We start from the raw sequence: 53,622 nt of genomic DNA on the forward strand, positions 1-53,622 counted from the left end.
GCAGTCGCCGTACCCGCGGGCGTGCCCGGAAGGGCGATGACCTGATGGCTGCCCTCGTGAACGCGCTCGGCCGGCGACTCGACGGTCAGCGAGGACTCGCCGCGCCACCAGCCGGGGATCTCGAACTCCTCGATGCCCACGCCGCGGAGTCCGGCGTCCTCGAAGGCGTCGCGGATGATCTCGGCGCCCTCGGCCTCGCCCTGTTGGCCGGCCATGCGGTTGCCGACGTCGACGAGTTCTTCGAGGCGCTCCCACGCGAACGCGCTCGTCTGTGCGTCGCCGACGACGGCGTCGGGTAAGTGAACCATATCCGGCCCTGTTCCGGGCACGCGGTAAATGTGTGGATGGAGGCGAATCGGGCGACGTGGGAAACCGCACAACCCGGGCCGAGGCCACCCCTCGCCGCTACTCGGCGGCCGTTTCGAGTACCGTCCGCACTCCCTCGACCTGCAGCGCGAGCGGGAGCGACGCCGGCACGCCCCCGCCGCGCTCGGGCGCTTGGGCTTCGGCGACGGCCCCCTCGGGCGTGTGTGGCAGGTGGACGAACCCGGCGGACACGTCGTGGTTTTCGAGCAGCGAGTAGAGCGCGTGGTTGCAGCAGTGCGTGCCCGCGGAGTTCGACACACGGGCCGGGATGCCGGCGTCGAGGAGCGCCTCGACGCTCTCGACCACCGGTATCGTGGCAAGGTGGGCGTCGGCGCCGGCGGCGTCGATGGGCGCCGCGTGAGGCGAGTCGTCGGCGTTGTCCGGCACCGTCACGGCGTCGTCGACGTTGATGGCGACGCGCTCGACGCTGACCGTGGTTCGGCCGCCGGCCAGCCCCGTCGCGACGACGGCCGCTGGGTCGTGTTCGTCGATCAGTGCCGCCAGTTCGTCGGCGACGCGGTCGAACTCCACCGGGAGGACGGCGCCGACGACTTCGTGGCCGGCGACGGTCCTGCCGTCGAGTTCGCGGGCGACGCGCTCGCTGGGGTTGGTCTCGTGGTCGCCGAACGGCTCGTAGCCCGTACAGAGGAGCGTCATACCGGCCCGCGGGCGCCCGGCCGCTTCGCCGTTTCGGTCGCCACCCGTGGCCTTTCTTCGCGCTCCGGAGCGCTCGAGCGGCGTGGCCTCCCAGCGACGGCGACCGAAGGGTCTCCCGTCGAGGTCGCGCAGTTCTCGGCGGGGAATACCCGTACTCTGCTGCACAGCCCCGTTAGCGTCGGAACTCGCCGTCGACGACGACCGGCCGCTCCGTCGCTTCACACAGCGCCTCGAAGCTGTCGGCGTCGAGGGTCTCCGGTCGGCGTCGGGCGGCCGTGAGCGCCCACCGGCCGTCGAGAGGTGATCGGACCCGGCTCCCGAGCCCCGCGGTATCCGTCGCGTAGCCCCGATACTGAACCGCGTAGCCCGAGGAGAGCGACTCCGCGACCAGCGCGACCGGCGGCCGGCTGCCGGTCCCCGCGAGCGTCGACGCCCCGTCGCCGGCGACGAGGAACCCCTCCTCCTCGAAGCCGGCCGCGGCGGCCAGGTCGACGCTCCCGGCGAGCGGGAAGCCGTCGGCGAGCAGGCGGGCGAGGGCTACGCCCACGTCGGTCCGCTCACCCGGGGACTCGTGGAACGCGGCGACGCCACCCAGTGCGCCGTTCTCGACCAGCGCGGTCGCCTGTCCGTGGGCCGAGCAGCTGTCCATCACGAACAGGTCACAGCCGACGGTCCCGTCGAACCCCTGCAGGTCGAGCCAGCCGTCTGCGCAGGCGACGCCGTCGGCCCCCACGTCGCCGACGAGGTGGAGCAGCGCGGCGTCCCCGCGAAGTCGCTGCCGGAGTTCGTGTCGGGGGAGGCCGGCAACGACGGTCGGATCGTCGTACGCCGCGCCGATGTCCCGTGCCGCGTCGACCTCCTCGGGGTCGGGTGCGAGCACCGTGACGCCTGCGTCTGCCCGGTCGGCCGACCCGTCGAAGCGGTTGCGGTAGCTCTGGGCCATCCCTTTGGTCGCGTTCAGGGGCGTCCCCTCGCCGAACCACGCGTCTTCGACGGCGCCGGAGCGTTCCGGTCGGACCTGCTCGTCGGGGCCGTCGGCGTCGGCCCACGGCGTCGGCCCGGGCCGTCGGCTGGAGACGAGCGGCGGCGAGCGGATCGTCGCCAGATCGCCCGCGAGCGTCGGTATCGCGTCGAGGCTCTCGGGCGTCGGCTCGACGTGAGCACACGTCGGCCACTTCGGGATCGCCGGCTCGATCTCGCCGTAGGGCATCGAGAGGTAGGCGTCGAGGCGCTCGACGGGATCGGCGTCGTAGAGGCGCTCCCAGTCCAGATCGACCGCTTCGACCGCCCGCGCTTCGTGGCTCTCCCCCGGATACGGGCCGGCGCCCCGACAGATCGAGTCGAGCGTGAGGGTTCGCTTGAGCACGCGGGCGAGGGCGTCCTCGACGCCGCCGCGCCCCGAGAGCGCGTAGCTCACGTCGCCGGCGACGAGGTGGGCCCGCTCGGCGGGTTCGACTGTCGCGCCGAGGTACGTCGCCAACGGCGCGGCCGCGTAGGCGTACGCCCGTTCGGGCGGGAGTTCGATCGTCGGTCCCGTCTCCGGCGGTTCGAGGCCGTCGGGGATCCGGAGTTCGTCGCCGCGAGCGAGCGCCGGCGGGTGGCGGCGGAACGCGGGGAGGGACCGTTCCGGTCCGCGCGTGGTCGCGGCGCTCCCGAACGTCGAGATCGCGGCCATCAGGTCTTCTGGACCGTCCGTCGTCGTCACCGTCGCCGTCGGTCTCGGCTGTGCCGAGCGGGCGCCGACGCGGACCGTCGTCGGTTCCTCGAACGAGATCCCCCGCTCGTCCGGTGCGAGGGTGAACCCACCCTCGAACGCGAGTACGCACGGAACCGCGCCGTGGAGTTCGAGCAGGTAGCGACCGCGGGGGAACGTCCGGAAGGCCACGTCGGCGATCCGGGCGACGTGCCCCCCGTCGCGGTCACGGACCGTCGCGGGGGCGTCGGGGAGCGTGAGGCCGTCGGCTCGGAGTTCGACGGCGGTCTCGACCGGGACGGGGAACGCTCGGGCGACGATCGACCCCTCGACCGAGCGCAGCCCCTCGACGCCGTCGACACCGAGGTGGCAGCGCTCGCGGGCGTTCCGATCGAGGAGGCGAAGCCCCGACGCCGTCGGCGCCACGTCGACGGCCGGAGCAGTCGCCGTCCCCAGATCGACCGCGCTGCGATGCATTTGCCGACTGAACACAAGGCTGACGGAAATGTGTGTTCCCGGCGCTGATCGCCGAAACCCGGAAACGGAACGGGGGTCGGATGCGCCCGGCCGCCTACCTTTAAGTGAATACGGCCGCCAGCATCGAACATGAACTATCGAACGATCGTTCAGTCAGACCCGGCGGTGATGCGCGATGAGTAGCCCGATGGGGGGCGCCACGACCGAGCCCGGACTCGTCCAGCGCTTCGAGGCGGCGGCGACGCGGCGTAACACCCTCGTCGCCTTCGGGGCGTTCATCCTCGCGACGGTCCTGATCCAGACGGTCGGCTTCCGGCCCGAAGTGACCGAGATGGCGAGCGGTCCGCTGCCCGAGACGGCGTTCCTCTACTCGACCGAGGACGTTTCGACCGTGCTGGACAGCCTCGGTTCCGAGGGCCGGAGCCTCTACGTCAACGCGCTGCTGATCGACTTCGGGTTCGTCGTGACGTTCGCGTTCGGGCTGGGGCTCCCGCTCGCGAACCTCTTGCCGCGGCTCACCGACAACATGGCCGTGCGCTCGTTCGCGCTCGCCCCGGCGGTCGCCGGCGCCCTCGACGCCGTCGAGAACGTCGTGCTGCTCTACGCCATCAACACGTTCCCCGACATGCCCGGCGCGGCGATCAGCGTGGCCAGCATCTTCACGACGGTGAAGCTGGTGCTCCTGTTCGGTTCGCTGCTGGTGCTGGTCGTCGCGGCGCTGGCCGTCGGCGTCCGCTCGGTGATGAACTGAACGCCGGCCCGGCGGCTCCGGGCGGGTCGGTTACCGGAGGAAGATAGCTTTTTGTGCTGACTCGCCCGAACCTCGGGCATGATCCCCGGCGCAACCGACCCAATCTCCCGTGACGGTAAGATGCTGATCCTGGCGTACGACCACGGCCTCGAACACGGTCCCGTCGACTTCGAGGCGGTGCCGGAGTCGATGGACCCCAAGCACGTCTTCGACATCGCGACCCACGACGCGGTCACCGCACTCGCTGTCGGCAAGGGCGTCGCAGAGGCCCACTACCCCGACTACGAGGACGAGGTCAACCTGCTGGCGAAGATCAACGGCACCTCCAACCTCTGGATGGGCGAGCACGACTCGGCGGTCAACTGGAGCGTCGACTACGCGAAGGAACTCGGCGCCGACGCCATCGGCTTCACGCTTTACGGCGGCTCGAACCACGAGGTCGAGATGGCCGAGGAGTTCCGCGACGCACAGGAGGCCGCCCGCCACCGCGACATGGGCGTCGTCATGTGGTCCTACCCGCGCGGGCAGGGCGTCAAGAACGACACCAAGCCAGGAACGATCTCCTACGCGGCCCGACTCGGCCTCGAACTCGGCGCCGACGTGGCGAAGATCAAGTACCCCGGCGACCCCGACGCGATGGCCCACGCCTGCGAGGCGGCGGCGTCGACGGACGTGGTCATGTCCGGCGGCTCGAAGGCCTCCGACGAGGCGTTCCTCACCAACGTGAAGGAGGCGATGGACGCCGGCGCGAAGGGGCTCGCGGTCGGCCGGAACGTCTTCCAGCGCGAGAACCCCGAGGCGCTGCTCGACGGCCTGGAGAAAGTCATCTTCCAGGAGGCGTCCGTCGAGGAGGCGCTCGCGGCCGTCGAGAGCCACGGCGCACAGGCCACGCTCGACTGATGGCCGACTACGAGGCCGTCGACGACGTGATCGAGACGGTCGCCGCCGTCGCGCCCGACGTGCGCGCGGGACTCCCCGGCCGCCGACTGACCGAGGCCGGCGTCGAGAACCCCTCCGGCGAGACCGTCACGGCCGCCGACGTCCACGCCGACGAGCTGTTCTTCGAGGCGCTCGGCGCCATCGACGGCGTCGTCGAGTTCGCCAGCGAGGAGCGCGAAGCGGCCGTCGACGTCGCCGACGGTACCGCGGGCGAGGACGGCCTCGCCGTGGCCATCGACCCACTCGACGGCTCCTCGAACCTCGCGTCGAACAACGCGATGGGGACCATCGTCGGCGTCGCCGACGCCCCCCTGCCGGCTGCAGGAACGGACCTCGTCGCCGCGGCCTACGTGCTCTACGGCCCGATCACGACGATGACCGTCGCCCGCGAGGGGACGGTGACGACGTACGTGATCGACGGCGGCGAGATGACCGCGGTCGAGGAGGACGTGGAACTGCCCGACGAGCCGGTCGTCTACGGCTTCGGCGGGCGAGTGCCCGACTGGCCCGACGCGTTCCACGACTACGCCCGCGAGGTCGAGTCGGAGCTCAAGCTCCGCTACGGCGGCGCGATGGTCGGCGACGTGAACCAGGTGCTCTCCTACGGCGGGATCTTCGCCTACCCCGCACTCGACTCGGCGCCGAACGGCAAACTCCGCCTGCAGTTCGAGGGCGCACCGATCGCGAAGATCATCGAGGCCGCCGGCGGCGCCTCCTCCGACGGCGAGCGCTCCCTGCTCTCGGTCGAGCCGACGGACCTGCACCAGCGCGTCCCGGTCCACGTCGGCACCGCGGAGTACGTCGAGCGGCTGGAAGCGGCGCTCGCTGACTGACCGACTCCTCCGTCAGTCGTCACACCTCCGCGGCTGGCCGTCGCCGCGTCAGTCGTCACACCTTCGCGGCTGGCCGTCGCCGCGTCAGTCGTCCGCCCGCGCGGCTTCGGCTCCGTCGGCGCCGGTGTTCGGCTTCGCTTCCTCGTCGGCGCCGCAGTGCAGTCGCACGTCGCTCTTCTCGGCGACGACGTAGACGCCGTCGTCGAGCCCCGGCTCAGCGAACGGGTAGTCGCCGTTCAGCCGCCCCGGCGTTTCGGGGGCGTCCGGAAGCCCGCCAGCGGGTGCGAACGAGCCCAGTGGGTCCTCCGGCGAGCAGTCGTGCCGGTCGAAGAAGGCGTGGTAGCGCTCGTAGTACGCGGTGGCCTCCTCGGGCGGGAACTCAAGCAGTTCGCCCCAGCCGTGGTTGATGAACGTCCACGTGCCCTGAATGTGGGTGATCTCTCGGGCTTGGGACTCCGGGAACCCCTCGTCCAGCGCTTCGAGGTAGGCGTCGATGGCCCCCTCGAACAGCGCCGCAAACAGCGGCCGGCGGGCCGCGGCGTCCCGAGCGCTGTGTTCGGTGAAGAAGTCGGCGTGCATGCCGACCAGCCACGAGCGCATCCGGTCCGAGACCACCGGGATGTCCCGTTCCAGCACCACTTGGGCGGCGTAGTTCCGCCACGTTTGGTAGAGACGCATGTGGGTGACCACACGAGCGAGACGGGAGTAACTGGGGGCAACCCGAACGTATTTGGAGTCGTGAAATCATTCCGACCTATGGACGTTTCACGTCGCCGACTGTTGGCGACACTCGGTGTCGGGAGCGCCGTCGGGACAGCGGGCTGTAGCGGCGTCGACCGCGCCCGATCGCTCGCCGACGGCGCCATCGGTGGGGACGGGGCCGCACCGCCTTCCGGCGAGCTTTCGGGGTCGATGAGCGACGCGATATACGCGCCCGGCAGCAGCGTCGACATCGGGCACCGCTTGCTGACCGTCCGGGACGTCGCCTCGCTGCGCGAGCACGACGAAAGCGAGGTGGCCGCGGCACTGATCGACCTCCCGACGACCAAGGCCGAGAACGGGTACGACCTCGACCCCTCGACCGTCGAGACGTACGGCCGGTACGGCCGCACCGAGATCATTTTGGGCTCGTTCACTCGCGAGGCGCTGGTCGAGAGCTTCGAGTCCGATAACTGGCAACACAGCGAGACTCACCACGGTATCGACGTGTTCCACCACCCCGAGCAGCCCGAACGCTGGGCGGCGGGCGGGGGCGACGGCGTCTTGCTGACGACGGGCCGGAACTGGGCGACCCCGCCGGAGGCGTTCATCCGCGCCCACGCCGAGGCGATTGCGGGGGAGACCGACCGCTACCGCGACGATCCGGACATGGCCGAACTCCTGTCAGTCGTCGGCGGCGGCGACTACGTCGCGGCGGTCACGTCGCCGCCCGACCTCGGCGACCGACCGCCCCACACCCGCGCCGTCGGGCGAGCGCTCGAAGTCGGTGACGACGGCGTCACGGACACGATGGCGTTCCGCTTCGACGAGTCGGCACCGAAGAGCCCCCGGCAGTACGCCGAGACGTGGGGCGGGCGCTGGGGCAAGCAGGCCAGCGACGACGGGAGTTCGAACGCGGTCCCGGGCACGGCGGGGCGCGTCGGCTACTTCTCGGCGAGTCGCCCCGAACGCGCCTTCACCGAGACCGAGGAGGGGGGCGTCGTCGCCGCAATCAAGCAGAACGACCCCGCGGTCATCATGGGCGGGCGGGTGAGTCGGCGATTCGCGGAGGCGAACGCGATGGAGGCGCCCGACGTGTCGTTCTCGGCCCGCCGGCTGTCGGACGTCGACGCCGACTGCGGCGGCGGTTCGAACGTCATCGAACTCACCCACCGGTCGGGGCCGCCGGTGCTCGCACGCCGACTCCGGGCCGTTCTCGCCGGCGCTGAGGAACTGTACCGGCTGGATCGGTGTGGCTACGGGTTCGGGGAGGAGATCGTCAGGGGGGCGTCGGTCCGGGTCGGGTTCGAGGCGTCGGACGGGGCGCCGTTCCTCGTCCTTTGGGACGGTCCGTACGGCACTCGTAAGCGACTTTCAGTCGAGTTCGAGTGACCGATCGCGTCGTGATAGGATCGTTTTTGTGTCCGGGTCGCATCGGGTCGACTGCGACGCGAGTCCGGTCGCGTCACGGCGCGCGGGTTGCCGAGCCAGGCCAAAGGCGTAGCGCTTAGGACGCTATCCCGTAGGGGTCCGCCGGTTCGAATCCGGTCCCGCGCATTTTCCGACTCCACTCTCGGGAGTGTCGCGAATCTCCTCAGAAGGATTCGCGGCCCAGAGAACGAACAGAGTGAGTTCTCGTGGTTCGAATCCGGTCACGCGCATTTTCCGTCCGAGCGACCGTGATCACTCGCCGTCGTTCGACCAACTGTTTCGGATCCGCTCGCGAACGCTCTCTCGAACCCCCCGGTCCTCCGAGAAGTCACTCAGTCGCATCTGGTCCGAGGACACGCCCTCGTCCTCCTCGTCGGCGCCGAGCAGGCGCGGCAGGGCGGTCTGGCCGAAGGTGAGCCCGACCACCAGCATGATCGGGGCGAAAAAGAGCCCGTAGAACCCCAACACCACCGGGCCGAGCGTGTACGCGAGCATCAACAGTCCGACGTGAGTGTTCTCGCCGCTGAGGATCGGGCGCAGCAGGATGTCCGGGATCGTGTCGACGACGACGACGGCGACGACGAGGAACCCCACGATGTAGGGCAGCAGCGACTGGTCGCCGCCGAGGAGGATCGGCAGCGCGGCGACGGCCGTCAGCGGGAGGTAGACGATCTTCATCCCGACCACCGGGATCAGGCTGGCGATCCCCGTGAGCGTGCCGGCGAGGGTGGGGTACGGCACCTCCGCCGGCGCGGGGGCGACCGCGTTGTACGCCGTGAAGGCCGCGATGGCGATCAGCGAGATGGCGATGACGTTCAACAGGTTCCCGAAGAGCACCGACTCCAGTTCCTCGTCGACGGCCTCCAGGTACTCCCGGATGATCGCCTCGTCGTCGAACCGGAGCAGCCAGTTCCGGACCCGCCCGCCGTCGATCAGCAGGTAGTAGGTGACGATCACGACGATGAAGAAGTTGAGGAAGAACCCGGAGACGAGGCCGGTGAGCAGTTCGGCGTGGCCGCTGGCCACCTCGATGAACGGCGTGAGATCGCCGGACTGGTAGGCGCCGTAGAGCCCCTGCAGGGTGAACTCCGGGACGCTGTCAACGCCTTCGAGCCACCCGACGTTCGTTGAGGCGACGTCGAGCAGGGAGTACTCCGTGACGAACGCGCGAGCCTCGATCAGGAGTAACACGACCGCGTAGCTGAGCAGTAAGACGAGCGGGATCGCCAGCGACGCGAGCACGGTCACCGCTCGGAGGCGCGCCGGCAGACGGAGCCGCCGGAGGAACTTGAAGTACCGCCGCGTGGAGTAGTAGAGGAACACCGAGACGGTCAGCGGGGCGACGAAGCGGTACGCGAGCGCGCCGAGTACGGCCATGACGGCGACGCCGAACAGCGCGATAACCGCCCGTCGTTCGTCCATGGTGGGTTCACTCGACCCGCGAATGTAAAGTATCCGGGACGACCGCCGGGCGGGCGCTCGTGGCCGCCGCGGGCCTGACGAACCCACAAACCCTTTGATGCGCCGGGAAAACTATCTCTGATAATGTCGACCCCTGCCGATCTCCTCGACGACCTGACGGCTGACTTGGACGCGCTGTTCGTGTTCTCGCCCAGCAGCGGATTCTACGAACGGTTCGAGGAGAGCGAGGAGGAGGTCGTGGTCGTGGCCCCGGAGAACTCCGTCGACGCGGAGACGTTCGTCGAACTCCCCCTCGAGTTCGACAACGTTCGGGACCGCATCCGGTTCGGTATCGAGGGGGCTATCGACCGCGGGATCGTCGACGACGGTGACGACGTGGCCTGCGTGGTTGGGGTCTTCGGCGACGACTACGACTCCCTGGTCCGGGTTCGCGTCGACGAGTCGATCCACACCGGCATCTACGACCTGTTCGTGAACTCGCGTGCGGACCCCGGGGTCATCCGTGACGTGTTCGAGGTCGTGATGGAACTCGGCAAGAAGGGCCAGAAGGGCAAGCCAGTCGGCGCGCTGTTCGTCATCGGCGACGCCGGGAAGGTGATGAACAAGTCCCGCCCGCTCAGCTACAACCCCTTCGAGAAGTCCCACGTCCACGTCGGCGACCCCATCGTGAACGTGATGCTCAAGGAGTTCTCGCGGCTCGACGGCGCGTTCGTCATCAGCGACTCGGGAAAGATCGTCTCGGCGTACCGCTACCTCGAAGCCGGCGCCGAGGGCGTCGACATCCCGAAGGGGCTCGGCACCCGGCACATGGCCGGGGCGGCCATCACGCGGGCGACCAACGCGACCTCGATCGTGCTCTCGGAGTCCGACGGGCTGGTTCGGGCGTTCAAGGGCGGGGAGTTGATTCTGGAACTCGATCCGGAGGACTACTGATGGTGGAGCCGGTGGCGATCCAGTTCGGCTTCGAGCTCGGCGGCCCGCTCGGAGCGGTCCCGGAGCGGATCTGGCTCGCCTTCGCGGTGTTCCTGCTCTCTGCCGTGCTGGCGTGGGCCGTCGTGAAGGTCAACGCCGGCCTGCTCGAACGGGCTGGCCTCCCCGAGAGCATCGAGGGGACCGCGTTCGAGCGGACCGCTCGCGGCGTCGGCACCTCGACGGTGGCCATCCTCTCACAGCTCTCGGGCTGGTTCATCGTGATCCTCGGCGCCATCGTCGCCATCTCCATCGCGGAACCGAGCTACGCGGACCAGTTCTGGTCACAGACGACCGGCTTCCTCCCGAGCCTCTTCGTCGCGGTGTTGATCCTGATCGTCGGCATCGTCGTCGGCGACAAAGTCGAACTCTTCCTCACCGAACGGCTGCGGAGCGTCAAACTCCCCCAGATCGGGATCGTCCCGACCGCGGCGAAGTACAGCGTCTTCTACGTCGCGTTCGTCCTCGCCCTCGACCAGATCGGGGTCGCCACGTTCGCGCTGGTCGTGCTGCTGGCGCTCTACGCGCTGGCGATCGTCGTCTTCGGCGTCGTCGCCGGCAAACAGATGCTCTCCTCGGCGGCCGCCGGTATCTACCTGTTTCTGAACCAGCCGTACGGCATCGGCGATACGGTGAAGATCGGCAACCAGCGGGGTGTCGTACAGGAGATCGACGTGTTCGTCACCCACATCGAGGCCGAGAGCGAGGAGTACGTCGTCCCGAACGATCGGGTGTTCGACGGCGGCATCGTGATCATTCACGACGACTGAGAACATCGGTTCGACCGGTTTCACCGTTAAATATTTATTCAACAGGACGTTCCCATAGACACATTCATGCGGGACGATGCAGCGGCCGAACACGCCACGTCTGAGGTCACCGCTGCCGGCCCCGAGGCGGTTTCCGCCGCCGAGTCGGTGTTGGACGCGTTCTACCAACAGGACCAACGCGAACTCCACCTGATCCGTGGTGACGCCGACGCGGCGATGCGTGCCCAGGAGCGCGCGAACGTCGGCATGACCCGAGCGTTCGCCGCCGAGTTTCCGACTATCTCCACGGCGGCCGCCGAACAGGCCGGGACCCGCTTCATGCACGCACTCTACTTACAGGACGAGATCGAGAACTGGGAGTACGTCGTCGAACAACGGTCGAACCCAGGAATCGAGGAACTGCTGTTCACCGAGGGATCGGTGCCCGCCGAGACCCGCCAGTCGAGTGATCCCCGGTGGGACTGCGTCGAGGGCTGCCTCGAGGAGGTCTGTTCGTACACCGGCATCGACCCCGAGTACGCCGTCTGTCAGACGCGGTTCTGGAAGCTCCACGGCGGCGTCGAGGACTACTGGCGACAGGACGCCCTCGACGCCCACCGGCTGAAGCTCCGGTCGATGATCCCCGGCGCCGCCGAGTCGACGATCGAGTCGCTGGCCGAGACGTTCGTTGACGGCGTCGCCATCCACGACGACTGGACCCACCAAGACCGCGAGGCCGACCTCGAGCGTGTCCTGGACATGGTCGCCAACTACTACCAGCGAGTGTTCGACGTTCGGGCGGTCGAGGGATGACCGACGACACTGACGACTCGCCGACGCTGATGCCGGAGATGTACCGGCGAGCGTTCAAACACACCGCCACGCCGGCGCTCATCACCGACGAGTCACTCGCCATTCGCGAGGTGAACGACAGCGGACTCGCGTTCGTTGGCTACGACTTCGAGGAACTCGAAGGGCGGTCACCGGCCGCCATCTCCGCCGACGACAGCATCTACGGCGAGATCGTCGAACACCTCCAGCGTGGGGAGTCCTGGCAGGGGACGTTCAAACTACTCACCGCCGACGGCGACGTGGTCTTCGGGCAGGGGTCGACCTCCGCTATCGAGTTCGACGGAACCGTTCATGGCTACGTTGCCGTCTTCACTGACACGACCAAGGAGCGCCGCTACCGCGACGCTTCGGAGGTGCTCGGGCGCCTCCTCCGGCACGACCTCCGGAACGAACTGAACCTCCTCTACGGCCACATTCAGCGCGCCGAGAACCGCATCGACGACCCCGATGCCCGTGAGTCCCTCCAGCGTGCCAAGGACGGGCTGGCGGACCTCTCCCAGAAGTCCGACCGAGCCCGGGACCTGCGTGAGGGGCTGGAACGCTCGTGGGACGCCGAGACCGAGCCGATCCGGTTGGACCTGCTGTTGCAGGACTGTATCGTCGCCATCGACGACGAACACCGCGAGGCGGAGTTCCACTACGACCGCTTCCCCGAGGTCCGGGTCGCCGCCGACGACCTGCTCTCGATCGTCGTCGAGGCCGTCCTCGACAACGCGATCGATCACAACGACGCGTCGACGCCCCGCGTCACCGTCGAGGTCAAGGACGGCGAGGAGACGGTGACGCTGCGGGTCTCGGACAACGGTCCGGGAGTCCCCCAGGGGCAGGCCGACCTCATCTTCGGCCGCGAAGAGGTCGACCCGCTTCACCACGGTACCGGTATCAGCCTCTTCTTCGCGGACACGGTCGTCTCCAGTTACGGCGGCGAGATCTGGTGTGCCAACCCCGGCGCCGACGACGGCGCGACCTTCTGTGTCTCGCTCCCCCGGGCCTGATCGAGCGGCACCGGACTACTCCTCGCCGTCCCGCGAGAGCGGCTCCGCGGGCACCCCGGCGACGGTCTCGCCGTCTGGAACGTCCTCGACGACCAGCGAGTTCGCCGCGACCTGCGCGCCGTCACCGACTTCGACCCCCGGCAACACGATGGCACCGGCGCCGATCATCGCCCGGTCCCCGATCACGACGTCGCCCAGTCGATACTCCTCCTGCAGGAACTCGTGACAGAGCAGCGTCGCGTCGTAGCCGACGATGGCGTCGTCGCCGAGCGTGATCCGTTCGGGCCAGAACACGTCCGGGGTGGCCTCCAGCCCCCACGACACCCCCTCGCCTACGTCGGCGCCGAGACGGGCGAGCAGCCAGTTCTTGACCCGGAGGCTCGGCGACACCCGGATCAGCCAGACGACGACGTAGTTCAGCGCAACCCGGAGGGGTGACTTGGCGTCGGGCCAGTGCTGGAGGGAGTTCCGCGGGCCGGAGGTGGCGTGGCGTTCCAGCCGGTCGAACCGCGAGCCGTCGCTCATGGACGGAGTTGGGCGGGGGTGAACAAAACCGCTCGGGGGCGTCGACGGCCCGACGCGACCGCGAGCGCGTTCGCTACTCGGAGTGATAAACGAAGAAAGTCCGCTGCGAAGAACTGACTTTAAAGTCGGGTCAGGTTCGTCGCGCGGGGGCCCTTGTCGGCCTGTTCGATGTCAAACTCAACTTCTTGGCCTTCCTCGAGGTCAGGGCCGCCCACGTCTTCCATGTGGAAGAAAACGTCGTCGTCCGCGTCCTCAGTCTCGATGAAACCGTAACCGCCCGTATCGTTGAAGAAATCAACCGTACCGGTTGCCATTGCAAATGAACTGAGACCCGCCGGCGGGATAACCCTTTCGAGAGAACTACTGGCACGCACCCCCCCACGAACGCTTAAGGCCCGGCGTGCGCAATCGCTGAACGACATGGGCACCAAGAGCAAGACAATCTCCTTCCGCGTCGACGAGGACGCCTTCGAGACGCTGCGGGAGATCGCCGAGGAGCGGGAACTCTCGCTGTCGGCGGTGTTCCGTGACTACGTCGACACCCTCGTGGCCCACGACGGGCAGGTGGATCTGGTCCCGGCGGGCGCCGACGCCGAGGACGAGGGTGAGGGGTTCCCGCCGCGGGTGGAGGTGCCAAAGAGCTTCATCCGCGAACACGAGCGCCTGGAGCTCGAAGCCGACCACCTGCGCGAGCAGTTGGAGGAGCACAAACGCTACATCGACTACCTCCGCGAGCAGGCCGAAGCCGAGGACGAGGAGGTCGTCCAACTGGAAGAGCTCGACGGCGACCGGAACTCCTTCCAGTTGGGTTAGCCCGACAGCTCCCGTTTGGCTTCGCGGGCGCGCCGTGCGGCCTCGCGGTTGCCCTCTACCTCCGCCAGCGACTCGACGGCTTCCAGTTCGCGGATCGCGCTGTCGAGGAACGAGAGCACGTCGCCGGAGTACGCATAGAGCATGTACTCCGCCGACATCGTGTCGACGATGGCGTCGGGACCGAGCCCTTGGGCGCGCAGTTCCAGCAGGTACGTGATGAACTTCTCCTCGGGGTGGCCGCAGTAGGGGTTGTTGTCGCAGTCACAGTCGAGGAAGTCCTCCGCGAAGTCGAGCACCTTCTCCCGGGTCGCCTCGTCGAGTTTCTCCATGCCGTCACCGGTGAACAGCAGGTCCAGCGTCGCCCCCTTGAACGCGCCCTTCGGGATGGAGCGCTCCAGTTGGGAGGCGATCTGCCGGTGGTTCTTGACGTAGATCTTGTCGGTGATGGCCACTACCGGCGGCTACGTCGTTGGTCGGCAAAAGCCCCTCGCTCCCCTGAGTCGGCGTGTCACGGGCCCGGGAATGTCGTAACGTATTTCCCTGAAACCGTGGTAGCAATCAGTGTGTCCGGGCTGGGGTAGTGGTATCCTTCAGCCTTGTGGGGGCTGAGACGCGGGTTCAATTCCCGCGCCCGGACCTTTTCCGGCGACCGACGCGAGCAGTGAAACGTCCTCACACGGGAACTGATACAGGACGTGGAAAGCAGCGGTCAGAACCCGAGAAGGACGAACGTGACGTAGTACGTAACGATCCCACCGACGACGAGAAAGGCGGCCGTGATAGCGACGACGGTCTTTACGAACCGGGGGGTCAGTTCTCCCTCGTCGACGTACTCTACTGTCTCTTTGGGCTCCATACGTCAACTTTCGAGGAAAACACGCGGAAATGCTTTTTGATCGCTAACGTCCCCGGTCGGGCCCCTTGGACACCCGTCCCCGACGGTCCCGGCGCGGATAGGGAAAGAGGGAGCCCGTAGCACGTGGCACTGGCCCCTGAGCCGCCCTTACCGCCCGAACGGGGACACGTCGGGTCCCAGTGTGTCGTTGGCCATCGACCCGCTCTTCTGGATGATGTCGAACGCCGTCATCAGGTCCGTTCGAGAGACGATCCCACAGAGGTCGCCGTTGGCGTCGACGACCGGCAGCCGCCCCACGCCGTTGCCCTGCATCAGTTCGAAGGCGTCCATCGCCTCGGTCTCGGGCGTGACGGTGTATATGTCGGTGGCCATCACGTCCTCGACGCGCATCGCGTCACGCTCGACCTCGTCGACCGACTGGGCGTCAGAGAGCGTCACCATCCCCACCAGTTCGCCGTTCTCGACGACCGGGTAGCCCGTGTGGCGCTCGCGGAACATCCGCGACATCAAGGTGGCGACGGTGTCGTCCGGTGACACGGTGTGGAGGGCCCCCTTCCCGGTCATCACGTCGTCGACGGCGACGCCGCGGAACGCCGCCTTGAGCACGGTCTGTTGGGCCTCCCCGGCCGCGCCCATGTAGATAAAGAACGCCAGCGCGAGCAGGTAGAGGTTGATCCCGGTGAACAGCGCGAACAGAGCCAGCAGCACCGCGAACCCCTTGCCGACCTCGGCGGCGATCTGGGTCGCGCGGGCGTGAGTCCGGGTGCGTGCGAGCAGCGCCCGCAGCACGCGACCGCCGTCCATCGGGAACCCGGGCAGCATGTTGAACGCGGCGAGGACGACGTTGGCGAGCATCAGGTAGCCGAGCACGAACGCGAGTATCGGCTGGCCGGAGCCGACGATCAACGAGAAGCCGACGTAGGCGAGCCCCCCGAGCGCGACGCTCACGACCGGGCCGGCGACGGCCACCTGCAGTTCGACCTTCCAGTCCTCGGGCATCTCGGTGAACTGGGCGACGCCGCCGAGCAGCCAGAGGGTGATCGAGTCGATCTCGTAGCCGTGGTACATCGCGACGACCGAGTGGCCGAGTTCGTGGAGCAACACGCAGGTAAAGAGGCCGACTGCGGCGACCGCCCCGAGTGCGAAGGGGGTGAGGCCGCCGGTCAGCGCGCCGGCCTCGATGCCGGCGCCGAAGGTGGGGTTGAGAACGTCGGTCACCAGCGTCCCCACGTCGCTGCCGATGAGGTACGCGAGCAACGGCAGGATCAGCAGGAACGTGGCGTCGAGCTTGATCGGGATCCCGAAGACGCTCCCGAGTCGGATACCTCGCATACCGTTCAGTTGGGGCGACAGGGTGAAAAAGCCGGCCGCCGCGGCCCGTGCCGCCACGGTTTAGCTCCTCGGCGTCGAAGCCCGGCGTATGAGCGACCCGACTCCCGTAGTGAAGCGCAGCGACGAGATCGAGTACGACGCCGTCGGCGCCGCCGACGGGATGCGGAAGGGCGTCCTCCTCGACGACTCCGACGGCGCGCCCAACTTTGCCATCCGGCGCTTCGAACTCGACGCCGGCGCCTCGGTCCCCGAACACACCAACGAGGTCGAACACGAGCAGTACGTGCTGGAGGGTGAGTACGTCGTCGGTATTGGTGAGGAGGAGTACACCGTCTCCGCCGGCGACTCGCTGCTGATCCCGGCGGGTGTCGTCCACTGGTACCGTAACGAGGGCGACAAGCCCGGCGCGTTCATCTGTGCGGTTCCGAACGGCGACGACGCGATCGAACTGGTCGAGGAGTAGAGACGCGGTCCGTTTTCGCGGTCAGTTTCTTCCCGGTCGACCGTCGCCGGTCAGTCTGTGCCCTGCCCGGCCGACCGTCGCCGGTCAGTCTGCGTCGACGACGGTGTCGACGCTCCGACCGGCGTCGATCGAGCGCCGCGTGATCGTCGTGCCGCAGTCTGGACAGGAGAGCGCGAGCCGCGCGCCGAGGTCGGTCGTCGTCTGGGATTCGGTCCAGTCGCCGTCCGGAGGGCTCCGGTGGCCACAGACCGCACAGAACAGCGTCGTCTTCGAGAGGGAGGTCGTCATTACCGGGTTCTACTGGGCCGAGACCCCTAAACGTACTGTGAGGGGCGCTCTCAGGCGGACAGGCACGGGCTCACACGCCACAGCACCGTGTGGCTGAAGTACCCGTTTCGCCTACGGTCACTCGTGTCTCAGCAGGTCGCCCGCGTCGACACCCTGTTCCTCCACGAGGCCGGCGACGATTTCCTCGTCGCCGTGCTCCGTGACGGCTCCCGGGTGTTCCGCGGCAAACTGGAACTGAAGGAGACCGACGCCGGCCCACGCCCGCGGCGGTTCCTGCAGTCCGACGACGACGGCGGGGAGCCCATGCGCCCCGAGGAGTTCGTCGAACTCGCCCGCCGCGCCGAACGGATCCGTATCTCCGAACAGACCTCACGCGGGGGCCGCGAGCGCCTGCAGGCGATGCTCGACGGCTACCAACTGGAAGCACTGGCCGTCCGCACCTGTCGCTACTGTGCCAACGCCGCCCGCTACTCCCCCATCACCGAGGAGACCGCCGTCTCCGCCGATCGGGACTTCATCTGTCAGGACTGCGCCGTCGAGGAGTTGGAGCGCGAACTCTCCTACAAGGGCCAGTTCACCGGCGCCGCACAGGACCGACTGGAGGAACTCCTGCTCGAAGTCGGCGACCTCGACCGGATCACCGACATGCTCAAGGGGGAACTCGACCCCGACCTCACGAAGTTCGACACCATCTCGGCGACGACTGACGAGGTCGACCCGTTCCCCACGAGCGACCTCGACTTGCACCCGTGGCTCCAGTCCGACGTGGAGGAGCGCTTCGACAGCCTCCTGCCGGTCCAGAGCCTCGCCGTCGAGAACGGCCTCTTCGAGGAGGAGGACCAACTGGTCGTCTCCGCGACGGCGACGGGGAAGACCCTCGTCGGCGAACTCGCCGGCGTCGACCGGGCGCTGAAGGGCGACGGGAAGCTACTGTTCCTCGTCCCGCTGGTCGCGCTGGCCAACCAGAAACACGAGGACTTCGAGGAGCGCTACGGCGACGAACTCGACGTGACGCTGCGCGTCGGCGGGTCCCGCGTGACGGATTCGGGGGCGAAGTTCGACCCCGGCGCCGACATCATCGTCGGCACCTACGAGGGGATCGACCACGGCCTCCGGACCGGCAAGGACATGGGCGACATCGGCACCGTCGTCATCGACGAAGTCCACAGCCTGAAGGAGGGCGAGCGGGGCCACCGACTCGACGGGATGATCTCCCGGCTCAAACACTACTGCGAGCAGCGCGAGAAGTCCCGCTCGGGCTACGACGGCGCCCAGTACGTCTACCTCTCGGCGACCGTCGGCAACCCCGAGTGGCTCGCGGAGAACCTCCGGGCGACCCTGATCGAGTTCGAGGAGCGCCCCGTCCCCATCGAGCGCCACGTCACCTTCGCCGACGGCCGGGAGAAACTCCGGATCGAGGACCGCCTCGTCAGGCGTGAGTTCGACAGCAAGTCCTCGAAAGGCTACCGCGGCCAGACGATCATCTTCACCAACTCCCGGCGGCGCTGTCACGAGATCTCCCGGAAGCTCGACTACGCCTCGGCGCCCTACCACGCCGGGCTGGACTACGGGAAGCGAAAGCAGGTCGAACGGAAGTTCGGCAATCAGGACCTCGCGGCCGTCGTCACCACCGCCGCGCTCGCGGCGGGTGTGGACTTCCCCGCCTCGCAAGTCGTCTTCGACTCGCTGGCTATGGGGATCGAGTGGCTCTCGGTCCAGGAGTTCTCCCAGATGCTCGGCCGCGCGGGCCGCCCGGACTACCACGATCAGGGGACGGTCTACCTGCTCGTCGAACCCGACGCCGCCTATCACGGCTCGATGGAGGCGACGGAGGACGAGACCGCGTTCCGCCTGCTCAAAGGGGAGATGGAGGACGTAGCGACCGTCTACGACGAGGCCGCCGCCGCCGAGGAGACGCTGGCCAACGTCGCCGTCGCCGGCAAGCTCGCAAAGCGGCTCAACGACCGCATGATCGGCGACGTCCCGACCAAACACGCCATCGGGAAGCTGCTCGAGTGGGGGTTCATCGACGGTTTCGACGCGACGCCGCTCGGGCAGGCCGTCACCAGTCACTTCCTCTCGCCCGACGACGCGTTCCGCATCCTCGAAGGCATCCGGAACGACCGCACGCCCTACCAGCAGGTCGCGGCGCTCGAACTGGCCGATCAGGAGCTGTAGCCCCCCTGGCAACCCTTTTCGCCGTTCCACGCGTTCGGTGCCTATGAACGACCTCACCGACGGCGCCGCCGTCGACGCCGACGAGGCCGGCGACTCCAGCGCGCTGTTCATCGCGATGGGGTTGGCCATCGGCGCCGGGCTCGGCGTCACGTTCGGCACGGTCGTCGGCTCACTCACCGGCGACCTCGGCTTCTGGATGGCGCTTGGCCCCTCGATCGGGGCCGGCTTCGGCCTCGTCGTCGGGCTCCTCCTCTCGTCGACGGGCTGGCAGTTCGACTGAACGCTTTTCCCCTCCCTCGAACTCCCCTACGTATGAGCAGTGACGAAGCACCCGACGGCGAACCGACCGAAGGCACGTCTCCCGACGATATCGCCACCGACGACGCCCCGACCGACGACGGCGACGACGAGATGGACGACGGGCAAGCGATGGCGCTGGGAATGGGGGTGGGGATCGCGCTCGGCGCGGCGATGGGCACGGCGATGGACGACCTCGCGCTCGGAATGGGCGTCGGTATCGCCCTCGGAGCCGCCTTCGGCGCGGCGTTCTCAGCGCAGGAGTGACCGGGAACCCGCACCCTTTTGCCGGACGGCGGCGACGCCGTGTTCGTGGTAGCGATTTCGCCCGGAGTGCTCGTCGTCGGCCTGATCGTGCTGGCGGCGCTGGTGCTGTTCGCGACCGAGCCGGTGCCCGTCGACATCACCGCGCTGGGGGTGATGGTGACGCTGATGGTCGTCGAACCGATCAGCGCCCGCCTCGCCGACGCCGGCCTCATCGCCGCGCCGGTGACGATGATCACCGCCGAACAGGGCATCTCCGGCTTCGCGAGCGCGGCGACCATCACGGTGCTCGCGATGTTCATTCTCAGCGAGGGCGTCCGTCGGACCGGCATCGTCCAGTCGCTGGGTGCGTTCATCGGCCGCGTTACCGGCGACAGCGAGACCAAACAGCTCGGGGCGATCACCGGGATCGTCTCGCCGGTCTCGGGGTTCATCAACAACACCGCGGCCGTCGCGATCCTCCTCCCGATGGTCATCGACGTGGCCGACCGCGGGGGCACGTCGCCGTCGAAGCTCCTGCTCCCGCTCTCGTACGCCTCGATGTTCGGTGGCACCCTCACCCTGATCGGCACCTCGACGAACGTCCTCGCAAGCGACGTGGCCGCGCGGCTGGCGCAGGCCCCGGAGTACGCGAACACCGACCTCCACGAACTCGGGATGTTCGAGTTCACCGGGCTGGGCGTCGTCGTGATGCTCGTCGGCCTCGCGTACCTGATGACCGTCGGGCGCTGGCTCACCCCCGCCCGCATCGAGCCCAGCGACGACCTGACCGAGGAGTTCGGCATCGGCGACTACCTCACCGAGGTGACGGTGCGTGAGGACTCCCCGCTCGTCGGCCGGAAGGTCCGTAACGCCCTCGTGGAGGGCGATTTCGACGTTGACCTGCTCCAACTCATCCGCGACGACGAGGTGTTCCTCGAACCGCTCGGCCCCAAGCAGATCCAGGCCGGCGACACCTTCACGCTCCGGACCGACCGCGACACGCTGCTCTCCCTGCTGGACGTGGAGGGCCTCGACCTCCTCGACGTGCCCGTCGACGAGGCCGAACTCGAACAGGCCGAATCGGGACAGAACCTCGTCGAAGTCGTCGTCGCCCCCGGCTCGCCGCTGGTCGGCGAGTCGATGACCTCGATCAGTTTCCGGCAGCGCTACAACGCGACCGTGCTGGCGCTCCGACGTGGCCGTGAGGTCGTGCGCCGCCGGATGGACGAGATCCCGATGAAGGTCGGTGACACCCTGCTGATCCAGGCACCGACCCAGACCATCGAGCGCATCGAGCGCGAACGGGAGTTCATCCTCGCCGGCGAGGTCGAACAGCACGACTTCCGCGAGGAGAAGACCGGCCTCGCCATCGGTATCGTCGCCGCCGTCGTCGCCTTAGCGGGGCTGGGGATCCTCCCCATCGTCGTCTCGGCGCTCGCCGGGTCGCTCGCGATGGTCGTCACCGGCTGTCTCAAGCCCAGCGAGATCTACGAGGCCGTCCAGTGGGACGTGATCCTCCTGCTCGCGGGCGTGATCCCGCTGGGCATCGCCATCGAGCGCACCGGCGCCGCCTCGCTGCTCGCGGAGGGCGTCGTCGCCTCGTCGGCGATGCTCCCGACCCTGGGTGTGCTCGCGGTGTTCTACCTGCTCACCGCGCTGCTGACCAACGTGATCAGCAACAACGCCAGCGTCGTGTTGATGATCCCCGTCGCCGTCGAGACCGCACAGGCCGTCGGCGCCAGCGCCACCGCGTTCCTCTTCGCGGTGATGTTCGCGGCCAGTACGGCGTTCATGACGCCCGTGGGCTACCAGACGAACCTCTTCGTCTACGGCCCCGGGGGGTACCGCTTCACCGACTACATCCGGGTGGGCGGTCCGCTGCAACTGCTCCTGATGGGCGTGACGACGATCGGGATCGCGGTGATGTTCGACATGCCACTGCCGGTGTAGCCCGAAACCCTTTACCGGCACAGTCGCGGAGGGAGAGGTGCGGGACCGTGGGTTAGTCTGGTATACTTCGGGCCTTGGGTGCCCGTGACCCCGGTTCGAATCCGGGCGGTCCCACTTTTTGCCGAGATCCAACGGCGCCTGAGCGGCGGCCGTCTCAGACGACGAACCGCTCGCGGTCGAACCTCGTGAGGCTCTCGGCGCCGTCGGCGGTCACGTGGACCATGTCCTCGACGCGGAGGTAGTACTCGCCGTCGTTCCAGAGCTTCGGTTCGAGACAGAACACCATCCCCTCCTCCAGTTCGTCGTCGTTATCCGGGCGGAGCCACGGGCTCTCGTGGACCTCGACGCCGATCTGGTGGCCGACGATACCGGTCTCGTGTCTGTTCCGCAGGTACTCGCCGTAGCCCTCGCGGTCACAGACCTGCTCGACGTAGGGGAAGAGGTCGTCCACGGTCTGTACCTCGTCGCCGATGGCGTCGATGGTCTCGACGACGGCCGTCATGAGCGCCTCGTAGGCCGACGCGATGTGCTCCGGTGGCTCGCCGAAGTAGACGCTCCGGCCCCAGTCGCTGCAGTAGCCGTTGTGGACGAACCCCACGTCGAAGGCGATGCTCGTGCCCGACTCCAACGGCTCGTCGGGGTCGTAGTTGAACACCTCGCCGCTGGGCTCGACGCCGGTGTGACAGAACCCCGCCGTGCTTGAGAAGCTCACGTCGCTCGCACCCGCCATCCGGCCGCGGTGTTCGATCTCCAAGCCCACCTCGCGCATCGTGTCGCCGGCCTCGACGTTCTCGACCACGTCGGCCATGATCCGGTCGGTGAGTTCGGCGGCCTCGCGAAGCGCTTCGATCTCCTCGGGCGTCTTGATGGCCCGCATCGGCCCGACCAACCCCTCGGCGGAGACGAGGTCCGCGTCGGGACACGCCTCGGTGAGCGCGAGCGTGACCGAGCCCTCGGTGTAGTCGCCGACGGCGACGGTATCGCGGGCGTCGGCGACGTCGTCGATGACCGCTGCGACGGCCGACCCGGGGTCGTCGAACAGCCCCATCCCGCGGACCGCACAGGGCAGGTCCGACTCCTCGCCGGCGAACGGCCCGGCGAGGAGCACCGGTTCGCCCTCCGCCGGGAGGAACAGCGAGGTCACCCGCGCCCCGAGGTCGGCGTAGCGCCGCCAGTCGATGCTTGATCCGGTCAGGTACTGCAGGTCGGGACCGGCGCCGAAGACGGCGAAGTCGATGCCCGCGTCCGCGAGTTCGTCCTGTACGGCCGCCTGTCGGCCTCGATAGTCCATCATCGAGCCAACCATTCGATGACGCCCGTAAATAGGTTTCGCGGGTGTCGGCCCCCGAACGCTTGCTCCGTGTCGCGGCTCAGCGCTCTGCCAGCGACCGAACCACGAGCTGCAGAACGTGGACGAACACCCCGGCGACGGCGACGTACAGCCCGACCGACTGCATCGCCGGCCGCCCGCGGCTCTCCCGGATCTCCCACATCTCGTAGCCCAGTCGCAGCAGGAAGCCGACGAAGATCAGGGCGAAGCCGGCGACGCTCACGATCGGCACGAACGTCCCCACGAGGATCGCCCCCAGCCCCCCGAGGAAGGCGTAGGTCGCCCAGCGGCCGTAGTGGTCGAACTGCGTGTCCGAGCGCAGGTAGACGTACGTCCCGATCAGCGCCGTCATGGCGACGACGATGGCGCCGGTAACCGCCAGTGCGGTGACCCGGACACCCTCCGAGAGGAACGAGAGGACGCCGCCGCCGAAGGCGCCGAAGGCCAGTTCGAGGACGACGACGCCCGCGAGCGCCATCCCCATCGAGTCGTTCTCGAAGCCGCGCTGGGCGATCATCTGGCCGCCGGTGATGAGCGCGCCGTAGAGCAGCGCGCCGACGATCCCGACCGAGAAGACGATGCGATTGATCCGTGCCAGCGGCGTCGCCGCCATCACGTACATGACGAGGACGTTCAGCGCCATCAGCCCCGTCGCGCCGCCGACGACGCCCCACTCCCGCGTCGAGAGGAGGAACCCCCGTTCGGTGGTCGTCTCGTAGCTCATGGGGCGGCGTTGGCCCAGCGCACCGAAAAGCGTTGTCGCCGATGTGTCCCCGTTCTCACGTCGTCCCGGAGCCTCTTGTAGGAGGGCGCGCCAGCCCCGGTATGCCCACCGAGAGCCGATGGCCGAAACCGCAAGAAAGCGGCGGCCTCACACCCCAACGGCAACGCTTAACCGTCACCTGTGCCTCCCTCCGCCAAACATGAGTGCCATCGAGGACGTCCACGAGGAACTGGACGCCGACGTCTCCGCCGAGGAGTTCGAGGAGATGGTGGCGGAGAAAGTCGAGGAGATGGGTGGCCTCGCGGACGACGAGACGGCGGCGATGCTCGTGGCCCACGAACTCGAGGACGAGGGCGGGGAGGTCGAGAGCGTCGCCGACATCGAACCCGGCATGGACGACGTGAAGTTCCTCGCCAAACTGGTCTCGATCGGCGAGAAGCGCACCTTCGAGCGCGACGGCGACCAGCCAGACGGACAGGTCGTCAACACCGAAGTCGCCGACGAGTCCGGCCGCATCCGGCTCTCACTCTGGGACGAGATGGCCGAGTCGGCCCTCGAGGAACTGGAGGTCGGCGACGTGCTCCGCATCGCGGGCCGCCCCAAGGAGGGGTACAACGGCGTCGAAGTGTCGGCGGACAAAGCCGAGATCGACCTCGACGCCGACATCGACGTCTCACTGACCGACACCTACACCGTCGAGGACCTCTCGATGGGGCTCTCGGACGTGACACTCGTCGGGAAACTACTCGATGTGGACGACGACTACCGCACGTTCGACCGAGACGACGGTTCGGAGGGCCGCGTCGGGAACGTCGCCATCGGCGACGAGACCGGCCGGATCCGGGTCACCCTCTGGGACGAGGCGACCGACCTCCTCGACGAACTCGAGGCCGACACCGTCGTCGAAGTCGTCGACGGCTACGTCCGCGAACGCGACGGGGACCTCGAACTGCACGTCGGCTCCCGTGGCACTATCGAGCCGGTGGACGAGGACGTGGAGTACGTCCCCGACACCGCCGACATCGGCTCCGTCGAGATGGGCGACACCGTCGACATCGCCGGCGCGGTGATCGAGACCGACGACAAGCGCACGTTCGACCGCGACGACGGCTCGCAGGGACAGGTCCGGAACGTCCGTGTCCGGGACGAAACCGGCGACATCCGGGTCGCGCTCTGGGGCGAGAAGGCCGACCGCGACATCACGCTCGCCGACCGCGTCGCGTTCACCGACGTGGAGATCCAGGACGGCTGGCAGGACGAACTCGAAGCCTCCGCCGGCTGGCAGTCCACGGTCTCGGTGCTCGACGGCGAGGCCGACATCGACGCCGGGGGCGACGACGGCGGCGAGAAGACCCCACCGGCCGCCGATCAGGGCGGGCTCTCCGCGTTCGGCGAGGACGGCGACGGGGCGGACGAACTCCGCGAAGAGAGCGACGACGCCGGCGCGGGCGAGGAAGTGGAGTTCACCGGCACCGTCGTCCAGTCGGGGAGCCCGGTCGTCCTCGACGCCGGCGGCGAGACACGGAGCGTCGAGACGAGCGAGAGCGTCCGCCTCGGCGAGGAGATCACGGTCCGGGGCATCGAACGCGACGGCACCATCGACGCCGAAGAGATCCTCTGAGCGGGGAACTCGGCCCCCCGATTCGGAGGAACACACTTAGGTTTCGCCCACCACTCTCGCTGATCGATGGATCGCTCCGCGTTTCTCGACTCCCTCCACCGGGCCGACGACACGGTCCGGACCGTCCTCGCGATCACCGTACTGGGGCTGCTCGCTCGGCTGCCGCTTCTCGGTCAGCGTGTCGCTCACTTCGACGAAGGCCGCGTCGCCTACTGGGCGCTGAACTACCTCGAGACCGGCGAGATCAGCTATCGCTACATCGTCCACGGGCCGCTGGTCCAGTACGTCGACGCGTGGGTGTTCGCCGCCATCGGGACGAACGACCTCTCGATGCGCCTGTTCGTCGCGGTCGTCGGCGCCCTCCTCCCCCTGACCGCGCTGCTGTTCCGGGGACGACTGCGCGACGCCGAGACCGTCATCGTCGCCGGCGTGCTCGCGTTCAACCCGATTCTGCTCTACTACTCCCGCTTTTTCCGCAGCACGATCCTCGTCGCGGCGTTCATGTTCGCCGCGTTCGGCTTCGGCCTGCGGGCGCTCGACGACGCCCGGCCACGGCTGCTCTACCCCGCGTTCCTCTTCGGCGCGCTCGGGTTCGCCTCGAAGGAGAACGCCGTTGTCTACCTCATGTGTTGGATCGGTGCCGGCGCGCTGTTGCTCGACTTCTCGCTGATGAGTCCCCGGAGCGCTGATTCCGGACTGGCGGCCGTCGCCGGGCGACTCCGCCCCTACGTCGACGCCCTCGCCGCCCCCAACCGCTCGACGGACGCGCTGCTGTGGCTCGGCGTCTCGGGACTCTCGACTGCCGTGGTGGGGTACGCGGCCGTCGTCGGCTGGGGGGCCATCGCCCTCGCCGCCGCGCTGATCCTGCTGGTCGCGCTGACCGTGCTCGTCGACGTGGTCCACCCCGACGGCGACGCACTCGAGTGGGGCGGGGCGCTGCTCGGCGCGCTCGGACTCTTCTTCGCCGTCTCGCTGTTCTTCTACGCGCCCCGGGCTCCCGGCCCGGCCGTGGGGCTCTGGGACGCCGTCCTGAACCCGCTCCGTTTCCCCGCCCTCCTCGACGCGACGTGGGGCGACGTTCGGCCGGGCCTCGAGTACTGGTTCGGCGGCAGCGTCGAACCGAAGTGCGGCGAGGAGACGATCATCGGCGGCTACGTCTGCTTCCTGACGGACACCCTCGGCGTGCTGGCGAACTACGCCATCGTCGTCGTCCCCTTCGCCGTCCTCGGGTTCGTCGTCGCCCGCTACGGCGGCGACGGGCCGCGGCCGCTGGTCATGTTCGCGGGCTACTGGGGGTTCGTCAGCATCCTCGGCTACCCGCTGGCGACGGACATCCGCGCGGGCTGGATCATGGTCAACGCGGTCGTCCCGCTTTCGATCCCCGCCGCCGTCGCGCTGGCGATGGTCGCCCGCTGGGGCTGGCAGTCCTTCGCCGAGGAGGACCGCGTCGGGACCGTCCTGACCACCGCGCTCGTACTGCTGGTACTCGGCGCCGTCTTCGTGCCCGCCGTCTCGGCCTCGTACGTTGAGCCCACCAGCGACGACAACGAACTCGTCCAGTACGCCCAGCCCCAACAGGAGTTCCGCGAGACGTTCGACGACATCGGCGCCATCGCGCCGACCCACGAGGGGACCGACCTGTTGGTCTACGGCGACGAACTCGTCGCCGAATCCGGCGGCGGCATGGCTCCACAGTGTCTCAGACTCGCCCGGGCACTCCCGATCCACTGGTACGTCGCCGCCGACGACGTGGAGGCCGAGTGCGCCTACGACCAGTCGGCGCTCGAAGAGCAGGTCGCGGCGGACTCCCCGGCGGTCGTGATCGCACACGTCAGCAAGGACGGCGCGCTCACGGCCACACTCGACGGTGACTACGAGCGACGCCAGCACCACCTCCGGACGATGGGTCGGGAGGTCGTGATCTTCGTCGACGAGGACGCCCTCGCGGAGGCGAACGAATGACCGACCACTCCGCCGAGCCGACGACGGACGACGCCGTCCGCGCCGGTGTCGCCGCCCACAACGTCGGCGAGTACGACCTCGCTCGCGGCATCTGGGCAGGCGAGACGCCGCTGGCCGCCGCCGACGACCAGCCCCCCCTCCGGTCGGGGCTCGCGGCGTTCGCAACGGCAGTGTTCGACGGCCGACGCGGGAACTGGGACGCCGCACTCGCGGCGGCCGAGGAAGCGCGCTCGGCGCTTGCCGACGCCGGGTCCGGGAGCGTCCAGCCTGCCGACGTCGATATCGCCCCGGTTCGCCGCTGGCTGGCGGCGTTCGAGGCGGATCCGGAGTTCGCCGAGCGCTCGCCGCCGCCCACGCTCATCGTCGACGGCGACCGACCGACGCCCGGTGAACTCCCGCTCTCGGCGGCATCGCTCGTCGCCACCGCCGTCGCGACCGGGATCGGCGACGACGCCGAGGTACTGCTCGACGCCGTCCGCTTTGCCGAGGCACACGACCAGCCCGAAACGACGCGCTACGGAACGTTCATCCGGGACTACGCGGGCGCCGAGACGGGACAGCGCGGGATCGTCTTCCAGCGACTGTCGGCGCTCGTCGAGCGCGAACGACGCAAGGAAGACGACGTGTCGGGACTGTTCGGCTAATCCACGACGGACACGGGATCGCCGACACGGATCGACTGCTCGCGGTACTCCTCGGGGACGTCGGCGATCAGCATCAGCGTGTAGAACTGCTCGAAGGCGTCACGGTCGGCGAACTCGGGGAACGTCGCCTCCCGCTTTTCGACGAAGCGCTTCCGGAACTCGGGCGTCGGCTCGCCGGTCTCGGGGTCGCGCTCGGGCACGACACACCGAACACAGGGTGTGACACCCTCGAAGCGAACGTCGCCGGCCTCGAACGCCGGGGCGTCGTCACCGACGAACTGGTCCTCCCAGAACGCCGGCACCCCGGATATTTCGACGTTGGCGCGGAGTCGCCGGCGGGCGTTCTCGACACTCATCCCCTCGAACCAGGAGGCGACGGCTTCGAGCGTGGCCGTGCTGACGACCGAGGGGCCGGCCCCGCGCCGGTCGACGAAGCTCCGATCGGTGTCACGCAGGAGGACGAGGTCCCGGTCGAAGAACGCCGAGAACCACGCCGCGGCGGTCTCCCGGTCGGCGTCGAGGTCGAAAGAGTCCCGTTCGCCGTCGGCGGTCTCGACCCTGAGCGTCGCCGTCTCCGGGTCGTACTCGCTGTCGAGTTCGTGGAAGCGCTCGCTGTGTTTGGCGTTGAACACGCCGTTCGCGTGCGGGCTGCCGTTCTCGATCTCGCCCGGGTCGGCCTCGGCCACGGCCATCGCGTCGAACAGCGCGAACTCCCGGTCGCCCGCGAGGACGCCGCTGTCGAGCACTGTCGCGGCGTCCACGTCGGCTCCGGCCAGCCCTTTCACCGGGTAGAGCCGGATGCCTTCGAGTCGGGCCATCACTCCCCCTTCGGCTCGCCCTCGAAAGTGAACTCCGCGGAGTTGTCCTGTGGGGCGTAGTCGAGGACCGCCTTGGCCCGGTCGATCGAGTAGTACTTCCGGTCGTTGTCGGAGATGCCGTAGACGATCTCGTAGCCGTAGTCGGCCTGCAGACAGCGGTCGAACAGGTGCGCACAGTCCCGGTGGGAGAGCCACATCGCCTGTCCGCGCTCGTACTCCCGCGGCGGGTGACCCTCGGTGAGGTTCCCGATCCGGACACAGACCACGTCGAGGTCGGCGTGGTCGTGGTAGTAGCGCCCGAGCGTCTCCCCGCTTGCCTTGGAGACGCCGTAGAGGTTCGACGGCCGCGGGAGTTCGGTGCCGTCGAGGCGGTAGTCGTCGTCGTCCCGGTACATCTCGGGGGTGCGTTCGTCGGTCTCGTAGGCGCCGACGGCGTGGTTCGAGGAGGCGAAGGCGACCTTCTCGACGCCGGCGTCGACGGCCGCCGAAAAGACGGTCTGGGTGCCGTCGATGTTGTTCGCGAGCACCGAGTCCCACGGCGCGTTCGGCCGAGGATCGCCGGCGAGGTGGATCACCGCGCCACAGCCCGCGACGGCCTCGGCGATGGCGGCCTCGTCGGTCACGTCGGCGACGATGGAGGCCGACTCCGGCACGCCGTGTCGGCGCTCCGCGGGGATCGGCTCCCGGTCGAGCAGTCGCCAGTCGTACTCGTCGGCGAGTCGCGAGAGGATCGCCTGCCCCACGCGGCCGCCAGCACCCGTCAGCAGGACCGGGTCGTCCATTGGGTGGGTATGTGGTGAGGGTGGGTAAATACGGTGCGGTCCGGCCCAGCGGTCGTTCCCGACACGGCTTTCCCGGGTCCCCACCCACTCCCGGCCATGACTGACGCGCCCACCGACGCCCAGCAAGCCTGCTTCGAGGCCGGCATCAAGTTCGGCTCGCTCTACCACCAGTTCGCGGGCACGCCCGTCTCCCCCGACAGCACGCGGAGCCTCGAAACCGCCATCGCCGAGTCGATCGAGAACCAACCCTACTGTGAGTCCGTGACCGTCGACGTCCTCGACGACCGCGTCGCCGACGCCATCGACCACGAGAACGGCTACACCGAACTCACCGGCGCGCTGATGGAAGTCGAGATGCGCATCGAGTACGAGGGCGTCGTCGCCCGCACCCGGATGGAGATGGAGGACGGCTACCCGCTGATGAAACTTCAGTCAGTCGAACAGTAATCCGCCGACACGGGCGCGGTGAAACTGATACGCCGCTCCCGAGGAAACCGCACCGTTGGACGATTTCGGCCGGGGTTTCAGTTTCACCCCGTGGCGACCTTTTTACATGCCGGGTGTGCAAACAGTCCCCATGAGCCAGTCCACGTTCGACGAGGACGACCTGTTCGGCGAGGCCGCCGCGGAGATGCGCAGCGAGGTCGAGAGCCACCTCGCGGACGCCCGAGCGGCGCTGCCGGGCGCCGACGCGGTCTGGGAGGTCGAGGCCGACAACGCGCTGGGGGCGTTGAACTCCCTCAAGTCCGCCCTCGACACCGGCGACGCCGCCGACCACCTCCGTGCCGCGAAGAAACAGTACGTCATGGGCGAGCGCGCCGACGCGTTCGAGGACGCCGACGACCTCGAAGCGGAGATCGAGGAGATGGAGGAGCTACTGGAGGACATCGAGGACGCCCACGAGGACGTGAGCGACCTCGCCGGTACGCTCCCGGCACTCCGCTCTGCCCTACAGGACGCGGAGGGTGAGGAGGACGACGCGGACGAGGACGAGTAGTCAGTCGGTCCGCTCGTCGAGTGCCGCCAACAGGTCCGCGAGCGCCTCGGTCGCCAGTCGTTCCAGCTCTGCCCCCCGCTCGGCGTCGCCCTCCCCGGGGTCGCCGACGACGCCGTTCTCGCTGAAGCTGTCGCTGTCGTAGGCCAGATTGACGCCCGCCACCCAGTCTCCCCAGCGGTCGCTCCCGTTCTCCCGGGCGTCGTCAACCCGCTCCTCCCTGACTAGGGCTGGGTGTTCGTGGCGCAGGAGCGCCGTCTCCAACGGGCCGGCGTGGCCCATGTCGCTGCTGTGCTCGCCCACTGCGTTGAACCACGTGAACGGCGCGACGAGTGCCGTTCCGTCCCTAGTGAGCCGGGCCGCGACCTCCCGCAGCGCGTCGACGTTCCCGCCGTGGCCGTTGACCAACACGACGCCGTCCGGGCCGTCGCCGGCCGCGAGGCTCTCGACGGTCTCGCGGACGTACGCGCGGAACGTGTCCGGCGACACCCAGAGCGTCCCGTCGAACGCGCGGTGTTCCTCGCTGACCCCGACCGGGACCGTCGGCCCTACGAGCACGGACTCGTCGGTTTCGCTCTCGTAGGCCTCGGCGCCGGCTTCGGCGATGGCTTCGGCGGCGAGGCTGTCGGTGCCAAGCGGCGCGTGCGGGCCGTGGCCCTCTGTGGAGCCGACCGGGAGCACCGCGAGGTCGGCGTCGGCGTCACGAACGTCGGTCCACGTGGCGTCGGCGAGCTGCATGGCCGGTGTTGGGGATGGACGGCGCTTGTAGGCTGGGGGTTCGCCCGTCGACGGCGCTCGGTTTCGAGTCGTCGTCGGCTCGGCACAGCCTCCCTCAGAGCGACACGGCGGTCGCTCTCGGTCGCGTGCCGTGGCTGGTTAGAAGAACGTCAGGACCTCGATCAGCCCGAGCGTCACGAGCAGCCGACCGACGCTCCCGATGAACGTCGCCAGCGCGAACCGGTAGTAGTCCTCCTCCAGCACCGAGAACGCGTAGATGGAGAGCGTGTCGGGGAACGTCGGCACACAGAGCGCCAGCGCCAGCCCGCCGTAGCCGTACTTCTTAGCGAGCACGACGACCTTCTTCTCGGACCACTCGATGATGTTGAAGCGGGAGCGACGGAGCGCCCGAGTGACTGGCCCGGACTCCTTGGCCTCCTGGCCGATGTGGAACGCGAACACCGAGCCGGCGGCCTTGCCGAGCCCGGAGACCAGGATGATCGCCGCCAGTCGCCCGTTTTCGCTGAGCCCCAGGTCCAGCGGCGCCGCCAGCACGACCTCGCTGACACCCGGGAGCGCGAACGCGATCAGGAACGAGTAGACGAAGATGGCCACGAGGCCGAGCCACCCGGTCGCGCTCTCGATCAGCGGTCCAAGCGGCCCCGCACCGGTCGTGTGCTGGAGCACCAGCGGGGCGAGCGAGCCGAGACCGGGGACCGGTAACACACCAGCACATCCGCCGCCCGCTGACCTAAGTCTTTCAGGTCAGGGCCGCTCCGCTCACTCGCTGCTGGCCGACTCGCCGTCCCGATCCGCCCCGGCCATCGGGACCTCGGGCTCCCCTGATTCACCGAATCCAGCCGAGAGCACGCGGGTCAGCGCCTCCTCGACGGACTCGTCGGTCTCCTCGTACTCGTCGGGTTTCACTTCGACGACGTAGCCCGTCGTGATGTTCGGGGCGGTGGGCAGGAACAGCACGTCGCGCCCGTCGGCGGTCGTCTGGCCGGTCTTGAACGCGGTCATCCGCATCCCGTTCCACGGCTCCAGCTTCACGGGCTGTTGGAGGTCGCTGGCACCCGAGACGGCCGTCTCGACGGCCAGCTTCGAGGCGTTGTACAGCACCCTGACCCCCGGGAGGCGGTTCACCACGTCGTCGAACAGCCCCTCGGCGATCCGCCCGAGTTGGGTGCGCATCAGGTAGCCGGCCGCGAGGGTGACCGAGAGGAACAGCCCCAGCGTCAGCCCCAACTCGAGCGCCATCGCCACCGCCTCGGCGGTGATCGGTTCGGGGACGAACTGCGGCGGGATACGGTCGGGCGGCACGCTCAGCGGGAGGCCAAGCAGGTGGCCGATCAGCCACCGCAGCACCAACAGGAGCACGAGGACTGGGAGGACGACGATCAGCCCGCTCGCGAAGTCACGCTTCCACCGGCTCATTCGTCCGAACGTGGCCGCCCGAGAAGTAAAGCGCTACCGCTCCCATCGTCGTTGTGGCCGCCGAGGGGTCCTCGACGGCCGACCGTTAGGTCCCGGATCGCGCGTGCTCGCGCCGGCTCAGACGCCGACGATCGCCCGCAGCGCGAACAGGGCGTTCTCCTTGCGCTCGCGCACGCGGCGGTAGAAGTACGAGAGCCACTTGTCCCCGTAGGGGGCGTACTGCCAGACCTCCTCGCCCTCGGCGGCGAGGTCCCGTTGCGCGTCCTCGCGGACCCCCATCAGCATCTGGATCTCGAACTCCCGGCCGTACTCCTCACGGAGGTCACGGGCGTAGTCGATCATCTCGGGGTCGTGGCTCCCGACGGCGATGTCGCCCTCGTACTCCGCGAACAGCGTCTCGAGGTCCTCTCGGTAACGCTCGTTGACCTTCGACTTCTCCTTGTAGGACACCTCGGGGGACTCGTCGTAGGCGCCTTTCACCAGTCGGATCTTCCCGGGCACGTCGGCGAGCCGTTCGAGGTCGTCGGCCGTGCGGCGGAGGTTCGACTGTACACACTGACCGATACCGCCGTCGAACTCCTCGGCGAGCGTCTCGAAGGCGTCGAGGGTGGTGTCGGTGGTGTCGACGTCCTCCATGTCACACCAGACGAAGACGCCGGCCTCCTGTGCGGCCTCGACGATCGAGCGGAAGTTCGACTCGAAGGTGTCGGCGCCGATGTCGATCCCGATCTGGGAGGGCTTGATCGAGATACAGGCGTCGACCTCGCTGTCGGCGATATCCCGGACGAGCGCGCGGTAGGCCTGCGTGTCCGACGCCGCGGCGTTCTCGTCGTGGTAGTGCTCTCCCAAGAGGTTCAGGATCACGTTCACGTCGTCGGCGTTCTGCTGGGCGACGTGGTCGAGTGCGGTCGCCGGGCTCTCGCCCGCGACGAAGTTGCTGGCGATGGGGGGGATCACACCAGTAGAGTTTCCGTGGGGCCCCTAAAACCGTTGGGCTCCGGCCGCCGTAGCCGCTTCGGCCGTCGAGAGCAGACGGCTCCAACTGCTCGTCCCGGCCCGGAGCGCGACCAGATCGGTCGCTTCGACCGTGACCTCGACGGTTCGCCCGTGACGGCTGAGCGACGCCGTCGCTCGGTCGTCGTCGACGCCGCCGACCTCGGGTTCGAGACTCTCGAAGACGCGGTCGGCGCGGTCCGCAGAAGGGTACGAAACGGAGAGCGTCGCGGTGTGGGGCGCCGTCACTTCACGTCGACTTCCTTCACGTCGCCGCCGCGTTCCTTCAGGAGGACGCGGTGGCCACAGTAGGGACAGCGCACGCCGCCGTACTCGTCGAGTTCGACGTCGCGCTTACAGCGGGAGCACTTGTAGCTCATGAGTCTACTCGCTGTCTTCGGAGAGTGCTGCGCGGATGGATCGCTGGGCCGAGCGGCCGCCGGGCGTCTCCGGCCGGTAGGCGCCGCCGGTGAAGGTTTCGCCGGTCTCCTCGTTCTTCCAGATGCCGGTACCGATGCGCTTGACGGAGTCGCCGTCGACGCTGGCGTTCTCCATCGCGCTCTCGATCTCCGAGACGCGTCGCCGCGAGACACGCCCGTAGCGTGCGCCGAATCGGCCGGCGCTGCCGACGGACCGTGACTTCTGTTCAGCCATAGTGACCGGCAGTAGCCCCAGTACGCACAAAAACCCTGCGAGTCACGCTGCCCTCGTTACTCGTCCTGATACCCCGCCTCGACCAGCGCCTCGTTCAGCGCCTCCCGGACGCGTTCGCCGGTCTCACGGTCCATCGCCGTCGTCACGACGCGGTTCTCCTGCACGCTGGAGCCGTCACGGATCAGGAGCCGGACGTTCCCGCTCTCGCCGGCGCGAGTCGCCTTCGCCCGCACCCCACCGCGGGCGCCGCCGCCGCCGGCCTCGATAGGGCCCGGAATCAGCTTCTTCACGTTCGGGTGGGCGGCGACGGTGTTGACCACGTCCCGGCCGTCGCGGCCGCCGATGAGCGTGGTGTGGGAGCCCCCGAGCTTCTGGTCGGGCGGCGTCTCGACGACCTCCAGGGTGCGCTCGCCGCGCTGGCTCCGGACCCGCTCGACGGGGTCGTCGTCGGGAACGCGGTAGAACTGGTGGTGGAGTTGGGCGCGACACTCCCGAAGCGGTTCGCGCGCGCCGGCGGCGTACACCTCCTCGGGGCGCTTGCGCCGGATCTGGTCGGCGACCTTGCCGGCGAAGTTCCGCAGTTCGACGATCTCCGCTTCGGGGTCCTCCTCGGGTACGGTCGTCACCGTCGTCTCGCCGACGATCTCGGGTTCCGTGTCGTCGTCGGCGTGTTCCGGGGGGTCGCGGAGGAAGGTGAGCGTCGCGCGCTCGCGCTCGAACGCGACGACGACGGCGTCACAGTTGGCGGTGTCGCAGGCCAGACAGTAGTCGCCCGGCCGATCGAGTTCGGTGCCACACCGCCGACAGTCCATAGCGGGCGGAGGAGCGTGCCGGCCAAAAGGGGCCCGTTTGCGGCCGCCGTCACGGTCACGGCCGACAGTCGGCGGCGGGAGACCGACTTACAGCGTCGTCGGGTCCGTCTTCAGGTACTCCCGCAGCACCGTCGTCGCGTAACAGCCCGACGGGAGCGCGAACTCGAACGTCAGCGGGTCGTGGGAGACGGCCATCTCCGTGTCCACGAACACCGCGCGCCGGGTCCCCGTCGACTCGAAGTTCCCGGGGAGGTCGAACAGCTCCGGCTCCAACCCGAGGTCGTCGAACACCTCGCGCTCGATCTCGCCGGGCTCGCCGTCGGCGAACTCGGTTTCGGTGCCGATCAACGGCGCGGTGACGAACGCCCGACCGCGCTTGCAGTGGCGGGCAAGCACGTCGACGCGGTTCTCGTCGACGCGCTGGAGGCGGTCCGGGTCGGGCTTCCGGACGGCGTCGATCTCGTTGTCGGCGAAACAGCACACGTCGCCAGCGACCGGCTCGTGGAACGGGAGCCCGCGGTCGAGGCGTTCGCTCAGGATCCGGTTGAACGCGTAGGACTGAGCGGCGTTGACGAACAGCCGCTGGAGGTTCGACGGGACCGCTTCGAGCGCGTGGCGCCACGGATCATCCGCCTCGTCCTCGGCGCCGGTGTCGGCGTCGCCGCTCCCGGCCTGCCGCTCGCGCAGTCGGTGGAGCATCGAGCGCTCGTAGCCCAACTTCCCGGGCATCTCGTCGAGGCAGGCGTCCCAGTCGGGGTCGTCGCTCGCGGCCTGCTCGTCGACGAACGCGCGGGCTGCCTGGGTGTCCTCGGGCTCGGTGTCGAAGGGGTTGCCGGCGTAGGCCAGCACGGCCTCGCGCCACTCGCGGCGCAGGACCGCCAGCCCGACCTCGTGGGTGATCGGTCGACGGCTGCCGAAGCGCTGGTGGCCGAAGACGTTCGGGACGCCGATCCGGTCGGCGTCTGGGTCGCCCGCGAACGCCCGCAGTTGCTCGGTGATCCCGTCGGCGTTCCCGGGGTTCTCGGGGTCGCGGACGGTGATCTCGAAGGCGTTGCCCGCGAGGTCGCCGTAGGAGAGGTGGCGGCCGGCACGGCCGACGACCTCGATATCGGCGTCGCGGATCTCCGGGATGTCCGCGGGGTCGGCGTCGTAGACGGAGAAGAGTTGGGTCGTGACCGCGTGTTTGTCCTTCGTGCCGGCCCAGTCGACCCGCTCGCGGGAGGCGCCGAGGGCGTCGGAGAGGCGCCCCGCGAAGTCGTTGGTGTCCCAGCCCGTCAGCGTCACCCGAAGGACGAGGTACGGGTAGTCGCCCTCGTCGGCGTCGGCGGGGTTGGTGTCGAACGCTTCGAGTTCGCGCACGCGGAAGTCCTCGGGTCGGTCACGGAGCCGGCCGCCGACGCCGTCGGCGTCGCTGACGTACCACTCGACGCCGACCGTTCGCTCGCGGGGGTGGGCCTCACGCATCGCCCCGAGCTACCCCGGCTCCGGAGTTAACGCTGTCCGTCCCGGCCTCAGAACGCGGTCTTGGGCTCGTCGCTCTCGATGTCGCCGAGGGCCTTCTTGACCGAGTCGTGGTCCATCTCCATCCCGGTGTCCGTCGAGAGCTCCTCGGACTGCTGCTGCAGGCGGGCGTACTCCTCGCTCTCTTCGAGTTCGCTGTCGGGCTTGCGGGACTCCAGTGCGGCGCGTTTCCGTTCGACGGCGAACCGTTCGGCGACGGCGTCGTCGTACGCTGCGAGGTCCAGTAGCTCCTCGATCGTCCCGATCACTTCCTCACGCGTCACCGGCTTCGAGAGGTAGTCGTCGAACGGCATCTCCACGATGTCGAAGTTCGGGTCGACCGCCGTCACCATCGCCACGCGGCAGTCGTAGCCGGCCTCGCGCATCCGTGAGAGCGCCTCGTCGCCGGAGACGTTCGGCATCCGTCGGTCGAGCAGCACCACGTCGGTCGTCTCGCACACGGCGTCGAGCGCCTCCTCGCCGTTGTGGGCCGTCTCGATCTGGTACTCGCCGTCGAGCCAGAGCGAGTACGCCTTCGCGACGCTCGGCTCGTCGTCGACGACCAGCACGGAGGGGCGAGTGTCGTCCATTCGGTCGGAAAACACGACCGACCCGGATAACGCTGGGGGGCCGTCAGTACAGAGAGAGGTCGCCGGTGACCTGGTCCACGAGTTCGTCGTCGCCGGGGCCGATGGCGACCGCCGTGGCCGTCCCCGGATCCAGTTGGGTGTGGCCGGCGTCGCGGATCACCGCGTTCGGGAGGCCCTTGCGCTCGGCCCGGTCGGCCAGTTCGAACAGTTGGTTCTCGCCGCTGGCTTTCAGGACGACCTTCTTCTGCCCCTCGCCCTTCCACGCCTTGCGCGTCCGCTCGTCGGTGTCCTCGTACGCCGAGAGCGAGGCGTGTGCGACCTGTGCGGCCAGCTTGCCGGTTCCCATCCCGATGTCGGTCCGGGCGACGATGGCCTGCTTCATACCCGACTCTCCCCGTGGCGGCGGGAAAGCGCTTCGGGACCGACCGGGGCCTCGCCCGACCGTTCGACCCGTTGGTAGGTTGCCGCCCGGACCGCGGTGTTTAGGCACCCCCGGGTACTGCCTGTCGGATATGATCCTCTCGGACCGCGACATCCTGGCCCGGATGGAGGAGGGTGACCTCGTCGTCGACCCCATCGACGACCTCGACATGCAGCTACAGCCCGCGAGCCTCGACCTCCGACTCGGCGAGGAGTTCCTCGAGTTCCAGCGAACCAACATCTCCTGTATCCACCCCAACCGCGAGGAGGAGGTCGGCGAGTACGTCACCGAGACGACTGTCGCCGAGGGCGACGAGTTCATCCTCCACCCCGGGGACTTCGTGCTCGGTACGACCAAGGAGCGCGTCGAGGTGCCCGCGGACCTGATCGCCACCGTCCAGGGGCGCTCCTCGCTCGGCCGGCTCGCGGTCGTCATCCACGCCACCGCGGGCATCGTCGACCCGGGCTACCAGGGCCAGATCACGCTCGAACTGTCGAACCTCGGCACCGCGCCGGTCGCGCTCTCGCCGGGGATGCGCGTCTCCCAACTCATCTTCACGGAGCTCTCCTCGGCCGCCGAGCGGCCCTACGGCGTCGACCGGGACTCGAAGTACCAGAACCAGCAGGGCCCGCAGGCCTCCCGAATCGGCACGGATCCGGAGTTCGCGGGGCGCGAGGAATGAAGTTCATCGAGGAAGTCGTTGTCGACGCCTTCCTCCCGACCTACCGGGCGATGCTGGCCGAACGGCTCCGCGACCGCGGGCTGACACAGTCGGCCGTCGCCGACTTGCTCGGGATCAGCCAGTCGGCCGTCTCGAAGTACGCCCACGGCGACGTCGAGGGCCACCCCGACGTGGCCAACGACGAGCGCGTCCAGGCACTCGCCGACCGCGTCGCCGCGGGGCTGGCCGACGGCACCCTCAGCCGCGTCGGCGCGCTGGTCGAGGCGGAGGTGCTGATCCGGCAGTTGGAGGACGGGGACCTCCTCGCACGGCTCCACGAGGAGGCCGTGCCGGAACTCGCCGACGCCGACGCCACGTTCGCGGTCCACGACGTCGATTCGACGCTCCGCACGGGCGAACAGGTGCTCGCCTCGGTCCGCCGAGGGCTGCGGGTGCTGACCAACGCCTCGGGGTTCGCCGGCTCCATCCCCAACGTCGGCACGAACCTCGTCGAGTCGCTCCCCGACCCGACCGGGATCGAGGACGTGGCGGCGGTCCCCGGCCGGATCGTCGACGTGAACGGCGTCCCGACGGTCCCCGGCGATCCCGAGTTCGGCGTCAGCGAGCACGTCGCCGGCGTGTTGCTCTCGGCGCGTGCGGCCGGCGCCGACGCCTCGGCCGCGCTCAACATCGCCTACGACGAGGCGATCCTGACCGCCCTCGCCGACGCGGGCTACGAGACCGTCGAGTTCGACTCCGAGATCGAGGGCGACGCCGTCGAGGCGGCCGTCGCCGACGCGAGGCTCGTCGAGGGCGAACCGTTCGTCCTCTACCAGACCGGCGCCCACGGCGTCGAAGCGATCACCTACGTCCTCGGCCCGGACGCGCCGACCGTCGCGCGGGCGGTCGTCGACACGCTCCTGCGGTAGCTGGCAACGCTTGGCCTACCGGCGCCGCGGGCCGCCGACGCTCGCTTTATCCGCCGCGAGCCCGGCTTTCCAGTATGAACATGCTCGTCGAGGGGGAGTGGCGGAGAGACGCTTACGAATCCACGAACGAGGACGGTGAGTTCGACCGGCAGGAGACGAGTTTCCGGGACTGGCTCGACGGCGGCGTCGCCGCCGCGGGCGAGGACCCGAAGTCGACCGAGTTCCCGGCCGAGGGCGGCCGCTATCACCTCTACATCTGTCGGGCCTGCCCGTGGGCCCACCGCGCGGCGATGGTCCGCCAAATCCGTGGGCTGGAAGACCAGATCACCGTCTCGCTGGTCCAACCCGAACGCTACGACGAGGGCTGGGAGTTCTCCGACGCTCACTCTGACCCGCTGGGCGACCGGGAGTTCCTCCGAGAGGTCTACACCGACGCTGACCCCGACTTCACGGGCCGCGTGACGGTGCCCGTGCTCTGGGACACACAGGAGAACACCATCGTCAACAACGAGTCGAGCGAGATCATGCGGATGCTCGACACCGCCTTCGACGGCAACGGCGTGTCGCTCTACCCCGAGGACCTCCGCGAGGAGATCGACCGGATCGTCGACGCCATCTACGACCCCATCAACAACGGCGTCTACCGCGCCGGCTTCGCGGGCAATCAGGACGCCTACGAGAACGCCGTCGACGACCTGTTCGACGCGCTCGACCACTGGGAGGGCGTGCTCTCCGAGCAGCGCTACCTCGCCGGCGACGGCGAGCGACTCACCCTCGCGGACGTGGCGATGTTCGCCACGCTGGTCCGATTCGACCACGTCTACCACACCCACTTCAAGTGCAACCGCCGGGCGATCCACGAGTACCCGAACCTCTGGGGCTACACGAAGGACCTGTACCAGACCCCGGGCATCGCCGAGACGGTGAACGTGGACCACATCACCCGGCACTACTACGGCAGCCACGCCGACATCAACCCCACGCGCATCGTCGCCGTCGGCCCCGACATCGACTTCACCGAGCCACACAGCCGGGACGAGTTCCGCGGCGAGGCGCCGCTGGTCGAGTAGGCACCACGGAGTAGTCCACCTGTCGACAGGTCCATACGGCACCGCTCGAAACGCCGGGGCATGGTCTCCAGTCCCTCCACGACCCAACTGTTCGGCGTCGCGATGCTCGTCGTCGGCGCCGTCGTCCTCCTGTTCAGCCTCCGGTACGTGTGGCGTGCCGGCCGCGTCTTCCGGTCCCAGTCGGTCACGAGCCTCGCGGGGGTCACACCCGGCTCGTACGTGCGGGTCGCCGGGGCCGTCGAGGACGGCGACGAGGGGGCGCTGACGGCGCCGTTCTCCGGCCGCGAATCGCTCGTGCTCCGCTACGCCGTCGAGGAGCGTCGCCTCAGCCCGCTGCTCCTGCCGTGGTTCGTGACGATCCACGAACGCGCCGGCTCGGTCCCGTTCCGACTTCGGACGCCCGCGGCCGCCGTCGACGTGGTCGAACCGGCCCACACGGTGACCCTCGACCGTGCCACGGTCGCCACCGTCGACGCCGACGAGGACGCCCCCGAGCGGATCGCTCGCTTCGAACGCCGTACCGACGCCCTCCCGACGACGACGGCGTGGCGCGACCCACCGGGACCGCTCCGCGGGATCGCTGCCGCGCTCTCGTTCGGGACCCGACGGTACACCGAGCAGCGAGCCTCGCCGGGCGACGATGTGACCGTGGTCGGCCGAGTGACCGAGTCGGGCGACCTCGATCCGCTCGTGGTCTCGGACCGGTCCCGTGGCGCGACGCTCCGCCGGATGGCGGGCACGTCGCTGCTGGGACTCGCCATCGGCGCGTTCGCCGTCGCGATGGGGCTGGTGTTGCTGTTCGTCGCCTGAGGCTGGCGGAACTGCCTTGTGCCCTCGCACGCACGCTCGGGTATGCCCACGCCGACCGAGCGCGTTCGCGCCTGCGAGCGCTCGAAGATCCGCGTCATGTTCGACCTCGCGGAGGCCGCCGACCGCGACCTGGTGCGCCTCGAAGTCGGGGAACCGGACTTCGACACCGCCGAACACGTCGTCGACGCCGCCTGCGAGGCCGCCCGTACCGGCGAGACCCACTACACGAGCAACGCCGGCCTACCGGAACTCCGTGCGGCCATCTCGGACACCCTCGAACGGGAGTTCGAGGTCGAGTACGACGCCGACCAACTGACCGTGACCAACGGCGGGATGGAGGCGCTCCACCTCGCCATCCTGGCAACCGTCGAGGACGGCGAGGAGGTGGTGATCCCCTCGCCCTCGTGGCCGAACTACTGGACCCAGACCCGACTCGCCGACGGCGTCCCCGTCGAGGTGCCGATGGCCGAGGAGACGGGCTACGCCCTCGACGCCGACCGGGTGATCGACGCGATGAGCGACGACACCGCGGCGGTGATCCTCTGTTCGCCCTCGAACCCGACCGGACAGGTGTTCGATCCGGAGCCGATGCGCGCGGTCGTCGAGGCCGCCGCCGACCACGACGCCTACGTCCTCGCCGACGAGGTCTACCTCGGCCTGACGTACGACCGCGACCCGACCGGGCTCGCGGCGCTGACGGGCCACCCCGACCACCTCCTCACGATCGGCTCCTGCTCGAAGGCCTACGCGATGACGGGCTGGCGGGTCGGCTGGCTCGGCGGGCCGACCGAACTCGTCGACGAGGCGACCAAGATCCACGAGAGCACGACCGCCTGTGCGGGCTCAGTCGCTCAGCACGCCGCCATCGCCGCCCTCACCGGACCGCAGGAGCCCGTCGAGGAGATGTACGAGGCCTTCGCCGAGCGCCGCGAGTACGTCGCCGAGCGCGTCGCCGACATGGAGGGGGTCTCGGCGCCGACGCCCGACGGGGCGTTCTACGCGTTCCTCGACGTGGACCTGCCCGGGAGCAGCCTCGAGGTTGCCAAACGACTCCTCCGCGAGCAGGACGTGGTGCTCGCGCCCGGCGACGGCTTCGGCGAGGCCGGCGAGGGGAAACTCCGGCTCTCCTTCGCGAACTCGCTGGACCGACTCGAGAAGGGACTCGACGGCATCGAGGCGGCGGTCCGCGACGCCTGAGACACGGACGGCGCGATGGCCTGCATCCACGCAGTTAAAGCCGCCCACTGCGTAGGTAATCGCCATGGTTGCTGTCGAGATGGCGGCCGACGAGATCGACGCCTTCCTCCGCGGGGCGGGGGCCGGAACGCTCTCCCTCGCCGACGGCGGCGAGAGCTACGCGATCCCCGAGTCGTTCGGCTACGACGGGGAACACCTCTACTTCCAGCTGGTGCGGGACGAGGACAGCCGCAAGATGCAGTTCCTCGACGGCACCGGGACTGCGACGTTCACGGTGTGGACCGAGGCGCCGGCCGAAAGCGTCGTCGCCCGGGGGACGCTCGAGCCGGTCCCGGATGCCGACGTGGTCACGGCGTCGAACGCGATCGCGGAGAACGCCACGGTCCCGACGCTCAACGTCGTCCCCGACAGCACGGTCGACAAGTTGGGGATGGAGTACTACCGGCTGGTCCCCGAGGAACTGACCGGGCGGAAGTTCGGCGCCAACCCGGAGTCCCTCGCGGACTGAGCCCGCGCCGGATCGGCCCTCACCGCATCAGTTCGCCGCCGTTGACGTGCAGCGTCTCGCCCGTGACGAAGCCGGCGTCCCGCAGGTACGCACAGCCGTCGGCGATGTCCTCGACCTGTCCGATCCGGCCGACCGGGATCCGTGCGATCTCCTCGGCCATCTCTTCGTCCGTCCGGTCGCTCACCATGTCCGTCTCGATGTGGCCCGGCGCGACCGCGTTCACCCGGATGTCGGGCGCGAAGTCCGACGCGTGGCTCTTGGTCAGCGAGAGCAGCGCCCCCTTCGAGGCCGCGTAGTGCACCTCGATGGGCGCGCCGGTGAACGCGAGGATCGAGGAGATGTTCACCACCGACGGGTTGTCCGCTGACTCCTCGAGGTACGGGAGCGCGGCCTTCGTGACGGTGAACGCGCTGTTGACGTTCACGTCCATGACGCGGTCGAAGTCCTCGGAGGAGAGCTCCGCCGTGTAGACGTGCTGGTCGATCCCCGCGTTGTTGACCACGTGATCGACGCCGCCGAAGGCGTCGGCGGCCGTCTCGACCAGTCGCTCGGCACCCGCCGGATCGGACACGTCGGCGCCGACGACGACCGCCTCCTGACCGGCCGCCCGGACGCGCTCTGCGGTCTCCTCGGCTTTCGCCTCGCTGGTGTGGTAGTTCACCGCGACGTCGTAGCCGTCGGCGGCGTAGCGTTCGGCGACGCCGCGACCGATACCCCGGGACGAGCCGGTGACGATTGCTGCTGGCACGTTCGCTCATTGTCGCTCCGGCACTTGGCTGTCGGGGTGCGGGCGAGGCCGGCCGGCAGCCGCGACGCACTCTTGCCCGCACGGTCCCATCGCCCCGACATGGGCCGCTTCCGTGCTCGCGTGCTCCGACTCGCCCCGCCGCCGCGAGCAGTTGACTGGGCGATCCTCGCCGTCGTCGCCGGCGCCGTCGCCACGGGGCTGCTCGCGTGGACGGGCTGGCTCCCGCAGGGCGTCCTCGTCGACCTCCACGGGATCATCGGCGTCACGCTGACCGGCCTGCTGGCGTTCAAGTTCGCCCGTGTCGCCCGCCGGGTGACCGACCGCCGGGCGTGGGACCGAACGACGCCGGTGTCGGTCCTTCTCGGCACCGTGGCCGTCGCCGCCCTCGTCACCGGGGTCTTCTGGAGCCTCGGCGGCAACGTTCCGCTGGGGCCGTGGACGACGCTCAACGCCCACGTCGGGTTGGGGCTGCTCGTCGTGCCGATACTCCTCGTTCACCTCCGTTCTCGACTCCGGCTCCCCGGCCGAACCGACGCATCGCGGCGGAGTGCGATCCGCCTCGGCGGACTGCTCGTCGCGGGGACGCTCGCCTGGCGGCTCGGCGAGGCAGTCGCCGGCGTCCGCGGCGTGACGACCCGCGAGACCGGCTCGAAGCCGACCGGGACGCTGTACGACACCGAGACTGAGGGCGGCTCGTTCCCCGTCACTTCGTGGGTCGCCGACGACCCCGATCCGATCGACCGCGAGACGTGGACGCTCTCGGTGACGGGGCTGGACGGCGACGGGGCCGAGATGCGATACGGCGACCTGCTCGCGGTCGCTGGCGACGAGCGCCGGGCGACGCTCGACTGCACGAGCGGCTGGTACACGGTGCAGAACTGGCGGGGGGTCCGCGTCGGCGACCTGCTCGCGGCGGCCGGCGTCGACCCGGACGCCGAGGGAGCCCGTTGGGTTCGGTTCGTCAGCGTCACGGGCTACCGCTGGAGCCTCCCGCTGGCGGAGGCCAGCGACGCGCTGCTGGCGACGGGCATCGACGCCGCGACGCTCGGGCACGGCCACGGCGGGCCGGCACGGCTGGTCGCGCCCGGTCGACGGGGGTTCCAGTGGGTGAAGTGGGTCGAGCGGGTCGAACTCCGGCGTGATCCCGATCCGGCTCAGTGGCTCGTGACCCTGATCAGCGGCTTCGACTGACCCGCGCTGCGCGGGTTTTTGTACCCGCGGCCCCCCGTCCGGCCATGGAACGAGTCGCCGTCGACGACCTCGAGAACAGCGTGCAGGCCGCCGCGGTGATGCGCGGCCTCACCGAACCGCTGGGGCTGACCGACGTCGCGATCAACCACTACGAACTGGAGCCCGGCGACTCCTTCGCGTTCGCCTACCACAACCACGAGGTGCAGGAGGAGGTGTTCTACGTCGTCTCGGGGACGGCGACGTTCGAGACCGAATCGGGTCCCGTCGTCGTCGGCCCTCGGGAAGCGATACGGTTCGACCGCGAGGAGTTCCAACGCGGCTGGAACCGCGGTGACGAGCGGGTCGTCGCGATCGCCATCGGGGCGCCGCTCGACTACGGCACGCAGGTGAAACTGCGGGACTGTCCCGAGTGTGGCGAAGAGACTGACAACGACCTCGAGCGACCCGAGGGGGAGGACGTGGTGGTCGCCCGCTGCAAACGCTGTGGCACCGAGACGGGCCGTTGGTACCGCGGGTCGATGGACGAGGTGCCCTGACTACGCCGAGTCGTCGGTGTCGTCACCGTCACCGTCACCGTCGGCGTCGGCGGCCGCCGCCGGCCCGGTCTGTCGGTCCCGGTCGCGCTCCCGGTCGGCGAGGATGGCGAACCCGGGGAGGCCCATCCCCATGCCGACGGCGAAGGGGACCCAGAACAGCGGCTCGCCGACGGCCAACAGCGCGAGCGAGAGGACGAACGCCCCGACCACCGAGAAGCCGGCCAGCCGGTCGAGCCGGTAGCTGCGTGCGCTGTCGCCGTCGGTGCCGGAACGCTCGCTCATAGCGGATGCAGGTGGCCGGCGCTCAAAGGTACTGTGTTCCGGGCTGCGTAGATCCCACCGGAGGGGCGTGACCCCTCCGTCCGTCGCGGTTCCCACAGCGCGACGGCACGCGTTCCGACACCCAGCCGCCCTCCGCGGACTCGCCGGACACGAGACGTGCTGGGTACCCGGCGTACACGACGGGACCGCTTCAGTTGTTCGCCCGCTATCACGCGATGATAACGTCGCCGATCAGACCGAGAACTCGTACACGTCGTCACCGACGTGGTGGAGCGACTCGACGACTTTCCCGCTGTCGCCGACCATCTCGTCGCCGTCGACGAGCGCGCGACCGACCGCGAGCGCCTTGCCGTGGCTCTCCTCGACGATGACGACGAGGTCACCCTCCTCGATGGCCTCGTCGGCCTCGGTGATGCCGGGGCGCATCACGTCGGCGCCGCCGCTGACGAACGAGACGGCGCCGGCGTCGACGGTGACGACACCCTCGTCGGGCGGGTGGCTGTTGGCCCCCCGGACCGAGAGGAACGGCTCGCCCTCGTAGTAGAGCACGTCGGGTTCGCCGTCGACGAGCACCACGTCGAAGGTGGTGTCCTCGAGTTCGACCAGTTCGTACGTGTCGGCGTCCAGTTCCACGCCCAGCCCCTCGCTGAGCGCGTCCTCGATCTCGGCCACGGCGTCGCTGCGGAGGTGGTGGCGGGAGCTGACCTTCATGTCTCCTCGTGGGCCGTCTCGGGGCATAAATCGCCCGCTCCATCCGGCGGTGGCGAACCGCTTTTGCGGGACGCCGCCGACGATGGGCCCGATGCCCCCGCTCTGGCCCGCCGCCTTCCTCCTCGCCGGCGCCGCCGTCTGGCTCCTCGCCGCCCCGGCGCCGCTGACCGGTCTCCGACTGCTCCGAACGCCCGACCGCTCCGTGAGCGACCTGCTCGGCGACCGCCCGGACCGGGCTTGCTTCGTCGGCACCGTCGCCGAAGCCGAGGGCGGCCGCACCGTCGAGGCGCCGTTCACCGGCCGGTCGGCGGTCGCGCTGGCCTACCAAGTGCTCGAAGAACGAGCCGCCCGCGGCTGGTGGCTGTTTGGCTCCACCCTCTGGCGCCCGACCAGCTTCGAACCCATCGACGGCGGCGCCGTCGCGGGCCAGTTCCTGCTCGACGACGGCACCGGGACGGTTCGGGTCGACCCCAGCGGCGCGACGTTCCGGCTCGAACCGGACACGACGATACAGGTCGAGGGCGGGGACACGCCGCCCGAACGCGTCCGGCGCTACATCGACGCCAACGACGACGTGGACGACGAGGACCTGTCGGTGAGCCTCGGCCCGATCGACTGGGGCGTCGGCGACGACCGGCGCTACGTCGAACGGCGCCTCGAACCCGGCGACGAGGTGTTGGTCTGCGGGGCCGCTCGTGACGCCCGCGGCGCCGTCGGCGCCGTGCCAGCCGTTATCGACGGCGGGTCGCCGTTCCTGCTCGGCGATTCCTCCCGCCGGACGGTCGCTCGGCGGCTGCTGATCGGCGACCTCTTCGGGGTGGCGCTCTCGATTTTGCTGATCGCCGTCGGTGTTGGGGCGTACGCCCTCGTCCTCTGAGGCGGGGCGAACCGGCCCATCCCCCGAAACGCCTACCTGCCGGCTCCGCCAACGGTACCCATGAGCGAAACTGACGACGCCCAGGCCCAGGCCGGGACGGCCGAGGGACAGGGGCCCGTGCTGATCTCCGAAGCCCTCTCCGAGCGACTGGCGGACAAACGCGACGAGCTGTTCGAGGAGTTCGAACTCCGCGACGAGTTCCCCCCCGCCGTGATGCGCGAGGCCGAACGGCGCATCGAGAACGTCGAACAGGAGATCCAGGACGAACTCGACGAGCGACGGGACCTCCGGGACCTCACCGCCTGGACCACCGACCCCGCCGACGCACAGGACTTCGACGACGCCATCTCCGTCGAGGAGCACGACGACGAGTACGTCCTCTACGTCCACATCGCCGACGTGAGCCACTACGTCCACCCGGACTCGCTGATGTGGGAGGAGGCGGTCGAGCGCTGTAACACGGTCTACCTGCCGGGGTACACGACCCACATGCTGCCGCCCGCGCTGGCGGAGACGGTCTGTTCGCTCGTCCCACAGGAGGACCGACTCGCCCACACCGTCGAGATGCACCTCGACCCGGAGACGCTCTCGTTCGACGAGATCGAGATCTACAAGTCCGTCATCAACTCCAACGAGCGCCTGACCTACACGCAGTGTGAGAACCGCCTCGACGACGAGGACGCGCCGCTGCACGCGGAGAACCGGCTGGCGTTCGAACTCGCCGACCGCATGCACGAACAGCGCAAGGAGGACGGCTCGCTCGTGCTCAACCCCCGGCGGGACCGCGCCCACACGATGATCGAGGAGTCGATGTTGAAAGCGAACAAGGCGGTCACGCACACGCTGATGTGGGACCGCGGCGTCGAGGCGATGTACCGCGTCCACCCCCAGCCCACCCCCGAGCAGTGGAACAAGGCGCTCAAGGAGATCCAGGAACTCGACGGCGTCTCCATCCCGGGGCAGGCCTGGGACGACCCGCGGAAGGCCGTCAACGCCGCGCTGGAGGAGTCACCCGGCCGCTCGCTCGACAAGATCCAGCGCGCCGTCCTGAAGGTGATGCCCCGGGCGAAGTACATGAACGACCCCTTCGGCGGTCACCACGCGCTCAACTTCGACATCTACGGCCACTTCACCTCGCCCATCCGGCGGCTGTCGGACCTGATCAACCACTGGATCGTCCACGAGAACGACGTGCCCGAGGACCTCATCGAACTCTGTGACCGCGCTTCGGACAAGCAGAAGGACGGCGAGACCGCCGAGCGACTCTACAAGCAGTTCATGCAGGAACAGGGACTAGACCCCCACGCCGTGAACAACCGCGGCGTCGAGGTCGTCGACGCCGAGGACGCCGACCACGACGTGTAAGCGGCCGGGGCCAAGGTCGCGGCGACTCCCGGCCCGGCCACGACGCGCTGTTTCTCCCGATCAGTCGTCTGCTCCCGAGTCGGACATCCCCTTCCGGAGGTAGTGGGCCCCGATGCCGCCGCCGGCGCCGAGTCCCACCCCGACCAGAGCACCGCCGCCGGCCCCGTACCCCACCGAGGTGGCCGAGAGCTCCGCGACGGGGACGGTTCCGGCGTGGGACGGGGTCATGCCCGCGAGGAGCACGAAGAGGAACGCGCCAGCGACGGCACCGAGGGCGGCGCACCCGAGCGCCCCGGCGAGGCCGCCACCGGCGATGCTCACGCCCCGTCCGCCGCCACGAACCGCCGCGGCGACGCCGCCGCCGACCGCCGGCCAGCCGAGCAGCGGGAGAACGAACAGCCACGGCGACAGGCCGCTGCCGATAGCCCGATCCACCAGCAGGCCGACGAGGGGGAGCAGCGCCGCGGTCGGGACGGCCCCGATCACGGTGACGGTTGCCCCGACCACGACGCCGAGTGCGGTCTTCCGGGTGCTCACGCCTGCCACCTCGGCTGAGGGGAACTAGAAACCACGGGCCCGGGGGGACGGACCGCGAGGGAAACACCCACGTACCACGCCCCATTCCCTCCGAGTAATGCGTCCAACCCCTACGAACGGAGGTCCCTTGTGACCGACTCGGAGACTCGCGTCGGCGTCGACATCGGCGGCACGTTCACCGACGTCGTCGCCGTCCGTGACGGCGAGGTCACCGTCACTAAGACGCCGTCGACGCCGGCCAACCCCGAACGGGGCGTGTTGAACGGGCTCGAAGCGAGCGAGTCAGCGGCGGGCTACGGCCCCGCTGACGTGGCGTTCTTCAGCCACGGGACGACCGTCGCCACCAACGCCGTGTTGGAGGGGACGTGGGCCGACACCGCCCTCGTCACGACCGAGGGGTTCCGCGACGCCCTCGAGATCGGGCGGCAGGACCGGCCGGACATCTACGACTTCACCGCCGAGAAGGCCGAACCCGTGGTCCCGCGGGATCGCCGATTCACCGTCCCCGAACGCCTCGACGAGCGCGGGAACGTCCTGCGCGAACTCGACGAGGACGCCGTGCGGGAGGTGGCCGCCGACATCGCCGCCACCGACGTGAACGCCGTCGCGGTCTGCCTGCTCTTTGCCTTCGAGAACCCCAACCATGAACACCGCGTGACCGAGATCCTGCGCGAGGAACTGCCCGAGGCCTCCGTCTCGCAGTCGAGCACCGTCCTCCCGGAGATCCGCGAGTACGAACGCAGCGTGACCACGAGCCTCAACGCCGCGCTCAAGCCGGTGATGGACAGCTACGTCGGCAACCTCGAACGCGAGGTCCGCGACCGCGGCGTCGACGCCGCGGTGAAGCTGATGCAGTCAAACGGCGGCCTCATCGACGCCGACGCCGCCCGCGAGCGGCCGGTCAACACCCTGCTTTCGGGTCCTGCCGGCGGCGTGCAGGGCGCGACCCACGTCGCCGGCCGCGCGGGCTACGACGACCTCATCACGATGGACATGGGCGGCACGTCCTGTGACGTCTCCCTCGTCCAGGACGGCGAGCCGGTCGTCTCGACCGACGTGGCCGTCGGCGACTACACCGTCGGCGTCCCCATGATCGACGTCCACACCGTCGGCTCCGGCGGCGGCTCCGTCGCGTGGGTCGACGCCGGCGGCGCGCTCCGCGTCGGCCCCCGATCCGCTGGCGCCGATCCGGGCCCGATCTGTTACGGCCGCGGCGGCGAGCGGCCGACGACGACCGACGCCCACCTCATGCTGGGTCGGATCGACCCCGAAGGGTTCCTCCCGGAGGACCGCGACGTCGGCGTCGAGGACGTGCGCGCCGCGTTCGCCGACCTCGGCGACGAACTCGGGATGGGGCCGGAGGAGGCCGCACAGGGCGTACTCGACGTTGCCAACGCCAACATGGCCCGTGCGCTGCGTGTCGTCTCCGTCGAGCGCGGCCACGACCCGCGGGAGTTCGCCCTCGTCGCCTTCGGCGGCGCGGGGCCGCTCCACGCCCCGACGCTGGCGGCCGAACTCGACGTGCCGACGGTGCTCGTCCCCCGGACGGCCGGGGCGCTCTCGGCGCTCGGACTGCTCATCAGCGACGTGGGCTACGACTACAGCCAGTCGATGGTGCGACCCTTCGAGGCCGTCGACCCCGCGACCGTCGCCACGGCGTTCGCCGAACTCCGCGCGGAAGGGGACAGCGAACTCGCCGGGGAGAACGTCCGGCCCGAACGCCGGGAGTTCGAGCGCGTCGCGGACCTGCGCTACGCCGGCCAGTCATTCGAGGTGTCGGTCCCCGTCCCCGAGGGCGAGATCGACGCCGAAGCCCTCGCGGCCGTCGAGGAGCGGTTCCACGACCGCCACGAGGCACGGTACGGCCACGCCGACCCCACGGAGGCGGTCGAACTGGTCACCCTGCGCCTGCACGCCCGCGGGGTCGTCGACTCGCCGTCGACCGCCGCGGTCGGGACCGACGGGAGCGTCGCCGACGCCGTCGCCGAGCGCCGCGAGGTCCGCTTCGGCGAGGAGCACTACGACGCGTCGATTTACGACCGGGACCTGCTCCCTGCCGGCGGCGAGTTCGACGGCCCCGCGGTCGTCGAGGGGCCGGAGAGTACTGTCGTCCTGCGCCCCGGCCAGTCGGCCGAGGTGGCACCCGACGGCACGCTGGTCGTGGATACGGGGGTGGAGCGATGAGCGCCGACCCCGAGGCGGGTGCCACCACCGAGGTCGACCCCGTCACGCTCGAAGTGGTCCGGAACGGCTGTGTGGCCGTCGCCGAGGAGATGAACGCCAACCTCGTCCGGACGGGCTACTCGCCGAACATCAAGGAGCGCCGGGACTGTTCCTGTGCGCTGTTCGACGCCCGCGGCGAGATGGTGAGCCAAGCCGAGAACATGCCGGTCCACCTCGGCGCGATGCCGTTCTCAGTCGCGGCGGCCGTCGACGCCTTCGAGGGGGAACTGGGCCCGGGCGACGCGGTCCTGCTGAACGACCCGTTCCGCGGCGGCGCCCACCTCCCGGACCTCACCCTCGTCTCGCCGGTGTTCGACCCCGAGACACTCGACAGTGAGGGGGAGCCCCGGCTGATCGCCTACGCGGCCAACCGCGCCCACCACGCCGACATCGGCGGTTCGACGGCGGGCAGCGTCGCCGCCGACTCGACGGAGATCTACCAGGAGGGCCTGCGTATCCCGCCGGTCAAACTGTTCGAGGGCGGCGAGGTCAACGAGGACGTACTGGAGATGGTGCTCGCCAACGTCCGGACGCCCGACGAGCGCCGCGGGGACATCCGGGCACAGGAGGCCGCAAACGAGACCGCCCGCGACCGCGTCCACGGGATGGTCAGTGAGTACGGTGCCGACACGCTCGATGCGGCCTTCGAGGCGGTGAAGGACTACTCAGAGCGCCGGATGCGAAGCGAGATCGAGGACTTCCCCGACGGCGTCTACGAGTTCGCTGACCTGCTCGACGACGACGGCCGCGGGAACGAGGACCTCCCCGTCGAAGTCGCGGTCACCGTCGACGGCGACGAGGTCGGCGTCGACTTCGCCGGCACGGCGCCCCAGACCGAGGGGCCGATCAACGCCGTGCTCGCGGTCACCTCCTCGGCGACGTACTACGCCGTCCGGTGTGTGACCGACCCGGACATCCCGCCGAACCACGGCTGCTACCGACCGATCACGATCGACGCCCCCGAGCGGAGTCTGGTCAACCCCGAGCCCCCCGCGGCCGTCGTCGGCGGCAACCTCGAAACGAGCCAGCGCGTGACCGACGTGGTGCTGGGCGCTTTCGCGACGGAGGCGCCCGAGCGCGTGCTCGCGGCCTGTCAGGGAACGATGAACAACGTCACCTTCGGGGGGACGGACCCGCGCGGCGCCGACGACACGGACGGCGACGGGAAGCCCTACGCCTTCTACGAGACCCAGGGCGGTGGCTTCGGTGGCCGTGCTGGCAAGGACGGGATGGACGGGGTCCACGTCCACATGAGCAACACCATGAACACGCCCGCGGAGGTACTGGAGACGGCCTACCCGCTCCGAGTGCTTCGCTACTCGCTCCGACCGGATTCGGGCGGTGCCGGGCAGTTCCGTGGGGGACTGGGCCTCCGTCGGGACATCGAGGTCCGGGGGCACACGGCCCGCTTCAGCCTGCTCGCCGACCGTCAGCAGAACGCCCCCTACGGGCTGGCGGGTGGCGAGTCGGGCGAGTGTGGCGCCGCCTACCTGTACGAGGACAGCGTCGCCTACGCCGCCGAGGACGACGCCGACGTCGACACCGGGGAGAAGCTCCCCCAGAAGTCGGTCCACGACCTCGACCCCGGCAGCGTCGTCAGTATCCGCACGCCTGGTGCCGGCGGCTACGGTGACCCCGACGAGCGGTCGCCGTCGGCGCTGGCTCGGGACCGCCGGCTGGGGAAGCTCACCGCCGAGGCCGCCCGCGAGCGCTACGCGGTCGATGACCGGAGCGTGTCGGAGCTCGAGTCCCACGACGACGGGGACCCGTCCGAGTTCGGCGAGTAGCACCCGGGTGCTTATAGTCGCGGCTGGTGAGGGGGCGAGTATGAGCGACGACGGACCACAGGTGCCCATCCACTGCCCCGACTGTGAGACGACGACGCGCGCCCCCCTCTCGGAACTCGAAACCCGGATCGAGCGCCACAACGAGGCGGTCCACGACGGCGAGGACGTCGCCCGCGTGGACCCCGGCGTCGCCGAACAGTTCCAGAAGCTCCTCGTCGAGGACATGGGGCTGCTCGAGGACGACGCCTGACCTGGCGAACGCTTATACCCACGCCGGTCGGCCCTCTACCGTGTTCCGTGACCGACGGGGTGTGAGCGAGACGGTCGGCTTCGTCTTCGTCTTCTCGCTGGTGTTGCTTACCGTCGGGACCGTCTTCACCATCGGCTACGCGGGCCTGCAGGACGCCCGT

At 69.2% G+C, this 53,622-nt stretch carries 63 protein-coding genes and 3 tRNA genes (2 of these 66 running past the window's edge); 36 read left to right on the forward strand and 30 right to left on the reverse strand.

Features of this window, described 5'->3' with window-relative positions:
* The 3 genes from NO998_RS02660 to NO998_RS02670 all read right to left on the reverse strand — a co-directional run.
* Positions 1-308, reverse strand: the start of a protein-coding gene (locus NO998_RS02660) for a M28 family peptidase (RefSeq protein ID WP_267645481.1). It extends 1,069 nt beyond the left edge of the window; the window shows 308 of its 1,377 coding nt (coding positions 1-308); its start codon is at positions 306-308; its stop codon lies beyond the left edge, outside the window.
* A 97-nt stretch (positions 309-405) separates the two neighbouring features.
* On the reverse strand, positions 406-1,023 hold the full coding sequence (locus NO998_RS02665; RefSeq protein WP_267645482.1) for a pyroglutamyl-peptidase I: 618 nt from the start codon (positions 1,021-1,023) through the stop codon (positions 406-408).
* 172 nt (positions 1,024-1,195) lie between these two features.
* On the reverse strand, positions 1,196-3,193 hold the full coding sequence (locus NO998_RS02670) for a hypothetical protein (RefSeq protein WP_267645483.1): 1,998 nt from the start codon (positions 3,191-3,193) through the stop codon (positions 1,196-1,198).
* A gap of 175 nt (positions 3,194-3,368) precedes the next feature.
* On the opposite strand from NO998_RS02670, the gene NO998_RS02675 reads away from it, so the two are divergent.
* The 3 genes from NO998_RS02675 to NO998_RS02685 all read left to right on the forward strand — a co-directional run bounded on the left by NO998_RS02675 (position 3,369) and on the right by NO998_RS02685 (position 5,716).
* Positions 3,369-3,944 (forward strand): hypothetical protein, encoded by a 576-nt coding sequence (locus NO998_RS02675; RefSeq protein WP_267645484.1) that lies wholly within the window; start codon positions 3,369-3,371, stop codon positions 3,942-3,944.
* A gap of 78 nt (positions 3,945-4,022) precedes the next feature.
* Positions 4,023-4,844 carry a class I fructose-bisphosphate aldolase gene (locus tag NO998_RS02680; RefSeq protein WP_267645485.1) on the forward strand — a complete coding sequence of 274 codons (822 nt, stop codon included), beginning with the start codon at positions 4,023-4,025 and terminating at the stop codon, positions 4,842-4,844.
* Positions 4,844-5,716 carry a class 1 fructose-bisphosphatase gene (locus NO998_RS02685; RefSeq protein WP_267645486.1) on the forward strand — a complete coding sequence of 291 codons (873 nt, stop codon included), beginning with the start codon at positions 4,844-4,846 and terminating at the stop codon, positions 5,714-5,716. The genes NO998_RS02680 and NO998_RS02685 overlap by 1 nt, the downstream gene beginning before the upstream one ends.
* 84 nt (positions 5,717-5,800) lie before the next feature.
* Here NO998_RS02685 and NO998_RS02690 read toward each other — a convergent pair whose 3' ends face one another.
* The gene (locus NO998_RS02690; protein WP_267645487.1) at positions 5,801-6,394 is read right to left on the reverse strand and encodes a DUF6149 family protein; all 594 of its coding nucleotides are present in this window, start codon (positions 6,392-6,394) and stop codon (positions 5,801-5,803) included.
* Positions 6,395-6,472: 78 nt separating this feature from the next.
* On the opposite strand from NO998_RS02690, the gene NO998_RS02695 reads away from it, so the two are divergent.
* Positions 6,473-7,807, forward strand: coding sequence for a hypothetical protein (locus NO998_RS02695; RefSeq protein WP_267645488.1), 1,335 nt, complete (start codon positions 6,473-6,475; stop codon positions 7,805-7,807).
* Between the two features lie 80 nt (positions 7,808-7,887).
* Positions 7,888-7,972, forward strand: a tRNA-Leu gene (locus tag NO998_RS02700).
* 126 nt (positions 7,973-8,098) lie between these two features.
* Here the strand turns inward: NO998_RS02700 and NO998_RS02705 are convergent.
* The gene (locus NO998_RS02705; protein ID WP_267645489.1) at positions 8,099-9,268 is read right to left on the reverse strand and encodes an AI-2E family transporter; all 1,170 of its coding nucleotides are present in this window, start codon (positions 9,266-9,268) and stop codon (positions 8,099-8,101) included.
* A gap of 123 nt (positions 9,269-9,391) precedes the next feature.
* Here NO998_RS02705 and dacZ point away from each other — a divergent pair, with 123 nt between their 5' ends.
* The 4 genes from dacZ to NO998_RS02725 all read left to right on the forward strand — a co-directional run bounded on the left by dacZ (position 9,392) and on the right by NO998_RS02725 (position 12,833).
* On the forward strand, positions 9,392-10,201 hold the full coding sequence (gene dacZ / locus NO998_RS02710; RefSeq protein WP_267645490.1) for a diadenylate cyclase DacZ: 810 nt from the start codon (positions 9,392-9,394) through the stop codon (positions 10,199-10,201).
* The gene (locus NO998_RS02715; RefSeq protein WP_267645491.1) at positions 10,201-11,007 is read left to right on the forward strand and encodes a mechanosensitive ion channel domain-containing protein; all 807 of its coding nucleotides are present in this window, start codon (positions 10,201-10,203) and stop codon (positions 11,005-11,007) included. The genes dacZ and NO998_RS02715 overlap by 1 nt, the downstream gene beginning before the upstream one ends.
* A gap of 66 nt (positions 11,008-11,073) precedes the next feature.
* Entirely contained in the window at positions 11,074-11,799 is a 726-nt protein-coding gene (locus tag NO998_RS02720; RefSeq protein ID WP_267645492.1) for a hypothetical protein, read from the forward strand.
* Positions 11,796-12,833, forward strand: coding sequence for an ATP-binding protein (locus NO998_RS02725; protein WP_267645493.1), 1,038 nt, complete (start codon positions 11,796-11,798; stop codon positions 12,831-12,833). Before NO998_RS02720 ends, NO998_RS02725 begins: the two co-directional genes overlap by 4 nt.
* 15 nt (positions 12,834-12,848) lie before the next feature.
* Here NO998_RS02725 and NO998_RS02730 read toward each other — a convergent pair whose 3' ends face one another.
* Complete coding sequence (locus NO998_RS02730) at positions 12,849-13,358, reverse strand: acyltransferase (protein WP_267645494.1); 510 nt, start codon at positions 13,356-13,358, stop codon at positions 12,849-12,851.
* Positions 13,359-13,477: 119 nt separating this feature from the next.
* Positions 13,478-13,672, reverse strand: a complete 195-nt coding sequence (locus tag NO998_RS02735; protein ID WP_049980416.1) for a cold-shock protein — start codon at positions 13,670-13,672, stop codon at positions 13,478-13,480.
* 106 nt (positions 13,673-13,778) lie between these two features.
* Between NO998_RS02735 and NO998_RS02740 the strand changes: the two genes are divergently transcribed.
* Positions 13,779-14,171: a DUF8146 domain-containing protein gene (locus tag NO998_RS02740; protein ID WP_267645496.1), complete on the forward strand. Its 393-nt coding sequence runs from the start codon at positions 13,779-13,781 to the stop codon at positions 14,169-14,171.
* Here NO998_RS02740 and NO998_RS02745 read toward each other — a convergent pair.
* Entirely contained in the window at positions 14,168-14,623 is a 456-nt protein-coding gene (locus NO998_RS02745; protein ID WP_267645497.1) for a DUF5814 domain-containing protein, read from the reverse strand. The two genes, NO998_RS02740 and NO998_RS02745, sit on opposite strands and share 4 nt — an antisense overlap.
* A gap of 114 nt (positions 14,624-14,737) precedes the next feature.
* Between NO998_RS02745 and NO998_RS02750 the strand changes: the two genes are divergently transcribed.
* A tRNA-His gene (locus tag NO998_RS02750) sits at positions 14,738-14,808 on the forward strand.
* 72 nt (positions 14,809-14,880) lie between these two features.
* Here NO998_RS02750 and NO998_RS02755 read toward each other — a convergent pair.
* The gene (locus NO998_RS02755; protein ID WP_267645498.1) at positions 14,881-15,027 is read right to left on the reverse strand and encodes a hypothetical protein; all 147 of its coding nucleotides are present in this window, start codon (positions 15,025-15,027) and stop codon (positions 14,881-14,883) included.
* A 147-nt stretch (positions 15,028-15,174) separates the two neighbouring features.
* A complete protein-coding gene (locus tag NO998_RS02760) occupies positions 15,175-16,359 on the reverse strand; it encodes a CBS domain-containing protein (RefSeq protein ID WP_267645499.1) in 1,185 nt (394 codons plus the stop codon).
* An 88-nt stretch (positions 16,360-16,447) separates the two neighbouring features.
* On the opposite strand from NO998_RS02760, the gene NO998_RS02765 reads away from it, so the two are divergent.
* Positions 16,448-16,822 carry a cupin domain-containing protein gene (locus NO998_RS02765; protein ID WP_267645500.1) on the forward strand — a complete coding sequence of 125 codons (375 nt, stop codon included), beginning with the start codon at positions 16,448-16,450 and terminating at the stop codon, positions 16,820-16,822.
* Positions 16,823-16,906: 84 nt separating this feature from the next.
* Here the strand turns inward: NO998_RS02765 and NO998_RS02770 are convergent, their stop codons facing one another.
* On the reverse strand, positions 16,907-17,110 hold the full coding sequence (locus NO998_RS02770) for a DUF8106 domain-containing protein (protein WP_267645501.1): 204 nt from the start codon (positions 17,108-17,110) through the stop codon (positions 16,907-16,909).
* A gap of 123 nt (positions 17,111-17,233) precedes the next feature.
* On the opposite strand from NO998_RS02770, the gene NO998_RS02775 reads away from it, so the two are divergent.
* From NO998_RS02775 to NO998_RS02795, 5 genes are all read left to right on the forward strand, one after another.
* The gene (locus NO998_RS02775) at positions 17,234-19,288 is read left to right on the forward strand and encodes a DEAD/DEAH box helicase (protein WP_267645502.1); all 2,055 of its coding nucleotides are present in this window, start codon (positions 17,234-17,236) and stop codon (positions 19,286-19,288) included.
* Positions 19,289-19,331: 43 nt separating this feature from the next.
* Positions 19,332-19,568 carry a hypothetical protein gene (locus tag NO998_RS02780; protein WP_267645503.1) on the forward strand — a complete coding sequence of 79 codons (237 nt, stop codon included), beginning with the start codon at positions 19,332-19,334 and terminating at the stop codon, positions 19,566-19,568.
* Between the two features lie 32 nt (positions 19,569-19,600).
* Positions 19,601-19,852: a glycine zipper domain-containing protein gene (locus NO998_RS02785; protein ID WP_267645504.1), complete on the forward strand. Its 252-nt coding sequence runs from the start codon at positions 19,601-19,603 to the stop codon at positions 19,850-19,852.
* Between the two features lie 45 nt (positions 19,853-19,897).
* Positions 19,898-21,781, forward strand: coding sequence for an SLC13 family permease (locus NO998_RS02790; RefSeq protein WP_267645505.1), 1,884 nt, complete (start codon positions 19,898-19,900; stop codon positions 21,779-21,781).
* Between the two features lie 41 nt (positions 21,782-21,822).
* Positions 21,823-21,895: transfer RNA gene (locus NO998_RS02795), tRNA-Pro, on the forward strand.
* 40 nt (positions 21,896-21,935) lie between these two features.
* Here NO998_RS02795 and NO998_RS02800 read toward each other — a convergent pair.
* Positions 21,936-23,075, reverse strand: a complete 1,140-nt coding sequence (locus NO998_RS02800) for a M24 family metallopeptidase (RefSeq protein ID WP_267645506.1) — start codon at positions 23,073-23,075, stop codon at positions 21,936-21,938.
* Positions 23,076-23,151: 76 nt separating this feature from the next.
* On the reverse strand, positions 23,152-23,835 hold the full coding sequence (locus tag NO998_RS02805) for a hypothetical protein (protein WP_267645507.1): 684 nt from the start codon (positions 23,833-23,835) through the stop codon (positions 23,152-23,154).
* Positions 23,836-24,034: 199 nt separating this feature from the next.
* Here NO998_RS02805 and NO998_RS02810 point away from each other — a divergent pair, with 199 nt between their 5' ends.
* The 3 genes from NO998_RS02810 to NO998_RS02820 all read left to right on the forward strand — a co-directional run bounded on the left by NO998_RS02810 (position 24,035) and on the right by NO998_RS02820 (position 28,062).
* Positions 24,035-25,456: a single-stranded DNA binding protein gene (locus NO998_RS02810; RefSeq protein WP_267645508.1), complete on the forward strand. Its 1,422-nt coding sequence runs from the start codon at positions 24,035-24,037 to the stop codon at positions 25,454-25,456.
* Positions 25,457-25,522: 66 nt separating this feature from the next.
* Positions 25,523-27,418 (forward strand): flippase activity-associated protein Agl23, encoded by a 1,896-nt coding sequence (locus NO998_RS02815; protein WP_267645509.1) that lies wholly within the window; start codon positions 25,523-25,525, stop codon positions 27,416-27,418.
* Positions 27,415-28,062, forward strand: coding sequence for a DUF309 domain-containing protein (locus NO998_RS02820; protein WP_267645510.1), 648 nt, complete (start codon positions 27,415-27,417; stop codon positions 28,060-28,062). The genes NO998_RS02815 and NO998_RS02820 overlap by 4 nt, the downstream gene beginning before the upstream one ends.
* On the opposite strand, the gene NO998_RS02825 is transcribed toward NO998_RS02820, so the two are convergent.
* Together NO998_RS02825 and azf are read right to left on the reverse strand one after the other, a co-directional pair.
* Positions 28,059-28,880 carry an MOSC domain-containing protein gene (locus NO998_RS02825; protein WP_267645511.1) on the reverse strand — a complete coding sequence of 274 codons (822 nt, stop codon included), beginning with the start codon at positions 28,878-28,880 and terminating at the stop codon, positions 28,059-28,061. The two genes, NO998_RS02820 and NO998_RS02825, sit on opposite strands and share 4 nt — an antisense overlap.
* On the reverse strand, positions 28,880-29,662 hold the full coding sequence (gene azf / locus NO998_RS02830; RefSeq protein ID WP_267645513.1) for an NAD-dependent glucose-6-phosphate dehydrogenase Azf: 783 nt from the start codon (positions 29,660-29,662) through the stop codon (positions 28,880-28,882). Before azf ends, NO998_RS02825 begins: the two co-directional genes overlap by 1 nt.
* A gap of 96 nt (positions 29,663-29,758) precedes the next feature.
* Here azf and NO998_RS02835 point away from each other — a divergent pair, with 96 nt between their 5' ends.
* Positions 29,759-30,109 carry a dihydroneopterin aldolase family protein gene (locus tag NO998_RS02835; RefSeq protein ID WP_267645514.1) on the forward strand — a complete coding sequence of 117 codons (351 nt, stop codon included), beginning with the start codon at positions 29,759-29,761 and terminating at the stop codon, positions 30,107-30,109.
* Positions 30,110-30,239: 130 nt separating this feature from the next.
* Positions 30,240-30,659 (forward strand): DUF5790 family protein, encoded by a 420-nt coding sequence (locus tag NO998_RS02840; protein WP_267645515.1) that lies wholly within the window; start codon positions 30,240-30,242, stop codon positions 30,657-30,659.
* Here the strand turns inward: NO998_RS02840 and NO998_RS02845 are convergent, their stop codons facing one another.
* The 11 genes from NO998_RS02845 to pth2 form a co-directional block, all read right to left on the reverse strand.
* Complete coding sequence (locus tag NO998_RS02845) at positions 30,660-31,394, reverse strand: creatininase family protein (RefSeq protein ID WP_267645516.1); 735 nt, start codon at positions 31,392-31,394, stop codon at positions 30,660-30,662.
* A 138-nt stretch (positions 31,395-31,532) separates the two neighbouring features.
* Positions 31,533-32,099, reverse strand: coding sequence for a YqaA family protein (locus NO998_RS02850; protein ID WP_379821125.1), 567 nt, complete (start codon positions 32,097-32,099; stop codon positions 31,533-31,535).
* A 54-nt stretch (positions 32,100-32,153) separates the two neighbouring features.
* Entirely contained in the window at positions 32,154-32,810 is a 657-nt protein-coding gene (locus NO998_RS02855) for a DUF502 domain-containing protein (protein ID WP_267645517.1), read from the reverse strand.
* A gap of 117 nt (positions 32,811-32,927) precedes the next feature.
* Positions 32,928-33,767, reverse strand: coding sequence for a proline dehydrogenase family protein (locus NO998_RS02860; RefSeq protein ID WP_267645518.1), 840 nt, complete (start codon positions 33,765-33,767; stop codon positions 32,928-32,930).
* A gap of 24 nt (positions 33,768-33,791) precedes the next feature.
* Complete coding sequence (locus tag NO998_RS02865; protein ID WP_267645519.1) at positions 33,792-34,052, reverse strand: KEOPS complex subunit Pcc1; 261 nt, start codon at positions 34,050-34,052, stop codon at positions 33,792-33,794.
* Positions 34,049-34,183 carry a DNA-directed RNA polymerase subunit P gene (locus NO998_RS02870; RefSeq protein ID WP_049981803.1) on the reverse strand — a complete coding sequence of 45 codons (135 nt, stop codon included), beginning with the start codon at positions 34,181-34,183 and terminating at the stop codon, positions 34,049-34,051. Before NO998_RS02870 ends, NO998_RS02865 begins: the two co-directional genes overlap by 4 nt.
* A gap of 4 nt (positions 34,184-34,187) precedes the next feature.
* Entirely contained in the window at positions 34,188-34,457 is a 270-nt protein-coding gene (locus NO998_RS02875; RefSeq protein ID WP_267645520.1) for an eL43 family ribosomal protein, read from the reverse strand.
* A 56-nt stretch (positions 34,458-34,513) separates the two neighbouring features.
* The gene (locus NO998_RS02880; RefSeq protein WP_267645521.1) at positions 34,514-35,269 is read right to left on the reverse strand and encodes a DUF2103 domain-containing protein; all 756 of its coding nucleotides are present in this window, start codon (positions 35,267-35,269) and stop codon (positions 34,514-34,516) included.
* Positions 35,270-35,356: 87 nt separating this feature from the next.
* Positions 35,357-36,733, reverse strand: a complete 1,377-nt coding sequence (gene truD / locus NO998_RS02885) for a tRNA pseudouridine(13) synthase TruD (protein WP_267645522.1) — start codon at positions 36,731-36,733, stop codon at positions 35,357-35,359.
* Between the two features lie 47 nt (positions 36,734-36,780).
* On the reverse strand, positions 36,781-37,359 hold the full coding sequence (locus NO998_RS02890) for a response regulator (protein ID WP_267645523.1): 579 nt from the start codon (positions 37,357-37,359) through the stop codon (positions 36,781-36,783).
* A gap of 43 nt (positions 37,360-37,402) precedes the next feature.
* Positions 37,403-37,741: a peptidyl-tRNA hydrolase Pth2 gene (pth2, locus tag NO998_RS02895; RefSeq protein WP_267645524.1), complete on the reverse strand. Its 339-nt coding sequence runs from the start codon at positions 37,739-37,741 to the stop codon at positions 37,403-37,405.
* 130 nt (positions 37,742-37,871) lie between these two features.
* On the opposite strand from pth2, the gene dcd reads away from it, so the two are divergent.
* From dcd to NO998_RS02925, 6 genes are all read left to right on the forward strand, one after another.
* A complete protein-coding gene (gene dcd / locus NO998_RS02900; protein ID WP_267645525.1) occupies positions 37,872-38,462 on the forward strand; it encodes a dCTP deaminase in 591 nt (196 codons plus the stop codon).
* Positions 38,459-39,370 carry a thiamine-phosphate synthase family protein gene (locus tag NO998_RS02905; RefSeq protein ID WP_267645526.1) on the forward strand — a complete coding sequence of 304 codons (912 nt, stop codon included), beginning with the start codon at positions 38,459-38,461 and terminating at the stop codon, positions 39,368-39,370. Before dcd ends, NO998_RS02905 begins: the two co-directional genes overlap by 4 nt.
* Positions 39,371-39,444: 74 nt before the next feature.
* Complete coding sequence (locus NO998_RS02910) at positions 39,445-40,440, forward strand: glutathione S-transferase family protein (RefSeq protein WP_267645527.1); 996 nt, start codon at positions 39,445-39,447, stop codon at positions 40,438-40,440.
* A 60-nt stretch (positions 40,441-40,500) separates the two neighbouring features.
* Positions 40,501-41,250, forward strand: a complete 750-nt coding sequence (locus tag NO998_RS02915) for a hypothetical protein (RefSeq protein WP_267645528.1) — start codon at positions 40,501-40,503, stop codon at positions 41,248-41,250.
* A gap of 42 nt (positions 41,251-41,292) precedes the next feature.
* Positions 41,293-42,447 carry a pyridoxal phosphate-dependent aminotransferase gene (locus tag NO998_RS02920; RefSeq protein WP_267645529.1) on the forward strand — a complete coding sequence of 385 codons (1,155 nt, stop codon included), beginning with the start codon at positions 41,293-41,295 and terminating at the stop codon, positions 42,445-42,447.
* 64 nt (positions 42,448-42,511) lie between these two features.
* Entirely contained in the window at positions 42,512-42,955 is a 444-nt protein-coding gene (locus tag NO998_RS02925; protein ID WP_267645530.1) for a pyridoxamine 5'-phosphate oxidase family protein, read from the forward strand.
* Between the two features lie 19 nt (positions 42,956-42,974).
* On the opposite strand, the gene NO998_RS02930 is transcribed toward NO998_RS02925, so the two are convergent.
* The gene (locus NO998_RS02930) at positions 42,975-43,703 is read right to left on the reverse strand and encodes an SDR family NAD(P)-dependent oxidoreductase (protein ID WP_267645531.1); all 729 of its coding nucleotides are present in this window, start codon (positions 43,701-43,703) and stop codon (positions 42,975-42,977) included.
* Between the two features lie 99 nt (positions 43,704-43,802).
* Here NO998_RS02930 and NO998_RS02935 point away from each other — a divergent pair, with 99 nt between their 5' ends.
* Positions 43,803-44,894, forward strand: coding sequence for a molybdopterin-dependent oxidoreductase (locus NO998_RS02935; protein ID WP_267645532.1), 1,092 nt, complete (start codon positions 43,803-43,805; stop codon positions 44,892-44,894).
* 44 nt (positions 44,895-44,938) lie between these two features.
* The gene (locus tag NO998_RS02940; protein ID WP_267645534.1) at positions 44,939-45,430 is read left to right on the forward strand and encodes a cupin domain-containing protein; all 492 of its coding nucleotides are present in this window, start codon (positions 44,939-44,941) and stop codon (positions 45,428-45,430) included.
* On the opposite strand, the gene NO998_RS02945 is transcribed toward NO998_RS02940, so the two are convergent.
* Together NO998_RS02945 and NO998_RS02950 are read right to left on the reverse strand one after the other, a co-directional pair.
* Entirely contained in the window at positions 45,431-45,712 is a 282-nt protein-coding gene (locus NO998_RS02945; protein ID WP_267645535.1) for a hypothetical protein, read from the reverse strand.
* A 231-nt stretch (positions 45,713-45,943) separates the two neighbouring features.
* Positions 45,944-46,423 (reverse strand): RNA-binding protein, encoded by a 480-nt coding sequence (locus NO998_RS02950; RefSeq protein ID WP_267645536.1) that lies wholly within the window; start codon positions 46,421-46,423, stop codon positions 45,944-45,946.
* A 91-nt stretch (positions 46,424-46,514) separates the two neighbouring features.
* Between NO998_RS02950 and NO998_RS02955 the strand changes: the two genes are divergently transcribed.
* Positions 46,515-47,300 (forward strand): hypothetical protein, encoded by a 786-nt coding sequence (locus tag NO998_RS02955; RefSeq protein ID WP_267645537.1) that lies wholly within the window; start codon positions 46,515-46,517, stop codon positions 47,298-47,300.
* A gap of 60 nt (positions 47,301-47,360) precedes the next feature.
* A complete protein-coding gene (locus NO998_RS02960) occupies positions 47,361-48,665 on the forward strand; it encodes a ribonuclease catalytic domain-containing protein (RefSeq protein ID WP_267645538.1) in 1,305 nt (434 codons plus the stop codon).
* A gap of 60 nt (positions 48,666-48,725) precedes the next feature.
* On the opposite strand, the gene NO998_RS02965 is transcribed toward NO998_RS02960, so the two are convergent.
* On the reverse strand, positions 48,726-49,202 hold the full coding sequence (locus tag NO998_RS02965) for a hypothetical protein (protein WP_267645539.1): 477 nt from the start codon (positions 49,200-49,202) through the stop codon (positions 48,726-48,728).
* Positions 49,203-49,331: 129 nt separating this feature from the next.
* Here NO998_RS02965 and NO998_RS02970 point away from each other — a divergent pair, with 129 nt between their 5' ends.
* The 4 genes in view from NO998_RS02970 to NO998_RS02985 are tightly spaced (at most 40 nt apart) and all read left to right on the forward strand, a layout consistent with a single transcriptional unit that may run on beyond the window.
* Positions 49,332-51,386, forward strand: a complete 2,055-nt coding sequence (locus NO998_RS02970) for a hydantoinase/oxoprolinase family protein (protein WP_267645540.1) — start codon at positions 49,332-49,334, stop codon at positions 51,384-51,386.
* Positions 51,383-53,212 (forward strand): hydantoinase B/oxoprolinase family protein, encoded by a 1,830-nt coding sequence (locus NO998_RS02975; RefSeq protein ID WP_267645541.1) that lies wholly within the window; start codon positions 51,383-51,385, stop codon positions 53,210-53,212. The genes NO998_RS02970 and NO998_RS02975 overlap by 4 nt, the downstream gene beginning before the upstream one ends.
* A gap of 40 nt (positions 53,213-53,252) precedes the next feature.
* On the forward strand, positions 53,253-53,462 hold the full coding sequence (locus NO998_RS02980) for a DUF8149 family protein (RefSeq protein WP_267645543.1): 210 nt from the start codon (positions 53,253-53,255) through the stop codon (positions 53,460-53,462).
* Between the two features lie 40 nt (positions 53,463-53,502).
* Positions 53,503-53,622: the 5' end (the start) of a DUF7289 family protein gene (locus tag NO998_RS02985; protein ID WP_267645544.1), read on the forward strand. It continues 624 nt past the right edge of the window; the window shows 120 of its 744 coding nt (coding positions 1-120); it begins with the start codon at positions 53,503-53,505; its stop codon lies off the right edge, out of view.

The sequence above is a fragment of the Halolamina litorea genome (assembly GCF_026616205.1).
In the GTDB taxonomy this organism is placed as follows: domain Archaea; phylum Halobacteriota; class Halobacteria; order Halobacteriales; family Haloferacaceae; genus Halolamina; species Halolamina litorea.

Excerpts from the sequence above, each read along its gene's own strand:
- NO998_RS02670 (WP_267645483.1), bottom strand. The coding sequence starts at position 3,193 with ATGCATCGCAGCGCGGTCGATCTGGGGACGGCGACTGCTCCGGCCGTC.
- NO998_RS02685 (WP_267645486.1), top strand. The coding sequence starts at position 4,844 with ATGGCCGACTACGAGGCCGTCGACGACGTGATCGAGACGGTCGCCGCC.
- NO998_RS02905 (WP_267645526.1), top strand. The coding sequence starts at position 38,459 with ATGAAGTTCATCGAGGAAGTCGTTGTCGACGCCTTCCTCCCGACCTAC.
- NO998_RS02740 (WP_267645496.1), top strand. The coding sequence starts at position 13,779 with ATGGGCACCAAGAGCAAGACAATCTCCTTCCGCGTCGACGAGGACGCC.
- NO998_RS02835 (WP_267645514.1), top strand. The coding sequence starts at position 29,759 with ATGACTGACGCGCCCACCGACGCCCAGCAAGCCTGCTTCGAGGCCGGC.
- NO998_RS02840 (WP_267645515.1), top strand. The coding sequence starts at position 30,240 with ATGAGCCAGTCCACGTTCGACGAGGACGACCTGTTCGGCGAGGCCGCC.
- NO998_RS02845 (WP_267645516.1), bottom strand. The coding sequence starts at position 31,394 with ATGCAGCTCGCCGACGCCACGTGGACCGACGTTCGTGACGCCGACGCC.
- NO998_RS02960 (WP_267645538.1), top strand. The coding sequence starts at position 47,361 with ATGAGCGAAACTGACGACGCCCAGGCCCAGGCCGGGACGGCCGAGGGA.
- NO998_RS02665 (WP_267645482.1), bottom strand. The coding sequence starts at position 1,023 with ATGACGCTCCTCTGTACGGGCTACGAGCCGTTCGGCGACCACGAGACC.
- NO998_RS02825 (WP_267645511.1), bottom strand. The coding sequence starts at position 28,880 with ATGGCCCGACTCGAAGGCATCCGGCTCTACCCGGTGAAAGGGCTGGCC.
- NO998_RS02935 (WP_267645532.1), top strand. The coding sequence starts at position 43,803 with ATGGGCCGCTTCCGTGCTCGCGTGCTCCGACTCGCCCCGCCGCCGCGA.
- NO998_RS02705 (WP_267645489.1), bottom strand. The coding sequence starts at position 9,268 with ATGGACGAACGACGGGCGGTTATCGCGCTGTTCGGCGTCGCCGTCATG.
- NO998_RS02730 (WP_267645494.1), bottom strand. The coding sequence starts at position 13,358 with ATGAGCGACGGCTCGCGGTTCGACCGGCTGGAACGCCACGCCACCTCC.
- NO998_RS02695 (WP_267645488.1), top strand. The coding sequence starts at position 6,473 with ATGGACGTTTCACGTCGCCGACTGTTGGCGACACTCGGTGTCGGGAGC.
- NO998_RS02815 (WP_267645509.1), top strand. The coding sequence starts at position 25,523 with ATGGATCGCTCCGCGTTTCTCGACTCCCTCCACCGGGCCGACGACACG.
- NO998_RS02735 (WP_049980416.1), bottom strand. The coding sequence starts at position 13,672 with ATGGCAACCGGTACGGTTGATTTCTTCAACGATACGGGCGGTTACGGT.
- NO998_RS02975 (WP_267645541.1), top strand. The coding sequence starts at position 51,383 with ATGAGCGCCGACCCCGAGGCGGGTGCCACCACCGAGGTCGACCCCGTC.
- pth2 (WP_267645524.1), bottom strand. The coding sequence starts at position 37,741 with ATGAAGCAGGCCATCGTCGCCCGGACCGACATCGGGATGGGAACCGGC.
- truD (WP_267645522.1), bottom strand. The coding sequence starts at position 36,733 with ATGCGTGAGGCCCACCCCCGCGAGCGAACGGTCGGCGTCGAGTGGTAC.
- NO998_RS02915 (WP_267645528.1), top strand. The coding sequence starts at position 40,501 with ATGGTCTCCAGTCCCTCCACGACCCAACTGTTCGGCGTCGCGATGCTC.
- NO998_RS02785 (WP_267645504.1), top strand. The coding sequence starts at position 19,601 with ATGAGCAGTGACGAAGCACCCGACGGCGAACCGACCGAAGGCACGTCT.
- NO998_RS02880 (WP_267645521.1), bottom strand. The coding sequence starts at position 35,269 with ATGGACTGTCGGCGGTGTGGCACCGAACTCGATCGGCCGGGCGACTAC.
- NO998_RS02980 (WP_267645543.1), top strand. The coding sequence starts at position 53,253 with ATGAGCGACGACGGACCACAGGTGCCCATCCACTGCCCCGACTGTGAG.
- NO998_RS02715 (WP_267645491.1), top strand. The coding sequence starts at position 10,201 with ATGGTGGAGCCGGTGGCGATCCAGTTCGGCTTCGAGCTCGGCGGCCCG.
- dcd (WP_267645525.1), top strand. The coding sequence starts at position 37,872 with ATGATCCTCTCGGACCGCGACATCCTGGCCCGGATGGAGGAGGGTGAC.
- NO998_RS02680 (WP_267645485.1), top strand. The coding sequence starts at position 4,023 with ATGATCCCCGGCGCAACCGACCCAATCTCCCGTGACGGTAAGATGCTG.
- azf (WP_267645513.1), bottom strand. The coding sequence starts at position 29,662 with ATGGACGACCCGGTCCTGCTGACGGGTGCTGGCGGCCGCGTGGGGCAG.
- NO998_RS02800 (WP_267645506.1), bottom strand. The coding sequence starts at position 23,075 with ATGATGGACTATCGAGGCCGACAGGCGGCCGTACAGGACGAACTCGCG.
- NO998_RS02755 (WP_267645498.1), bottom strand. The coding sequence starts at position 15,027 with ATGGAGCCCAAAGAGACAGTAGAGTACGTCGACGAGGGAGAACTGACC.
- dacZ (WP_267645490.1), top strand. The coding sequence starts at position 9,392 with ATGTCGACCCCTGCCGATCTCCTCGACGACCTGACGGCTGACTTGGAC.
- NO998_RS02855 (WP_267645517.1), bottom strand. The coding sequence starts at position 32,810 with ATGAGCCGGTGGAAGCGTGACTTCGCGAGCGGGCTGATCGTCGTCCTC.
- NO998_RS02675 (WP_267645484.1), top strand. The coding sequence starts at position 3,369 with ATGAGTAGCCCGATGGGGGGCGCCACGACCGAGCCCGGACTCGTCCAG.
- NO998_RS02760 (WP_267645499.1), bottom strand. The coding sequence starts at position 16,359 with ATGCGAGGTATCCGACTCGGGAGCGTCTTCGGGATCCCGATCAAGCTC.
- NO998_RS02870 (WP_049981803.1), bottom strand. The coding sequence starts at position 34,183 with ATGAGCTACAAGTGCTCCCGCTGTAAGCGCGACGTCGAACTCGACGAG.
- NO998_RS02875 (WP_267645520.1), bottom strand. The coding sequence starts at position 34,457 with ATGGCTGAACAGAAGTCACGGTCCGTCGGCAGCGCCGGCCGATTCGGC.
- NO998_RS02805 (WP_267645507.1), bottom strand. The coding sequence starts at position 23,835 with ATGAGCTACGAGACGACCACCGAACGGGGGTTCCTCCTCTCGACGCGG.
- NO998_RS02945 (WP_267645535.1), bottom strand. The coding sequence starts at position 45,712 with ATGAGCGAGCGTTCCGGCACCGACGGCGACAGCGCACGCAGCTACCGG.
- NO998_RS02725 (WP_267645493.1), top strand. The coding sequence starts at position 11,796 with ATGACCGACGACACTGACGACTCGCCGACGCTGATGCCGGAGATGTAC.
- NO998_RS02765 (WP_267645500.1), top strand. The coding sequence starts at position 16,448 with ATGAGCGACCCGACTCCCGTAGTGAAGCGCAGCGACGAGATCGAGTAC.
- NO998_RS02720 (WP_267645492.1), top strand. The coding sequence starts at position 11,074 with ATGCGGGACGATGCAGCGGCCGAACACGCCACGTCTGAGGTCACCGCT.
- NO998_RS02690 (WP_267645487.1), bottom strand. The coding sequence starts at position 6,394 with ATGCGTCTCTACCAAACGTGGCGGAACTACGCCGCCCAAGTGGTGCTG.
- NO998_RS02920 (WP_267645529.1), top strand. The coding sequence starts at position 41,293 with ATGCCCACGCCGACCGAGCGCGTTCGCGCCTGCGAGCGCTCGAAGATC.
- NO998_RS02780 (WP_267645503.1), top strand. The coding sequence starts at position 19,332 with ATGAACGACCTCACCGACGGCGCCGCCGTCGACGCCGACGAGGCCGGC.
- NO998_RS02820 (WP_267645510.1), top strand. The coding sequence starts at position 27,415 with ATGACCGACCACTCCGCCGAGCCGACGACGGACGACGCCGTCCGCGCC.
- NO998_RS02770 (WP_267645501.1), bottom strand. The coding sequence starts at position 17,110 with ATGACGACCTCCCTCTCGAAGACGACGCTGTTCTGTGCGGTCTGTGGC.
- NO998_RS02955 (WP_267645537.1), top strand. The coding sequence starts at position 46,515 with ATGCCCCCGCTCTGGCCCGCCGCCTTCCTCCTCGCCGGCGCCGCCGTC.
- NO998_RS02925 (WP_267645530.1), top strand. The coding sequence starts at position 42,512 with ATGGTTGCTGTCGAGATGGCGGCCGACGAGATCGACGCCTTCCTCCGC.
- NO998_RS02890 (WP_267645523.1), bottom strand. The coding sequence starts at position 37,359 with ATGGACGACACTCGCCCCTCCGTGCTGGTCGTCGACGACGAGCCGAGC.
- NO998_RS02910 (WP_267645527.1), top strand. The coding sequence starts at position 39,445 with ATGAACATGCTCGTCGAGGGGGAGTGGCGGAGAGACGCTTACGAATCC.
- NO998_RS02950 (WP_267645536.1), bottom strand. The coding sequence starts at position 46,423 with ATGAAGGTCAGCTCCCGCCACCACCTCCGCAGCGACGCCGTGGCCGAG.
- NO998_RS02940 (WP_267645534.1), top strand. The coding sequence starts at position 44,939 with ATGGAACGAGTCGCCGTCGACGACCTCGAGAACAGCGTGCAGGCCGCC.
- NO998_RS02810 (WP_267645508.1), top strand. The coding sequence starts at position 24,035 with ATGAGTGCCATCGAGGACGTCCACGAGGAACTGGACGCCGACGTCTCC.